Here is a 53,407-nt window from a genome sequence, read left to right as displayed (position 1 = left end):
CGGGTGGGCCTGACGGGCCGCCAGCGCCGCCCGCAGGCCCTCGTCGGTGAAGCTCGGGGGCAGCCGGACGTCCACCACGGCGATGTCGGGCCGGTCCGCGGCCACCGCGGCGAGCAGCTGCTCGCCGTCCTCCACCGCCGCGGTGACCTTCATGCCGTTGGCCTCCAGCAGCCGGGTCAGTCCGTCCCGGAGGAGGAAGAGGTCTTCGGCGATGACAACGCGCACGGGATCTCCAGGTTCACGATGGTCGGCCCACCGGGCGGGCTGCTGATCGCGAGCACCCCGTCGAAGGCGGCCAGTCGGCGTTCGGTTCCGCTGAGGCCGGTTCCCCGGGACGGCTCGGCGCCGCCGCGCCCGTCGTCGGTGACCGATATCCGCAGCAGCCCGTCACTGTGCCCTATCTCGATCCACACCCGCGAGGCCCCGGCGTGCTTCACCACGTTGGCCAGCAGCTCCGTCACCGCGAAGTAGGCGGCCGACTCCACCGGGGCGGGAGCCCGGCCGGGCAGGCCGCCGGTGAAGCCGACCGGCAGCGGCAGGTCCAGCGCCGTCGCCCGCACCGCGTCGGCCAGGCCGCGGTCGGCGAGCACCGGGGGGTGGATCCCGCGGACCAGGTCCCGCAGCTCGCCCAGCGCCTTCACCGAGGACAGCCGGGCCTCGGCCAGCAGCGGCCCGAGGGCGTCCGGGTCGTCCTTCAGCTGCTCGGCCACGGTCAGCAGCATGCCCAGTGCGACCAGCCGGGCCTGCGCCCCGTCGTGCAGGTCCCGCTCGATCCGGCGCAGCTCGGCCGCGCCGGCGTCGATGGTGTCCGCCCTGGTCCGCGCGAGATGGCTGACCTGGCGGGCCAGCTCGGCCCGGCGGGAGGGCCCGAGCAGGGCCCGGGCGGCCTTCTCGTGGATCCGCAGGGCCGGCGGGGCGGCCCACAGGACGGCCAACGGGGCGATGGTCAGGCCCATCGAGTAGACGACGCCCAGGGCGAAGAACGGTCCGTTCCGGCCGAAGACCTCCAGGGCGACCGGGGTCAGCACGACGATCGCGGCGGTGAGCAGCACGGTGGCGCCGGTGAGCAGCGTCCAGGCGAAGTCCCGCCAGGTCGCCGGGTCGGTGAGCCAGCCGCCGGCCCGCAGCCGCGGCCAGGCCCCGGCGCGGACCGGCCGGCGGTACGGCACCGGTATCGGCCGCCCGCTCCACTTCCCGACGGTGCGCCTGCTCTCCGTCGCGATCCAGCGGGTGCCGAACAGCCCGAGCACCAGCAGTGCGGGCGCCAGCCAGACCGAACCGGACCGGCCGCCCGGCGCCGCACCGCCGTAGAGGTGGGCCGCCATCAGCGCTATCGTCCCCGGAGCGAACAGCGCGGCGCCGACCGCCCGGCCGCCGCCCCCGGTGGCCCAGCAGAGCGCCCACAGGGCGACCGGTGCCATCGGCACCGCCAGGATCAGCGGCCCGCCCGGGGTGAAGTCCCCGGGCTCGTCCGGACCGAACAGCGCGGTGGCCAGCAGGACCGGCCCCGCCAGCAGTGCGAGGAACCCCGTCACGGCCAGCGTCACCGCGTACCAGGCGCGCACCCCGTCCGCACACGCCCGGCCGACCCGCAGGGCCAGTCCGTTCAGCACTCCCGCGTCCATGACGCGCCCCCTCTCCCTTGCGCGGCCCCGCCCGGAGGCCGCGGTGCCGCGGCCCGAAGCCGCGGTTCCGAAGCTGTCGTTCCGGGGCCCCGCGGACCCCGGTTCCGATCTTTCGCTGGGTCAGTCTGCCCGGCCGGGGCCCCTGGTGCTCTAGGCCTGAACACCCAGTTCGGGGTGTATCTGGATACACCCCGCAGAGGCCGTCCAGACGGCTGTCGGCACCCCGCCGCCGATTCGTAGCGTGATGTTCCGTCAGCCGGCCCGGGCTTCCCGGGGCCGGACGCCGAACAGTGGAGGGCCCGTGAACGCGCCGATCATCCGGATCCGCGGCGTCAGCAAGACGTACGACCGATCTGACGCCGCCCGTCCCGCCCTGGCCGGGCTCGACCTGGAGGTCCGGGCCGGCGAGGCACTGGCCGTGCTCGGCCGTTCGGGCAGCGGCAAGTCCACCCTGCTGAACCTGATCGCCGGCCTCGACCGCCCGAGCGAGGGCGAGGTGGAGGTGGACGGCGTCGCCGTGCACCGGCTCGGCGAGGCCGCGCTGGCCGAGTACCGGCGGGCGCGGATCGGCATGGTGTTCCAGTTCTTCAACCTGCTGGACGACCTGACCGCGGAGGACAACGTGCTGCTCCCGGCCCAGCTGGCCGGGATGCGGCGGGAGCAGGCGCGGGCCCGGGCCGGGGAGCTGCTGGAGCGGCTGGGGGTGGCCCGGCACGCCAAGGCCTTCCCCGGCCGGCTCTCCGGCGGGGAGCGCCAGCGGGTCGCGGTCGCCCGGTCGCTGATGAACCGTCCGCCGCTGCTGCTGGCCGACGAGCCCACCGGGGCGCTGGACACCGCCTCCGCCGCCGACGTCCGCGACCTGCTGCGCGGGCTCAACGCGGAGGGCCAGACGATCCTGCTGGTCACCCATGACACCGCGCTCGCCGAGGCCTGCGCCGACCGGACGATCGAACTGCTCGACGGCCGGCTGGTCCGGGACACGGCGGCCGTGCCGGCACCGGGCGGTGGCCGATGAGCGCGCTCGGCAAGGTGGTGCGCGCCGGGGTCGGCCGCCGGCGGGTGCAGACCCTGGTGATGGTGCTCACCACGATGGTGTCCGTGACGGCGTGCATCCTCGCGCTCGGGCTGCTGGTCGCCGCCCAGGGCCCGTACCAGCGCTCCTTCGCCGACCAGCGCGGCGCCCACCTCAACGTGCTGTACGACCAGGCCAGGGCGAGCCCCGCCCAGCTCGCCGCGACGACCCACGCGCCCGGCGTGACGGCCTCGGCCGGCCCCTACCAGGCGGTCGCCGTCCAGCCGCGCTCCGGCCCTGATACCCGGATCCCGCCGGCCGGGAGCCCGCTGCCGCCGATGACGCTGGTCGGCCGCGCCCAGGACGGCCCGCTGGACGGCCTGCGGATCACCAAAGGCCGCTGGGTCGCCGGCCCCGGCGAGGTGGTGTTCCTGGACGGGCACTCGCCGCTGGCGGTCGGCGACAGCATGGAGTTCCCGGAGCTGCCGGGGCATCCGATGCTCAAGGTCGTCGGCCTGGCGGCCTCGGTCTCCTGGAGCGCGGACGGCTGGGTCGCCCCGGAGCAGGTGGCCGGGCTGACGGCGCCCGGAACGGAGCCCTCCGTCCAGTACCTCTACCGCTTCGCCCACGCCGGCGGCGACGCCGAGGTGGAGGCCGACCGCGCTGCACTGGCCGCCGCGGTCCCGGGCGGGGCGCTCGCCAGGGCCACCTCCTACCGGCCCGCCCAGGAGGAGGCGAACCGGACGGCCTCGACCTTCGTTCCGTTCGTCACGGCCTTCGGGGTGCTCGGCCTGGCCATGTCGGTGCTGATCATCGGAGTCGTGGTCAGCGGCGCCGTCAGCGCCGCCACCCGGCGGATCGGCATCCTCAAGTCCCTGGGCTTCACCCCGGCCCAGGTGGCGCGCGCCTACGTCGGCCAGGCGCTGATACCCGCCGGGGTCGGCACGGCGCTCGGTGTGCTCCTCGGCAACCTGCTGTCCGTACCGGTCCTCGGGCTGGCTCACAAGGCCCTGCGCGGAGGGCTGCTCGGCATCCCGGTCTGGGTGGACGTCGTGGTCGCGGTGGCGGCCCTGGGGGCGGTGGCGGGCACCGCGCTGGTGCCGGCGCTGCGGGCCGGGCGGCTGCGGACGGTGGAGGCGCTCGCGGTCGGCCGGACGGCGCCGGGCGCCAAGCGGGCAGCCGCCCGCGGCACGGTCGGTGGGGCGGGGGCGGTGGGCCCGGTGTCCCGGGCGCAGGAGCTGATCGGCCGGCTGCCGGTGCCACGGGCGCTCAGCCTCGGGCTGGCCTCCCCGCTCAACCGGCCGGGCCGCTCGGCGACCACCGGGGCCGCCGTGGTGCTCGGTACGGTCGGGGTCACCCTCTGCGTCGGCCTGACGCTCTCGCTGGGCTCGATCCAGGACGGTCTGGCGGCCGACCGCGCGGGCAAGGTGGTGGTCCAGACCCCGTTCGACGGCGCCGCGCCGTCCGCCGACCACGTGGACGAGGCGGCCGTGGCCAGGGCCGTCGACTCCCGCCCGGGCACCCGGGCCTGGTACAGCACCGTCCCGACCCCGGTCGCCCTGGCCGGCAGCACCGGGCGCTCCGAAGTGGTCGCGTTCAGCGGCGACACCTCCTGGAGCGGCTTCCAACTGGTCTCCGGCCGCTGGTTCCACGGCCCCGGCGAGGTCGTGGTGGCCGCCGCCACCCTGCGGGCTACCCAGGCGAAGGTCGGTGACACCGTCACCCTCACCGACCACGGACGCAGCACCCCGGCGAAGATCACCGGCGAGGTCCTGACCACCAACGACCTGGTGTTCACGGACCGGTCCACGCTGGCGCCGCTCGGCGGCGCGATCCACGCCGAGGCGCTCACCTTCCACATCGACCTCACCCCGGGCACCGATGCGAAGTCCTACGCCGACGGGCTGGACCAGGCCGTGAAGCCGCTGGGCCTGAGCGCCGACCCCGGAGAGGAGCACCTCAGCATCGTGGTGCTGGCGATGAACACCCTGGCGGGCACGCTCACGCTGCTGCTCTCCGTGGTGGCGGGACTCGGGGTGCTCAACACCGTGCTGCTGGACACCCGGGAGCGGGTGCACGACCTCGGGGTGCTCAAGGCGCTCGGGATGTCACCCCGGCAGACCGTCGGCATGGTGCTCACCTCGGTCTGCGGCAGCGGGCTGGCGGCCGGGGTGATCGGGGTCCCGATCGGCATCCTGGTGCACCACCGGGTGATGCCCGCGATGGCACGGGCCGCCGGAATCGGGGTGCCGGATGCTGACCTCGCCGTGTTCGCCCCGTCGGTGGTGGGGCCGCTGATACTCGGCGGCCTGGTGCTGGCCCTGCTCGGAGCCGTCCTCCCGGCCACCTGGGCGGCCCGCACCAGGACGGTCACGGCGCTGCGGACGGAGTGACGACGCGGGGGAGGGCCAGGAAACGAAACAAAACCCGGTACCCGGCCCCGTCTGGGAACCCCCCGTAAGGCTCCCAGACAGGGCCGGGCCGGGCAGGGCCGACCCAGGCCGTCCGATCAAGGCCCGGATCAGGCCCGGCTCAGGACAGCCGTGCCGCCGCGTACGCCTCCATGGCAGCACGCTGGTACGCGGCCAGGCCCGGGGCGATGGCCTCGTACGCGGCGCTCCACTGCTCGTTCTCGGTGCAGGAGCGGGCGATCGCCAGGTACTCCTCGGTCGAGACGGACCGGAAGTCGTGGAGCAGCCGGTACTCCTCCTCGACCGTGCTCTGCACGGCCTCGGCGTCGGCCGGGTGGCCGGCGGCCTTCAGCTCCGCCAGGCGGATCATGCGGGCGGTCCGCTCGCGCTGCCCGGCCTCGATCTCGGCCGGGGTCATCGCGGCGGTCGCGCGCCGGGCCGCCTCGGCGTGCTCGGGGAAGTCGCGCAGGCTCGCGTCGACGTCGTCGGGCTGGATGCCCTCGAACAGGTTCTCGGGGCGGTTGATGGTCATGGGTGTGCCGTCCTTCTGGGAGCGTTCCAGGTCGGCGATCGTGCGGGAAACGGTGGCGGCCAGGGCGTCGAGCCGGTCGCGCTCGGCGACCAGCCGCCGGCGGTGGCCCCGCAAGGCCTCCAGCTCGTCCACCTGATCGCTCAGGATCCGGGCGATCTCGGTCAGCCCCACGCCCAGTGCCCGCAGTACCAGGATCTGTTGCAGCTGGAGCAGCTGCCGCTCCTCGTAGTAGCGGTGGCCGTTGGAGCCGATCCAGGCCGGGGGCAGCAGCCCGATCTCGTCGTAGTGCCGCAGGGTCCTGGCCGTCACACCGGACATCCGGGCCACCTCGGCGATGGGCCAGGCCATGGTTGCCTCCCTCGTTTCCACATCCCACGTTCGCGTGGACCAGGGCCGGTTCTCCGGCCCTGGTCACGACGGTAGAAGCTGCCGCTGCGGCAGCTTCAAGCCCGGGACTTCCACGCTGCCCGCACGTTGTCGTACGGCCGCTCAGGCCTCGCCGAACCAGTCCAGGGACTGCCCGTGCGGTCCGGTGAAGGCCACCGGCCGCTCGTCCAGGGCGAGCGCGAACAGCCCGGCGACGGCCGCCGGGCGGGGGAGGCGTCGGGCGACGGCCGGCAGCACCGAGACGGCCTCGTTGGAGATCCAGTGCCCGGGCAGTTCACGCATCGTCGCCGCGAACTCCTCCCGCTCCTCCGGCGGCAGGTACGCGAGCACCGCGCTGTGGAACACCACCGGCGTCGCCCCCGCCGGGGCCCGCGCGACCAACTCCCGTACCGTCGCGTTGAGATCGCCGCGCACCAGCAGCGGCGGTTCGGCCCGGGCGACCCGGACGGCGCCGCGCAGCCGCTCCAGCCGGTGGGTCTGCTCGGGCCAGACCAGCGACTCCAGCCAGCGCATGTCCTCCTCGGCCCGCACGTCCAACGGATTGAGGTCGATCCCGGCCCGCCACACCACCTCGGGCAGCCGTTCCCGCAGGGAGTCGGGGAGCGGCACCGGCCCGCTCACCACGCAGTCCAGCGTCACCGGGCTCGCGGCGGCGCCGAACTCGGCGACCGGGGCACCGGCCCCACGCTCATGTCCGTCCCCGTCCCCCTGCCCGTCCCCGTCCTGGTCCCCGGCCAGGTACCGGTACCGATACCGGTCCGGGTACAGGCAGAGCCCGGCCGAGGCGCCCACCTCGATCAGGGCGAGCGGCTGCGGCAGCGCGGCCAGCAGCGGCAGCAGGGTGGCGCAGCGGCCCGCCTCGTTGGTCTGTGTCCGCCGCTCCAGCATCGTCGCCGAGACCTCGGCCCACCGCTGCGCCGCCCAGTCGCGGAAGGCCGGCCAGCCCTCCGTCACCGGCCCACCCAGGTGCCGGACCGCGCCGAACAGCAGGTTCGGCTGCCGCTTCGCGGCCGGAAGCCCGTCCAGCAGTGCGCGCAACTGCCCGTCCCCGGCGACGCCTTCGGCCAGTTCCTGGTAGATCGGCGAGTTCCCGCGCGCCTCCCGCTCCGCGAACGCCCGGTAGAGCTCCTCCGTGTCGCCGCGCATCCCCCACCGGTCCTTTCGACGCCTTCGCGAGTGATCGAATCGGCCCAGCCTACGCCCGGCCCGACGTGCCACCCGCTGACCCCAAGTGCTCTCCGGGACGGTGAAGCGGGAGTGGCGCGGTCCGCCGTGACCGTCGGGTGGTGGGGAGCTCACGGCCTTGGGAGCGACTGGGTTCGGGGCGTACCGGCCCGGTGGATCGGCCACCGGGTGACCGGCAGGTGGCCCGTCGGGCGAGCATGAGTTCGGTGGTGGGCCTGCGGTGAACAGCGTCACCGTCTCCGATGACCTTCTGGAACGCCACTTCGCCGCCTTCGAGGAACCCAACGGTGAGGGCGAGCGCGTCATCGTCCAGGAGCAGCTCCCCAGGCCGCTTCCCAGGGCTCGTCCGCGAGTTCGGCAGGCCCCAGCACGCGTCGGGCGCAAGGAGAAGGAGGGTGAACTACCGCTGCTGTCGGACGACTGCGGTGCCGGCGCCCAAGTCGATACCCAGGCGAAGCGGGGCGCCGGCGTGGTCGTCGTCCCGTAGGACCAGTTGAGTCCGCCGCTGCTCGATCTGCACGCGCTTGTTGGCATTGAAGAAGGCGTGCAACTCCTCGGTCGCGGTGGCGCCAAGGCCGAGTCCGCTCCTTCGCGTCCGGGTGGTCAGGCGGCGGCACAACCATCGCGGGCTGCCCGATCGCACCACGAGATGCCGGATCGAGGCCAGTGTGAAGGGCACGATCACCAGTACTGCCATGAGGAGCAGACCCGCCATCATCACCATGTCGGTCCAACGCGTGGAGGTGACACATCCGTTCCTGGCCGTTGCCGCCGTCCACGGCGGCGCCGGTCGGCCGCCGCTCGGCGTGAACCGGCGGCAACGGCTCCTGGGCGTTCAGCCCAGCAGGCCGCCCATGTGGCCGTCCTCGGCGAGCAGCCGCCAGGAGCAGCCGGGCGAGGCGAACGCCTCCGGGTCGACGGCCTCCACCAGCCGGTCCACCACCGCGCTCAGCAGTGCCTGCGGATCGAACACCGACCATGTCTCCCGGGCCCGGCCGTAGTCCCAGCGGTCCCATTCGGCGCGCAGCCGCTCGTACGTCCAGAGGGCGTAGAGCAGGGCGGACAGGTCGCGGTTGAGGTAGGCCTCGGGGTGGCCGTCGTCGTACCAGTCCGGCAGCTCCAGTCGGCCGGTGGCGCCGTCCAGGGCGATCGTGAGGTCGGTCGGCCAGTCCCCGAGGGCGAGGAAGTCCCGCTGGTACGGGCGTTCCTCCTCGCCGTCGAAGTACTCGGGGTAGGCCTCGCCCATGGTGACCAACGGCTCCTCGCACACCCCGAACATCGCCCCGCCCAGCGGCAGGCCGACCTCGGTCAGCAGCCGCCGGGTCGGCTCGTGGACCAGGGCGGCGGGCAGCTCGGCGGGCCGGAAGCGGTGCACCCGGCCGGGGCCGCCGTCCTCGTCCGTCAGCGCGGCCAGCTCCGCCACCAGCTCCGGGGCTATCGCGTACGCGGGCCCGCCCGGACCGCCCGGCAGGGCGCCCCAGCCCAGCGCCCGCACCAGCAGCGCGGTGCCCCAGTGCGGGGGCGGTGCGGAGCCGTCGCGGAACAGGCCGGGATCGATCTCCCGCATCCGCCGTTCGGCTCCTGCCAGCACCTCGGCCAGGACGGCCGGCCCGCGCCGCCCGTCCAGCGCCTCCGGGCGCAGCGCCGCCTCGGCCACCGTGTCGACCTCGCGCACCAGGCCCGCCAGCGCGGTCAGGCCGGAGGCCAGCAGGTCGCGGCGCGGGCCGCCGTTGTCCAGGAACACCTCACCGGTCACCCCGTCCAGCAGCACCAGGCTGCCGCCGGCGGCGAACGGCGTGCAGTACTCCGTCTCCCCGAGGACGAACAGCCGCTCCGCTTCCGCAGGGAACGCCGTCAGCTCCCCGCCCCGGAGCGCCTCGAAGTCCAGGAACGCCCCGGCCGCCGGCAGCCCCTCCCGCACCAGGAACTCCCGGCTCCCCGCGTGCACCACCCCACCCGGCAGCTCCGCCACCCGCTCACACCTCACGTGCCCCCACCCTTTCCCGGCCTGCCCCGTGACCCACAGACCCTAGCGGTCCGGCCTGACAGTGCTGAGGTGCGCTGTGGGTGGGGGCGGTGGGGTGCGGTGGCCCGCGCGGATCACGCCAGCGCGACCTCGTCGACGTTCCAGTGCTCGGGCAGGTCCGCGTCGCAGAAGGCGCAGGCGTAGTGCTCCTCGCGGACGAGGTTGCAGTTGCCGCACCGCGGGCAGCGGCGGAAGACCACGGCGTGGGTGAAGGCGCCGGGGTGCGGGAGTCCGACGAGGGTGAGGGCGGCGGCGACGGCGGGCCAGGAGGTGGTGTCGGGGCAGTAGCCGGTGGAGTGGTTGCCGACCGTCTCGACCTCCCAGCCGTCCCGCGAACGCCGGAACCCGATCTCCCCGGCGCTCAGCACCAACTCCCCACCCGCGCAGGCCACATGCTCGCTACGGCGCGGAGCGAGCCGCAGTGTGCCGCCGAGGCCGACCACGAAGGTGAACGGCTCCGCGAGCTCCGCCGCCGTCCGCTCCGCCCGCTCCTCCGCCCAGGCGGCGAACTCGCCTGCTGTCCGTACCGGTTGGCCGTGTCCGGTGCCCGTCCCGCCGTCGTCCCCCGGCCGCAGTTCCGGCGGTCCCACGTACCGGTACGCCCGTCCGAAGCCGTCCGCCGTCTCCGCCGCGACTCCCCGTTCGGCCAGCCGCACCCGCCAGTACGCCATCTCGACGGTCGTCCCGCTCAGGCCGAAGTCCCGCAGCTCGTCGAGGAGTTCCCGGGTCTGCCGGAGCGGGAGCCCCGAGCCCTCGCGGAGCACCCGCAGTGCGGCCAGGGTGGCCGCCGGGTCGGTGAGCGGTGCGGAGAGCCGGAGCCGGGCCGGTCCGTGGGTGGTCAGCAGCGCCTCGCGGATGTCCCGGGGTGCGGCCTCCTGGCCCCAGTCGCAGCAGACGGCTGCGCACCGGGGGCAGAACCGCTCGGCGTCTCACCGCAACTCCCGCCCGTACAGCAGGAACTGGCCGACGCTGCGGACGGCGGTGCCCCCGCAGTCCGGGCATTGGACGGCCATCCTCACACCCTGTCCCTCGTCCGTCACGCCGGATGCCCCCATGCCCCATGCTCCCGTGTGCCCGTGCCCTGCCCCCGATGTCCGACACCCTACGGCGCCCCGCACCCGCCACCCCGGCCCCGTAGAGTGCGGGGATGAAGCGCTACCTGCTGACCGGTACCCCGGGGGCCGGGAAGACGGCGGTCCTGCGGTGGTTGGAGTGCGCGGGCTACCCGGTGGTCGAGGAGGCCGCCACGGACGTTATCGCGCTGCGGCAGGCCCAGGGCGTGCCGGAGCCGTGGACGGACCCGTCGTTCGTGGACGCGGTGGTCGCCCTGCAGCGGCAGCGGCAGGAGGGGGCCGTCGGCGGGCCGGGGGAGGTGCGGTTCTTCGACCGCTCGCCGGTGTGCACGTACGCCCTGGCGGTGTACCTCGGTCATCCCGTGACCCCTTTCCTTGCCCGGGAGTTGAATCGCATCCGGGCGGAGGAGGTGTACGAACGCGAGGTGTTCTTCGTGGAGAGCCCGGGCTTCGTCACCCCGACCGAGGCGCGGCGCATCTCGTACGAGGAGTCGTTGCGGTTCGAGCGGATCCACCGGGAGGCCTATGCCGGGTTCGGGTACGTGTGCGTCCCGATCGCCCCGGGGCCGCTCGCCGACCGGGCGGCGGCCGTCGTGCGGCACGTCGGCGCGCCCGCCCGGCACGGAGGCTGAGATCCCCGGCCGCTCCTCCGCCCTCCCGGTGCTCTCCGGCTCAGGCGATGCTGCCCTCCTCCCGGCGCTCTCCGGCTCAGGCGAGGCCGCCGGCCTCCCGGGCCGCCCGCTCCACGCGGTCGTGGTGGGCCCGCCACCAGTCGGTGTCGCCGGGGGCGGTGTTGGCGCCGTCGGAGCGCTGGCCGGTGGCGCCGTCGACGAGTTCGCGGACCAGGTCGGCGTGGCCGACGTGGCGGTGGGTCTCGGCGATCATGTGGACGAGTACCCGGTGCAGGGTCTGCTCATGGCGGGCGCCGAACGGCACCTTGCCGACGGCGTCCAGCGGCAGGGCCTCGATGGTGGCGTCGGAGTGCGCCCAGACCCGTCGGTAGCGCCCGACGACCTCGTCGGTGCTCTCGTCCGCCCGCGCCCACAGGTCGCCGTTCGGCTCGGTCTGGCCGGTGATCCACACCGGGGCCGGCTCGGGGAAGGGGTGGCCGAAGGTGTCGCCGAAGTACAGCGCCTCGGCGCCGGTGACGTGCTTGACCAGGCCCAGCAGGTTGGTTCCGGTGGGGGTGAGCGGGCGGCGCAGGTCGTACTCGGAGAGGCCTTCGAGCTTCCAGAGCAGGGCGTCGCGGGCGTCCTGGATGTAGATCCGGAGGTCGTTCTTGTCATCTGCAGTGGTCATGGGATCAGTCTGTTGATCGCATGATGCCTGTCCATTGATTTCCGGTCCCACCCGCCCCGACCAGGCGTCAACCCGTGCCATGATCAAGCCTGTTCACCCGAAACAGACCTGTGAGGAGCAGCCATGACCGGCGACGCCTGGTCCTGGGACGAGACGCTGTTCGCCGGAACGGCCGCCCACTACACCCGGGGCAGGCTCCCGTACGCCCCTGGACTGGCGGAGGCGCTGGCCGGGGCGCTGGGGCTCGACGGGCGGGGGCGGCTGCTCGACGTGGGGTGCGGGCCGGGCACGCTGGCGCTGGGGCTGGCCCACCTGTTCGACGAGGTCGTCGGGGTGGACCCGGATGCCGGGATGATCGCCGAGGCGCGCCGCGTGGGCGCCGAGGAGCCCAAGGCCACCTGGGTGCGGGCCCGGGCCGAGGAACTGCCGCCGGGCCTCGGCACCTTCACACTGGCGGTCTTCGGCCAGTCCTTCCACTGGATGGACCGCGACCTGGTGGCGGCGACCGTACGGCGCATGCTGCGGCCCGGCGGCGCCCTGGCGCACGTCTCGGACCTGAAGGGCGAACCGCGTCCCACCGAGGGGCTGCCGCACCCGCCGGTCCCGTACGCCGCGATCGACGGGCTGGTCCGGCGCTACCTTGGCCCGGTCCGCCGCGCCGGGCAGGGGCTGCTGCCGCACGGCACGCCGGGCGACGAGGCCGCCGTCCTCGCCCGGGCGGGCTTCGCCGGCCCGCAGCGGATCGTCGTCCCGGGCGGACGGCCGCTGGAGCGCACGGCCGACGACGCGGTCGCGGGCGTCTTCGCGCTCTCCTCCTCGGCCCCGCACCTCTTCGCCGAGCGCCGTCCGGCCTTCGAGGCGGACCTCCGCCTCCTCCTCGCCCGGACCTCGCCGTCGGGGCTCTTCTCGGAGCGGCAGCCGAGCAGCGAGGTGTTCATCTGGCGCACCACGGAAGAGCGTTGACGGTCCGGGGCCGTCAACGCTCCCACGGGGGAGGATGGAGAGGAGGAGTGGAGAGCGGTCAGCGGACCACGTCGAGCACCTGCTTCTGGATGCCGTTCCCGTAGGCCCCGTACTCGACCAGCTTCAGCTTCTGGGCGTCCTTGTCCGTCGTGCTGAACAGGCGCTTGCCGGCGCCGAGCAGCAGCGGGAAGACGAGCAGGTGGTAGCGGTCGATCAGGCCGGCGTCCGAGAGGGCGTGGTTCAGGGTGGCGCTGCCGTGGACGATGATCGGGCCGCCCTCGGTCTCCTTCAGTGCGGCGACCTCGTCGAGCGAGCGCAGGATGCTGGTCTCACCCCAGTTCGACACCAGGTCGGCCTCGGTGAGGGTGGTGGAGACGACGTACTTCGGCAGCGTCTTGTAGTGGGCGAACTCCGCCATGTCCGGCCACACCGGGCTGAACGCCTGGTAGCTGGCCCGGCCGAGCAGCATCGCGGTGGCCTCCTCCTGCTCCCGCCCCTTGATCTCGAACGCCTCGGGGAGGAACTCGATGTCCTTGAAGGTCCAGCCGGAGTTGCGGTAGCCGGGTTCGCCGCCGGGGCCCTCGACGACGCCGTCGAGCGAGATGAAGGCGGTGCTGATCAGGGTGCGCATGGGTGGTACCTCGGTTCTCGTGCGGTTCTGCTTCTGTCGGGTCTGAAGGAGGTCAGAAGGAGATCTGAAGGTCTGAAGGTCCGATGGCCCGAAGGTCCGAAAGGTCAGGCGAGGGCGCCGGTCAGCCACCGCTGCCAGGCGGCCTCGGCCCCGGCCCCGGTCCCGGCTTCACCCCCGGCCCCGCCCGGCGTCGGGCCGAAGAGGTGGTGGAACATCAGCACCAGGCCGGAGCCGTGGTGGAAGGTGTAGAGCCCGTCGGCGGTGCGGACCTCGAAGCGCTCGTCGTCCGCCCAGACCACCTCGCCGTCCAGCGGCGGCAGGCCCGCCGGTTCGCCGTGGACCCGGGTGCCCGCGGCGACCGGGAGCGGCAGCGACAGGGCGCGGGCGAGGAGGGCCCGGACCTCCGGTCCCGTCCGTCCACCCGACGGTGCGGCGGCGAAGACGGGGACGGCGGTGCGGCCGGGGAAGTGGGTGAGGTACTCGCGGAGCGTGTGGAGGTGGAAGGGCCAGCCGCGGCGCAGCGCGTCGTACTCGTCCTGCCAGTCGTCGCCGAGCAGGCCGCTGTGGACGACGCGGAGCACGGTGGCGCCGCCGTCCCGGCCCTCGATCAGGTACTCGAAGGCCATGAACCGGCCGTCCTCGCCGGTGGCCGTACGGGTGGCCAGGCGCTTGCCGGGCTCGTAGGCGGTGACGACCGCCTCCGCGCGGTGGCCCCCGGTCTCCATGACGGCGGTGCCGCCCTCGCGCGGGTCCAGCTCGTTGCGGCCCATGAACCAGGAGTCGATCCCCGGTCCGGTGGCGATCGCCTCCCAGACCTGTTCCGGGCTCGCCGGCAGGGAGGTCTCCAGCTCGATCTCGAACGGGTGGGTCATCGTCGGTCCTCCTGGTCCGCCCGGGTGACGGCCTGTTCCGTGCCGGGTCCGTCCTGCTCCGCCCCGGTCACGTCCTGCTCCGCCCCGGGGCCGGGCTGGGCGGCGGGGATCTGGTGGAGTCCGACGATCACCCGGTGGCTGCGGCCCCCGGGGGCGGACTCGTCGTGGTAGCGGCTGACGAGGGTGGCCACGGACTGGGCCAGTTCCTCGGCGAAGGCGGCCCGGTCGGCGGCGGAGGCGAACCGCACCTGCGCGTCGATGCCGAAGCTGGCGACCCGCCGGCGGGCCCGGGAGGCTCCGGTCAGCAGGGCCCCGACCTCCTGCACCAGCCGGGAGCCGAGCGCCAGCAGCCAGCGGGCGGAGAGCTGGTCGGGGGAGCGGGCGGGGTCCGGGCTCACGGCGGCCAGGACGCTGGGGGAGATCACGTAGGAGGCCGCGGTGGCGCGGTACACCCGTTCGGTGACGTTGCCCTTGCGGCGTTCCTCGTCGAGTTCGACGAGGCCGTGCCGCTCCAGTTCCTTCAGGTGGTAGTTGACCTTCTGCCGGGGCAGGCCCAGCCGGGCGGCCAGCATGGCGGCCGAGGCGGGCTCGGTCAGGGCGGCGAGGAGGCGTGACCGCAGGGGGTCCAGCGAGGCCTCGGCCGCGGCGGGTTCTTCGATCACGGCGACTTCCAGCACCGTTCCAGCATCCATCCGACAAAAAAATTTGTCAAGGAAAAAAGGTTTGTCGGTAGTCCGGTCGGGCGAACGGTGTCGCCCGTCCGGTGCCGGAGCCTCCGGCGGCCGCGCCGAGGTGCGCAGCCCCGCGCCGCGATCCGCGCGGCCCCGCCGAGGCGGGACAGCGGAGAGTGACGGGCAGGGTGGACGGATCGGACTTGAATCTTTGCGAACGAATGTTCGATCCTGGGGGTGTGCCCGTTTTCGAACCTTTTTTCGAATCAACCGCCGAGCAGACCGCACGCCCCGTGCTCCGCCCGGTGGCGTCCCCGGCTGCCGTGCCGGGAAAACGGGGGCAACAGGGGGAGGACGGGGAGCAGAGGGAGGGGCGGGGGCTGCTGCCGGTGTCGTCCGCCCTCCGGGAGGTGCTGCCCGAGGCCGGGCTGCGCCGGGGGACGGCGGTGTCGGTGGCGGGCGGGGACACCGGGCTGCTGCTGGCGCTCGCCGCCGGGGTGAAGGGGACCGGGGGCGGCTGGGCCGCGGCGGTCGGACTGCCGGACCTGGGGCTGGCCGCCGCCGAGGGGTACGGGCTGGACCTGCGCCGGCTGCTGGTCGCGGACGACCCGGGGCCGCACTGGGCCGAGGTGGTCTCGGTGCTGGCCGGCGCGGTCGAGCTGATCATGCTGCGCCCGGACGGGCCGGTGCCGCCGAGGCTGGCCGCCCGGCTGGCGGCGGTGCTGCGGCGCAGCGGCTGCGTGCTGCTGGTCGCCGGGCCGTGGCCGGGCGCGGCACTGCGGCTGGGGGTGCGCTCCGGGCGCTGGTTCGGGCTGGGCGACGGCCATGGACAGCTCGTCGGCCGACAGGTGGAGGTGGTGGCCGAGGGCCGCGGCTCGGCGGTGCGCGGCCGGACGGCCCGGCTCTGGCTGCCGGACGAGTACGGCGCGGTGCGTCCGCTCCAGGAGCAGCCGCAGCCGGTGGCGGAACCCACGGTGATACCGGCGGCGGAGCCGATGGCACCCCGCGTGGCGGCGGTGGTCTGAGGTGACGGCCGAGGCAGCGATGGCATCCGGGACGGCGGACGACAGGACCCCCCGGGTGCTGGTGGTCTGGTGCCCGGACTGGCCGGTGGCGGCCGTCACCGGCGACGACCCGGTAGCGGTGACCGAGGGCGGGCGGATCCTCGCCTGCTCGGAGGGCGCCCGGGCGGCCGGGGTGCGGCAGGGGCAGCGGCTCAAGCTGGCCCAACGGCTCTGCCCGGAGCTGGAGTTGCGCGACCGCGACCCGGAGGCGGAGACCCGCCGCTTCGAGCCGGTGGTCGCGGCGGTGGAGGCGTTCACGCCCCGGGTGGAGGTGATCCGCCCGGGCCTGTGCGCGATCCCGGTGAAGGGTCCGGGCCGCTACTTCGGCGGTGAGGAGGCACTGGCCGACAAGGTCGGCAGGGCGGTGGCGGACGCCCTCGGGCAGCCGCTCGTCCCGGACGCCGTCCCGGGCGCGCCGGCCGTCGAAGAGCGGCAGCCCACCGCCCCTCCACCGGCCACCACCGCTCCTCCACCGGCCGCCACCGCCCCCCGGGCCCGGGTCGGCGTCGCCGACGGCCTGTTCGCCGCCGTGCTCGCCGCCCGGGCCGGGGTGCTGGTCCCGGCCGGACGGACGGCGGAGTTCCTCGCCCCGTACCCGGTGAGCGCGCTGGGCGACGAGGCGCTGGCCGAACTGCTCGGGCGGCTCGGCCTGCCCACCGTCGGGGCCTTCGCCGCGCTGCCGGCCGAGTCGGTCGCGGACCGCTTCGGCCCGTCCGGGACGGTCGCGCACCGGCTGGCCCGCGGCTTGCAGCCGCGTCCGCTGGTGCCCCGCGACGAGGAGCCGGACCTCGCCGTCGAGCAGCGCTTCGACCCGTCGGAGCCGTCGGCCGAACCGCTGGTGTTCGTCGCCCGCGCGCTGGCCGAGCAGCTGCACCAGCGGCTGGCCGGGGCCGGGCTGACCTGCCGCCGGGTGGCCGTCGAGGTGGCCTGCGCGGACGGCCGGACGGCCTCCCGGCTGTGGCGGCACGAGGGCCGGCTGTCCGCGACGGCGCTGGCCGAGCGGGTCCGCTGGCAGCTCCAGGCCTGGCAGGGCGTGGGCACCTTCACCGGCACCTTCACCGGCACAGGCGACGGCGACGGGGACGGCGACGGGGACGGCAACGGCAACGGGGACGGCGGGGAGGACACCGGCTTCACCCTGCTCCGGCTCGCCCCCGACGGCCTCTCCCCGGACCAGGGCCGCCAGCTCGCGCTGTGGGGCCAGGCCGTCGCGGACGACCGGGTGGAGCGGGCGGTCGCCCGGGTGCAGGCGGTGCTCGGCCACGCCGGGCTGCGCCGGATCGAGCCGGCCGGCGGGCGCGGCCCGGGCGAGCAGGCGGTGAAGGTGCCGTGGGGCGAGCCGTACGAGGCGGCGGTGCCGTCCGACGCGCCGTGGCCGGGGCGGCTGCCGGAGGTGTGGCCCGCCGTGGTGCTGCGGGAGCCGGCGCCGGTGCGGGTGCTGGACGGGGCCGGGCGGCCGGTCATGGTGGACGGCCGGGCGGGGGTGTCGGCCCGGCCGGCCCTGGTCGTGGTCCGGGGTCGGGAGGAGCGGGTGGACAGCTGGACCGGGCCCTGGCCGGCGGTCGAGTACTGGTGGGACCAGTCGCTGGCCCGGCGCCGGGCACGGTTCCAGGTCGTGGTGGAGGGCGGCCGGGCGCTGCTGCTCACCGTGGAGGGGGGTGCCTGGTACCTGGAGGCCGGCTACGACTAGGGCGTGTCTTCAAACTCCCGTCGTCCGCCCGGAGGGCGGGCGGGGCGGCGTTGGGGTGCGTGCATCGCAAGGCGGAGGAGGGAGCCACTGCGGTGGGGGCACCTCCCGGCCGAAGGCTGGGGGCCATTGGCGACCGACGACAACGCGGCGAGGTGCGTGCCCCGGCGTCGCCCCGCAGACGCGAGTTTGAAGACACGCCCTAGCGGCCCCGGCACCCGAACGGAGCAGGCCCGCAAGGGCAGGGCCGAAGGGAGCAGGCCGAGAAGACCGAGAAGGCCGAGTAGGCGAGCAGGGGGGAGCAGGACGAGCACGAGAACGACGAAGGCAACCCCCGATGGGCTTCACCAGCCACCCCACGCTCCCCTGGAGCGAACTGCACCGCCGGCTGACCGGCGCGGCGCCGGACCGTACGGTCGTCCCGCTGCGCCGCCCCGCCCCGGCTCCCGAACGCGCCGCACCGGAGCAGCCCGCCACCCCCTGGGCCGAACTGCACGTCCACTCCGCCTTCAGCTTCCTGGACGGCGCCAGCGACCCGGAGGACCTGGTCGCCGAGGCGGTCCGGCTCGGCGTGGAGACCCTCGCGATCACCGACCACGACGGCCTGTACGCCGCCGTCCGGCTCGCCGAGGCGGCCCGGGGCACGGGCCTGGGCACCGTGTTCGGCGCCGAGCTGACGATCCGCGACGGCGGGACGGGCCGAGACGGTGGGACGGGCCGCGACGGCGGGACGGAGGAGCACCTGCTGGTCCTCGCCCGCGACCCGGCCGGCTACCGCCGCCTCTCCGCCGCGATCGCCGCCGCCCAGCTGGCCGGCGGCGCCAAGGGCAACCCGGTGTACGACCTCGGGACGCTCGCCGGGGCGCACGACGGCCACTGGGCGGTGCTCACCGGCTGCCGCCTCGGCCGGGTCCCCGCCGCGCTCGCCGGGAGGCACGGCCCGGACCAGGGTGAGGCCGAGCGCAGGCTCCGCACCCTCGCCGAGGCGTTCGGCCCGGAGAACGTCCACGTCGAGCTGATCGACCAGTGGCTGCCCGGCGACGACCGGCGCAACGACGCCCTCGCCGCCCTCGCGGCGAAGGCGCGGCTCCCCGTCGTCGCCTCCACCAACGCCCACCACGCCGGCCCCGCCCAGGGCCGCCTCGCGCAGAGCCTCGCCGCCCTGCACGAGCGCCGCACCCTCCAGGACGCGGTCGGCTGGACCAGCGCGGCCGGCACCGCGCACCTGCGTTCGGGCCGCGAGATGGCCGGCCGGCTGGCCCGCTTCCCCGGGGTGCAGCGGGCCACCGCCGAGCTCGGCCGGGCCTGCGCCTTCGACTTCGCCCGGCTGGACCCGGAGCTGCCCGGCTTCCCCGTCCCCGCGGGCGGGACCGAGATCGGCCACCTGCGCGCCCTGGTCGCGGCCGGAGGCCCGGCCCGCTTCGGCTCCGGCAACGCGGCCGCCCGCCGTCAGCTCGCCAAGGAGCTGGACGTGATCGAGGACCTCGACCTGGCCGGCTACTTCCTGATCGTGCACGACATCGTGGACTTCTGCCGGAGCCGGGACATCTGGTGCCAGGGCCGCGGCTCGGCCGCCAACTCGGCGGTCTGCTACGCCCTCGGGATCACCGCCGTCGACCCGGTCCACTACAAGCTGCTGTTCGAACGCTTCCTCTCCACCGCCCGGGACGGGCCGCCCGACATCGACCTGGACATCGAGAACCGCCGCCGCGAGGAGGTCATCCAGTACGTCTACGGCCGCTACGGGCGCGAGCACGCCGCCCAGGTCGCCAACGTGATCACCTACCGGCCGCGGCTGGCGATCCGCGACGCCGCCCGGGTGCTCGGCTACCCGCAGGGGCAGGTGGACGCGTTCAGCCGGCAGACCGACTTCCGCTCCGCCCCCGGCGCGGACGCCGTCATCCCCGCCGACGTGCTCCGACTCGCCGCCCAGCTCCACGGCCTGCCCCGCCACCTGGGCATCCACTCGGGCGGCATGGTGCTCACCAAGGAGCCGATCGGCGAGATCTGCCCCACCGAGTGGGCCCGGATGCCCGGGCGCTCCGTGCTCCAGTGGGACAAGGAGTCCACCGCCGGCGCCGGGCTGGTGAAGATCGACCTGCTCGGCCTGGGCATGCTCGCCGCCCTGCACGACGCCTGCGACCTGGTCGCGGAGCACCACGGCCTGCGCTACGACCTGGCCAGCATCCCGGACGACGACAAGGGCGTGTACGCGATGCTGCGCCGGGCGGACACCGTCGGGGTGTTCCAGGTCGAGTCCCGGGCCCAGATGGCGACCCTGCCCCGGCTCAAGCCGGACCACTTCTACGACCTGGTGGTCGAGGTGGCGCTGATCCGCCCCGGCCCGATCCAGGGCGGCTCCGTCCACCCGTACCTGCGCCGCCGCGCCGGGGCGGAGCCGCCCGGCTGCCCGCACCCGCTGATGGAGAACGCCCTCGGCAAGACCCTCGGGGTGCCACTGTTCCAGGAGCAGATGATGCAACTGGCCATCGACTGCGCCGGGTTCACCCCGGAGGAGGCCGACCGGCTGCGCCAGGCGATGGGCGCCAAGCGCTCGCACGAGCGGGTCGCCCGGCTGCGCGAGCGGCTGCTCACCGGGATGGCCGAGCGCGGCATCCCGGCCGAGGTGGCCGAGGACGTCTACGGCAAGATCGAGGCCTTCTCCAACTACGGCTTCCCGGAGAGCCACGCGATCAGCTTCGCCTACCTGGTGTACGCCAGCGCCTGGTTGAAGCACCACTTCCCGGCGGCCTTCACCTGCGCCCTGCTGGCCAACCAGCCGATGGGCTTCTACTCGCCGCTCAGCCTGGTCGCGGACGTCCGGCGGCACGGCGTGCGGGTGCGCGGGGTGGACGTCAACGCCAGCGGGGCGCGGCCGACCCTGGAGCCGTACCGGGGGCCGACCCCGAAACCGCCGCTGACCGCCGGGCGCCCGCAACCGGCGATCCGGCTCGGCCTGGAGACGGTGCGCGGCATCGGCACCCCGCAGGCCGAGGCGATCGTGGCCGGGCAGCCGTACGCCGACCTGGAGGACTTCGCCCGCCGCACCGGGCTGCCCGGTCCCGCCCTGGAGGCGCTGGCGACGGCGGGGGCCTTCGACTGCTTCGAACTGACGAGACGTCAGGCACTGTGGGCCGCAGGGGCGTTCGCCGGTATCTCGGACGGCCTGATCCCCGGCACCACCCCCGGGACCGAGGCGCCGGAGCTGCCCGGCATGAGCCCGGTCGAGGAGACCATCGCCGACCTGTGGGCCACCGGCACCTCCGCCACCAGCCACCCGCTCCAGCACCTGCGCGCCCACCTGGACCGCGGCGGCGCGCTCAGCGCCGCCCAACTCCCGGATGTGCCACCGGGAACGGAGGTGGTGGTCGGCGGCCTGGTCACCCACCGGCAGCGGCCGCCGACGGCCGGCGGGGTGCTCTTCCTCAGTCTGGAGGACGAGACCGGGCTGATCAACGTGATCTGCAACCGCCCGGTCTGGGAGTCCCAGCGCCGCACCGCCCTGGACCGGGCCGGACTGCTGGTGTACGGCCGCGTCGAGCGCGACCGGGGTGCGACCAACCTGGTCGCCACCCGGCTCACCCCGCTCCGGATCGGCCTCTGAACGGGGCGGGCCGGCGTGTGCCTGTGAAGCGGCGCGCGTCGACGCGTCGGGGTACGGCTAGAAGGCGGGCCGGTCGCCGAGGTCGAAGATCCGCAGGTCGGTGAGGCGGACGGTGTACCAGACGTCCTGGCTGCCCCCGCCGCTCCAGAACTCGGTCAGCCGGACGGAGGCGTAGCCCTCCTCCTCCTTGACCTGCTGGGCCGACCAGCTCGCCGGGACGTTCTGCGCGCGGAACACCGGATCGGCGTCGTTCTGCATCGCCCACTGGTCCAGCCGGTAGTTCAGGTACGGGGAGAGGTACTGCTCGCGGACCTGCCGCGGGCTCTCGGTGCCGCCCCCGCCCTCCACGGCGTCGCGGTACGCCGCCAGGAAGGTGAGCACCTGCTGGGCGGCCGGGGTGGCCGCCCGGACCTGGGCCCCGGTGACCACGGGGGCGGGCGCCGCGACGGCGGCCTGGGCGGGGGTGGCGGCCAGGCCGCCGACGGCGAGCAGGGCGGCGGTGAAGGACAGTGCGGTGCGCATGGCACGTGTACGGATCATGCGGGCATTCCACCACCCCGGAAGGCCCCGACCCATCGCCGGAAGGAGTGGTGTACCCGTACTGCCCAACAGATGTGACGATACGTCAGGAAGTGGGGTAGCCGATCTCCGCGAGGTCGACGGCGAGCTCCTCCTCGTCGATGTCCGGGTTGAGCGCCGCCAGCACGGCCGGGGTGAGCGGGCGCAGCGCCAGGACGTGCTCGATCGCGGCGAGGTCCAGCTCGTGCTCCGGCTCGAAGTACTCCGTGGCCCAGGCCCGGTAGCCGGCGGCCGAGCCGTCCAGCAGCAGGTCGAAGAGGCCCTCCGCGCCCCGCTCGGCGGCCGCGCCCCGCCAGGCGCCGTCCTCGTGGGCGCGCCAGAAGCAGCGGGTGACCGTCGGCCCGTCCTCGTCCCCGAAGGCGGGCTCCTCGGCGAAGCGGCGGAACTCCTCGGGCACGGCCGCGAGCAGCTCCGGGGCGTTGGGCGCCTCGTGGTCGAAGCCGCGCCCGTAGGCGCCGACGGGGGAGAAGACCAGGCACCAGTCGTCGCCCTCGCCGTCGCGCATCGAGGCCAACTCCTCGCCCTCGTCCCAGGAGGCGTCGAAGGAGTGGTACCGCGCCTCCCAGTCGTCGGGGCTGAGGATCGCGTCGAGCGTGGCGAGGGCGCGGCAGCGGTCGCGCAGGTCGGGGATGGCGGGCAGTCGGTTGAGCAGGTCGTCCATGGGCGCCATTCAACCAACCCCGGCGCCCCGCCCGCGCCCCGGGCCGCCGTGCCTTGCCTGGTGCGCCGCCCTACGCCCCGGGCTGCCGCCCCTTGCCCGGCGCCCCGGCGAAGACCTGGGCGATCGGGAGCCAGGCGGTGGCGACGGGCCCGGTGGCGGTGAGGGCGAGGTCGTCCCGGTGCCGGCGCTGGGTCACCAGCAGGCAGAAGTCCAGGGCGGGGCCGGCCACCACGTCCCGCGCCCCGACCGGGCCGATGGACCAGGACCTGCCGTCGGGCGCGGTCAGGTCGAGCCGGACCGGGCGCTCGGGCACGGGCAGTCCGTGCAGGGTGAAGGCGAAGCCCAGGGTGCGCAGCCCCAGGTGGGCGATGTGCCGCAGCCGGTCGGTGGGCTCGCGGGTGGCGCCGAGCGCGTCCGCGACGTCCTGGCCGTGCGCCCAGGTCTCCATCAGCCGGGCGGTCGCCATCGAGGCGGGCTTCATCGGCGGGCCGAACCAGGGCAGCCGGACGTCGGCCGGGGCGGCGCCGAGCGCGGCCAGCACCTCCGCCCGCCCGGCCCGCCAGCGGGCGAGGAGCGCCGCGGGCCCGGCGGACAGTCCGGCGCGGGCGCCGTCCTCGACCGGGTCGGCGCCGGCCGCCAGCAGCTCGGTGAAGTGCCCGCCGAGCGACGCGCCGAAGCCCTCCGGGTCGCGCGCGGCCAGGGCCGTCCAGTCGTCGGTCCAGGCCAGGTGGGCGATCTGGTGCGCCACCGTCCAGCCCTCGGCGGGGGTCGGGCGGGCCCACTCCTCGGCCGGCAGCCCGGCGACCAGGTCGTCCAGCACCGCGCTCTCGGCCCGCAGGTCCGCCAGCAGGCCGCCCAGCACGTCGCCCGGCGCGTTCGGCTCGGTCATCGGCTCCCTTTCCGGTCACGGCAGTTGCTACCCGCCGGTAGCGTACGGCCGGACACTACTCCCGGCCCGGCGGCGGCGTCCGCCACTCCACGAAACACGCACGTCAGGACTCTCGCCACCGGCCGCACCGCGTGTGACAATTCCGCGATGACCAGGGCTGCGGACCCCCATCCTGCGCACCCCGTCGCCGACGCCGCGCGACCCGAGGACCCCGAACTCGCCGCGCGCGCCGCCGAGCTGGTGCGGGACGCCGTGCTCGGCGACCTCGCCCGCCGGGTGGTGGCCGAGTGCGGCGCCGACGTCGGCCTGGTCGGCGTGCCCGAGCCGCTGCCCGGCAGCCGTCCCGGCAGCGAGGGCATGGTGCTGCGGCACTGGGCCGGCACCCGGGCCGACCTGCTGCACGACGTGCCCGTCCCGGCCGGACTCGGCCTCGGCGGCCGGGCGCTCGCCGAACGCGCGCCCAGCTGGGTGCCCGACTACCGTGCGGCGACGACCATTTCGCACCACTACGACGCGGCCGTGGCCGCCGAGGACCTGTACGCGATGCTCACCGTCCCGCTGATGGACGGCGACACCGTGCACGGCGTGGTGTACGCCTCGCTGCGCGCCGTCGTCCCGTTCGGGGACGTGCGGATCTCCGCGGTCGGCACCCTGGCGAAGGCGGCGACCCGGGCACTGGCCGGGGCCGCCGCCTGGAGCCGCGAACGGCCCGGCGGAAAGCCCTGCGAGCAGTCCTGTGGAAAGCCCTTCGACAAGCCCTTCGACAAGCCCCGGACGGCCGCCCCCGTACCGCCGTTGACCCCGCGCGAGCACGAGGTGCTGCGCTGGGCGGCGACCGGCCGGACCAACCCGGAGATCGCCGCCCGACTGGGCCTGACCTGCAACACGGTGACGGGCTACCTCAAGTCCGCGATGCACAAGCTCGGCGTCCGCAACCGGACCGAACTCGCCCTCGCGGCGAGGGAGTCGGGGCTCGTCGGGTGACGGGCCCCCGGCGCGGCCTCAGTTGACCCGGCGCTCCCGCCCGGTCCAGTACGGCTCGCGCAGCCGGAACTTCTGCAGCTTCCCGGTGGCGGTGCGCGGCAGGGCGTCCCGGAACTCCACCGTGGTGGGCGACTTGTAGCCGGCCAGCCGCTGCTTGCAGTGCGCGATCAACTCGGCCTCGGTGACGGCCTCGTGGCCCTCCCGGAGCACCACCAGCGCCTTCACCGTCTCGCCCCACTTCTCGTGCGGCACCCCGATCACCGCCGTCTCGGCGACCGCCGGGTGGTCGTACAGGCAGTCCTCCACCTCGATCGAGGAGACGTTCTCCCCGCCGCTGATGATGACGTCCTTCTTGCGGTCGGAGATGGTCAGCAGGCCGTCCGTGAGGGTGCCGCCGTCGCCGGTGTGGAACCAGCCGTCCCGCAGCGCCTCGGCCGAGGCCTCCGGCTGCTGCCAGTAGCCGTCCAGCACGGTGTTGGAGCGCACCAGCACCTCGCCGGACGCGTCCACCCGCAGCCGGGTGCCGAGCGCGGGGGAGCCGGCCTGCACCAGCTTCTCGGCCCGCTCGGCGGCCGGCAGCGCGTCCCACTCGGCCCGCGAGCGGTTGACCGTGACCACCGGGGAGGTCTCGGTCAGGCCGTAGAGCTGCATGAACTCCCAGCCCAGCTGCTCCTCGACCTGCTGGATCACCGAGGTCGGCGGCGGGGCGCCGGCCACCACCAGCCGCACCCGGTCCCGGCCGGGCACCGGGCCGTCCCAGTCGGCGGCCGCGTCCAGCACCATCTGGACCACGGCGGGCGCGCCGGACAGGAAGGTCACCCCGTGCCGCTCGACCCGGCGCAGGATCTCCGCGCCGTCCACCTTGCGCAGCACGATGTGCCGGGCGCCCAGGCCGGTGAGCGAGAACGGCAGGCCCCAGCCGTTGGCGTGGAACATCGGCAGGGTGTGCAGGTAGACGTCCCGGTCGCCGGCCCCGTAGTGCAGGGCCATCAGCGTCGCGTTCAGCCAGACGTTGCGGTGGGTGAGCTGAACGCCCTTGGGGCGGGCGGTGGTTCCGCTGGTGTAGTTGATGGTGGCGGTGTCGTTCTCGTCCACCGCGTACCGCCGCGGGGTGGCGTCGGTGTCGTACAGCACGGCGTCGCTGGCCGCGCCCAGCACGAACTTGTGCTTGGCCACCACCCCGTCCAGGGCGTCGGCGACCTCGGGGTCGACCAGCAGCACGGAGGCGCCGCTCTGCTCGACGATGTACGAGACCTCCTCGGCCTTCAGCCGGAAGTTCACCGGCACCAGCACCCGGCCGTACCCGCTCACCCCGAAGAAGGAGGTCAGCAGCCGGGCCGAGTTGTGCGAGACGATCGCGACCCGCTCGCCCGGCCCGACACCGAGCCGGTCCAGCCCGGCGGCCTGGGCCCGGGCCAGTTCGGCGACCCGGCGGTAGCTCAGCTCGCCCCAGGATTCGGCCGGCTGCACGGGCTCGTCGACGATGCCGACCCGGTCGCCGTAGACCAGCTCGGCCCGGTCGAGGAAGTCCATCACGGAGAGTGGAATCTGCATGGGGCCACTGTCCTCCCCCGCCCGCCCCCTGCACACCCCCGATCGGGGGTGTCACCCGTCCGCGCCCACCCCGTCCGCCACCACCCCGGCCGCCGCCAGCGCCGCCGCCAGCCGGTCCCGGGCCTCCGTCTGGGCGGCGATCCGGCGCTCCAGCACCGCCAGCCGCCGCCGGGCGATCCCCAGCACCTGCTCGGACGGCCGGACCGCCAGCACGTCCCCGTCCAGGCAGCCCAGCAGCGGGCGGACGTCCTCCAGGGTGAGCCCGGCGGCCACCAGCGCACGGATGTTGCGCACCCGGACGACCGCCGGCTCGCCGTACTCGCGGTAGCCGTTCGGCGCGCGCTCGGAGTCGATCAACCCGGCCTGCTCGTAGTGCCGCAGAGCGCGCGCGGTACTGCCGGTCCGGGCCGCCAGCTCGCCGATCCGCACCGCCACCCGTCCCCTCCCGGTCAGCCCACCAGTGCGCCGCCGTCCACCGGCAACACTACGCCGGTCACGAACGAGGCCCGCGGCGAGGCGAGTCGGGTGATCGCCCAGGCGACCTCCTCGGGGCGGCCGATCCGGCCCAGCGGGGTGTGCTCGATCTGCCACTTCCGGATCGCCGCCCGCTGCTCGGGGCCGTACCCGGAGTGGTCGCCGATCGGGGTGTCGATCGCCCCGGGCGCCACCGCCACCACCCGGATCCCGCGCGGCGCCAGCTCCACCGCCCAGCTGCGGGTGACCGTCTCCAGCGCCGCCTTGGTCGCCGCGTACACCGAGTTGCTCGGCCAGCCGCGCTGCCCGACGGCGGTGCTGACGTTGACCACCACGCCCCGGCTCCCGCTCAGCACCGGCACCGCGGCCTGGCCGAGCAGCACCGGGGCGACCAGGTTGGTCGCCAGCAGCGCATCGACGCCCGCCCGGTCGAAGCCGCCGATCCCCTGCCCGCTCCGCACGATCGCCGCGTTGTTGACCAGCACGTCCAGCCGCCCGAACCGCTCCAGTGCCGCCCGGACGATCTCCTCCGGTGCCCCGGGCCCGGTCACGTCCGCGGCCAGCGGCTCGATCAGTGCCGGGTACGCGGCGGCCGTCGCGGCCAGCGGCTCCGGCCGCCGCCCCACCGCCAGCACCCGCGCCCCCTCGGCGGCGAAGGCCAGCGCCGTCTCCCGCCCGATCCCCGTCCCGCCCCCCGTGACCACCACGACCCGGCTCCGCGTCCCGCTCTCGTCGTCCATGGGCCCACCCTCCGACCCTGCCGCCAGCGTCAGGGTCAAGCGGGAACGGCGGAGCCGTCGGGTCGGTCCGCCAGGACGCCGCGCACCCGGGCCCACCCCGCCCGCCACCCGGGCCCGGGCCTCCGCTCGCCGAGCCCGGCGCGAACAGCGGGCCCGGGGCCGCGCCGACCGGGCCCTCCGGCTGCTAGGAAGGTCGCAACATACGGTTCACCCACGGGGAGCACAGCCATGAACGACCAACGGCCCGGCACGCTCTACGAGGCCGTCGGCGGCATCGACGTCCTGCGCCGGCTCAGCCGGACCTTCTACCGGGGCGCCCTCGCCGACCCCCTGCTCGCGCCGGTCTTCGCCGACTTCACCCCCACCCACATCGAGCACGTCGCGGTCTGGCTGGCCGAGGTGTTCGGCGGCCCGACCGGCTACACCGACCGACTGGGCGGCCACCAGGCGCTGCTCCGCGCCCACCTGGGCCTGGCCGTCACCGAGGAGCAGCGGCTGCGCTGGATGGAGCTGATGGCCGAGGCCGTCCGCGCGGAGCTGCCCGGGGACGAACTGCTGCGCCGCCGGGTGCTGGAGTACTTCGACTGGGGCACCCGGATCGCCGAGGACGTCTCCGGCTCCCCGGCCGGCACCGACCTCGGCGATCCCGGCCCGACCCCGCGCTGGGGCTGGGAGGGCCTCAAGTGACCGCCGCCCTGACGGCCGACGGCCTGCTGCTGCGCCCCTTCGAGGACGCCGACGCGCCGGCCCTGATCGAGGCCTACCGGGACGCGACCCTGCGCCGCTTCACCCGGACCCCGGTCGGCGACGCCGAGGAGGCCGCGCACTGGCTGCGCCTCCAGGAGGAGGGCCGTGCGGCGGGCACCCGGTACAGCTTCGCCGTCCTGGACGGCGCCGAGCTCGTCGCCAACGTCGCTCTCAAGTACCCCGCCCCCGGCGGGGAGACGGCCGAGGTGGGGTACTGGACGGCGGCCCCGGCCCGCGGCCGGGGGGTGGCTCCGCGCGCGGTGGAGGCCCTCACCGCCTGGGCCTTCGCCACCTTCGCCGAGGGCGGCCTGCGCCGGATCGACCTGCTGCACCAGGTGGACAACCCCGCCTCCTGCCGGGTCGCGGAGAAGGCCGGCTACCCGTTCGTGGAACTGCTCCCGCCCTTCCCGCCCTTTCCGCTGGACGGCCACCGGCACTCCCGCAAATGGCTGGACGAACCCGAACCGCGCAGGTCAGAGTAGGCGGATGGCATCTCTGGTACGACATGTGACGATCGATTGCGGCGACGCGCACGCCCTGGCCTCCTTCTGGGCGCAGGCGCTGGACGGCACGCTGGGCGAGGACGACAACCCGTGCGACGAGGAGGCGGTGGTCAACTCCGCCGGCGCCTCGCTGCTCTTCATCCGGGTGCCCGAGGGCAAGGCGGCGAAGAACCGGGTCCACCTCGACCTCCAGCCGCAGGACCGCAGCCGGGACGAGGAGGTGGAGCGCCTGGTCGCCCTCGGGGCGACCGTGCTGGCGGACCACCGCCTCCCGGACGGCAAGGGCTGGGTCACCCTCGGGGACCCGGAGGGCAACGAGTTCTGCATCGAGCGCAGCCAGGCCGAGCGGATCGCCACCGGGAGCGCCTGACCGGTCGGATCAGTCCGGCCACTCGCCCATGGCCGCCCGCCAGGTCCACGAGGACTTGCGCGGGCGGCCGTTCAGTTCCCCGCGCCCGGTGCACCAGAGCAGGACCTCCGCCGGGTGGGCATCCGGCTCCCGCGGTGCGTGCGGGAAGAGCCGGTCGAGCGCGAAGCGGCACGGTTCGGCGGGCGGCTGCCAGGGCAGGCCGAGGCCGCGGGTGATGTCGTGGGTGTGCAGCAGGGTCTCGGCGACGCCCATCGCGGCGAAGCCGAGCGGTTCGCAGGGCCCGTGGTGGTAGGCGCGCAGCTCGGGCGGGGCGGCGTCCAGGGCGGTGGCGAGGAGGTGCCCGGCGGCGGTGACCACGGTGAGCACCTGGGCCGGGTCGGCCTCGGGCCGGACGGTGAGGTCCAGCGGCAGGTAGCGGTCGCGGGGGCGGGCGGCGAGCTGGCCGGCGTAGGCGAGCAGGTCGTGGGCGATGTGGGCGGCGGTGTCGCGGCAGCTCCACTCCAGGAGCCCGGCGGGGGCGTCCCAGTCGCGGTTCCCGGTGTGCGGGGCGAGGACGGCCAGGGCGGCGTCCAGGGCGGTTCGTACGGCGTCGCCGTTGCGCATGACCACTCCTTCGACGGGGCGTCCGGGGCGTCCGGGGCGTCACACGATAGGCCCAGTGCCCCGGCTCGCGCCGGGAGTTCGTCCGATAATCGGTCCTGTCCGGCGCGTCCGGCGCGTCCGGCGTCCGGCGCCCTGCGATCCAGCGTCCCGCGGTCCGCCGCCGCCCCACCCGCGAGCACCCAGGCAGGTACCCATGGCCAGAATCGCCGTGATCGGCGCCGGCGGCACCATCGGCAGCGCGGTCGTCAGGGAGGCGGCGGCGCGCGGGCACGAGGTCACCGCGGTGGTCCGGGACCCGGACCGCTACCGGGGCGCGGCCGCCGCCGTGGAGCGCGCGGACGTGCTGGACCCGGCGGACGTGGCCCGGGTCGCGGCCGGCCGGAACGTCCTGGTGAGCGCCGTCGGCGGCGGCGACGGCCCGGGCCACCAGGCGCTGGTCGAGCCCGCCGCCCGCTCCCTGGTCGAAGGCCTGCGCACGCTGGGCGGCGCGGCCCCCAGGCTGATCGCGGTCGGCGGGGCGGGCAATCTGGAGACCGCGCCCGGCGTGCGGGTCTGGGGCGCCCCGGGCCTGCCGGAGCCGCTCCTCCAGATCATGCACGCCCACGGCGCGGCGCTGGACTACTACCGGACGGTCTCCGACCTGCGCTGGACGGTGCTCAGCCCGGCCGCCGAGATCGGCCCGGGGGAGCGGACCGGCCGCTACCGCACCGGCCTGGACCAGCTGCTCACCGATGCCGAGGGGCGGAGCCGGATCTCGGTGGCGGACTACGCGGTCGCGCTGGTGGACGAGATCGAGCAGCCCGAGCACATCGGCGAGCGGTTCACCTGCTGCTCCCTGTGAGGGCTGTGAGGGGTCCGGCAGGCGGGGCGTTCGAAGGGGAGGGGTTCACCCCAGCTGGATCGAGCGCTTGGCCAGGCCCATCCAGAACCCGTCGATGACGCTGCGCTGGCTGTCCAGGTCGGCCTCGCCGGCGCCGAGGGTGACGAACAGCGGGGCGAAGTGCTCGGTGCGCGGGTGGGCCAGGCGTCCGGCCGGGGCCTTGTGCTCGAAGTCGAGCAGCGCGTCGAGGTCGTGGGCCTCCAGGGCGCGCCGGCCCCAGTCGTCGAACTCGGCCATCACCGAGGTGATCCGGCCGTCGTTGCTGAGCGCCCGCAGGTTGTGGGTGAAGAAGCCGCTGCCGACGATCAGCACGCCCTCGTCGCGCAGCGGGGCGAGCTTGCGGCCGATCTCCATCAGCCGCTGCGGGTCGAGGGTGGGCAGCGAGACCTGGAGCACCGGGATGTCGGCGTCCGGGTACATCTCCACCAGCGGGACGTACGCGCCGTGGTCGAGCCCGCGGTCGGGGATGTCCTGGACGGGCGTGCCGGGGGCGCGCAGCAGCTTGCGCACGCGCTCGGCGAGGTCCGGCGCGCCGGGGGCGGTGTACCGGACCCGGTAGTAGTGCTCGGGGAAGCCCCAGAAGTCGTAGACCAGCGGGACGGTGGTGACGGCGCCGAGGGCGAGCGGGGCCTCCTCCCAGTGGGCGGAGACCATCAGGACGGCCTTGGGCCGGGGCAGGTCGGCGGACCAGGCGGCCAGCTCGCCCGGCCAGACCGGGTCGTCGGCCAGTGGCGGCGCGCCGTGCGACAGGTACAGGGCGGGCATGCGCTCAGGGGCCGCGGTGCTCATGGCGTCCTCCTCGGGGCCGTTCGACCGGCAGGTAGTCCGACAGGTAGTTCAAATTTGAACCTTTACGGAACCGACGGTACACCTTCGTTCGAATTTGAACAACAGGAGTAGGCTTCACCCCATGTCCACACTGAACGAACCCCGCTGGCTGGACCCGGACGAGGCGGCCGCCTGGCGGGGCTTCGTCGTCGCGAGCAACCTGCTGAACCGGCGGCTGGAACGCCAGCTCAAGGACGACTCCGGACTCTCCCACCAGCAGTACGAGATCCTGGTGCACCTGTCCGCCGCCCCCGGCGACTCGCTGCGGATGACCGAGCTCGCCGACAGGCTGGTCACCTCCAAGAGCGGCCTGACCTACCAGGTCACCCAGCTGGAGCGGGCCGGCCTGGTCGCCCGCCGCTCCTGCCCCAGCGACGTGCGCGGCGTCATCGCCGAACTCACCGACCAGGGCCGCGAGGCGCTGCGCCAGGCCGCGCCCGGGCACGTCGCCCTGGTGCGCGAGCTGCTGATCGACGTGCTCAGCCGCGAGCAGCTCGCGGTGCTCGCCGAGGGGCTCGGCGCGGTCAGTGCCCGGCTGCGCCAGGACGAGACCCCGTAGGACCGGCCCCGCCGACAGCCGCCACCCGGGCTCAGGGCCCGCACCTGCGAGTGGAAGTCCGCCCGATCCATCGCATCTGCGAATGCTCCGGCCGCTGCTCGGGTACTCCTCCACCCGGGCCGCGGCGCCGTGGCCCGGGAGGAGGGAGCACCCATGACCCCGGCGAGACCCACCGTCCGACTGCACGGCCACCTCGACCGCCCCGCCGAGCTGACGGTGGCGCAGCTGCGAGCCCTCCCCGCCCGCCGGGTCGAGGTCAGCTTCGACTGCCGGACCGCGGGCGAGCAGCGCCACGGCTACGAGGGCCCGGCGCTGCTGGACGTGCTGCGCGCGGCCCGGCCCCGGATCGACTTCTCCGGCCGCAAGCAGCGGCTGCGCTTCCTGCTCTCGGTGGCCGGCGCCGACGGCCACCGGGCGGTGGTCTCCTGGGCCGAGATCGATCCGGACTTCGGCGGCCAGCAGATCCTGCTCGCCACCAGCATGGACGGCGCCCCGCTGGACGCCGCCGGTCCGCAGCTCGTCGTCCCCGGCGACCACTGCGGCGCCCGCTACGTCAGCGCCGTCACGGCCGTCTGGCTCGGCCCGCTCGGCGACCCGGCGCGCCCCACCGCCTGACGCCCGGGCGCCCGCCTCGCGCGCGTGCGGCCCCGGCCCCGAGGCCGCACGCCGGAAGGGGCCGGACGGCGGGTCGAAAACACTCGCCGGAGCCGGGTTTCCGTGCCAACATGCCCCATATGGGGACGATTCTGCACGGCACCTTGGTCACGCTCCGCCCGGCCACCGGCGACGACATCCCGGCGCTGGCGGCCATCCGCGGCACGCCCGAGGTGTTCGAACGCTGGCGTGGCGGTGACGACCTGGCCGACGAGGTCGCCAACGACCTGGAGTCGCCCGGCACCGAGACCTTCGCGATCGACCTCGGCGGCAAGGTGGTCGGCGCCATCCAGTGGTACGCCAACAACGACGACGAGTACCGGCACGCCGGGATGGACCTCTACCTCGACCCGACGGTGCACGGCCTGGGCCTGGGCACCGACGCCGTGCGCACGATGGCCCGGTACCTGGTGCACGACCACCACTACCACCGGCTGGTGATCGACCCGGCCGCGGACAACCTCGCCGCGATCCGCTGCTACACCAAGGTCGGCTTCCGCACCGTCGGCACCATGCGCCAGTACGAGCGCGGGCCGGACGGCACCTGGCACGACAACCTGCTGATGGACCTGCTCGCGGACGAACTGCTCGAAGGCTGAGGCGCCCGCGCCGTCCCCGACGCCAGCCCCGCGCCGCTGCCCGGCCGGTCCGGGGCCGCCCCCCCCGGCCTCAGCCCCGTGCCGTCCCCTACGGGCAGCCGCAGGAGCGCCGGACCACCAGCTGGGCCGGGAAGGTGCGGGCGCCCTGGGCGCGGCGCTCCGGCCCGCCGAGGACCAGTTCCACCGCCGCGCGGGCCATCTCGTCCTGCGCCGTGGTGACGGTGGTCAGCGCGGGCCCGGCGATCACCGCCTCGGCGATGTCGTCGAAGCCGGCCACCGCGAGGTCCTCCGGCACCCGGATGCCGAGGTCGTCGGCGGCCCGCAGCAGGCCGATCGCCTGGTCGTCCGTCGTGCAGAACACGGCGGACGGCCGGTCGGGACGGGCGAGCAGGGCGAGTGCCTCGGCGTGCGCCCGGACCCGGTCGAACGGCGCCGGGGTGAGCCGTCCCTCGGTGGGCAGCCCGGCCTCCTCCAGCGCGGCGAGCCAGCCGGCCGTCCGCCCGGTGACCGGGTCGTGCGGGCTGAGCGCGAGGGTGCCGCCGAAGCAGTGCACCTCGGCGTGCCCGTGTCCGAGCAGGTGGCGGACCACCTCGCGGGCGCCGCCCTGGTCGTCCGCGACCACGGCGACGCCGCCGGTGCTCTCCGCCCGGTGGTGCAGCAGCACGACCGGGGTGCCGTCGGCCACGTCGAAGCCGGTCAGCCCGGGGGTGGCCGGGTCCTGGGTGACCAGGACCAGACCGTCCACCTGCATCCCGAGGAAGGCGCGGATGTAGTGCGCCTCGCGCTCGTCGGCGTAGTCGGAGTTGCCGATCAGCAGCAGCCGGCCGTGCTCGGCGGCGGCCTGCTCGACGGCGTGCGCGAGCCCGGCGAAGAAGGGCTGGCGGGCGTCCGGGACGACCATCCCGAGCAGGTCGGTCCGCCGCCGGGCCATCGCCTGGGCGACCCGGTTCGGCCGGTAGCCGAGCTCCTCGACCGCCGCGAGCACCCGCGCCCGGGTCGCCGCCGCCACCGGCCGCGGCCCGTCGTTGATCACATAACTCACGACCGCCGTGGACGTCCCCGCCACCCGCGCCACATCGTCCCGTGTCACCCTCGCCATGACCGTTGAGCCTACACAGCCCCTCCGACCAGCGTCTTTGCCGAGTCTCGGGCCCGCCCGATCGGCCCTCTGCGGTTGCGCCGCGGCCGCGGCCGCCCGGAGGGTGGCGGGACAGGCGGCACCCGCAGCCGCCACCGCCGACCGTGGAGCAGGCCGATGAACAGGCCGATGGGCGCGCCGCTGCACCGGCGGGCCGTCCGGCGCACGCGCCCGGCGGCCCGGCCGCGGGTCCGCGTCCACGCCCGGGCGCGCGGCGCGGGCACCGCTCCCCGGCCGAAGGTCAGGCCCTGGCGCGCGTACGCCGTGGTGGCGGCGATCGTGCTGTCCGTCGTCGCCGGGCTGCTGCTCTACCTCGACGAACGCTCCAGCCGCGGCCGCGTCCAGGTGGTCGGGACGGTGCCCGGCCCGGACTTCCTGGAGGTCGACGTGACGCTCCAGCGGGTGGACGCGGCCGCGCAGACGCTCACCGCGAAGGTCCTGGTCCACCCGCACGGCGCCCTGGAGCAGCCGGACAGCCTGCTGGTCCCGGCCCGGGACGTGGTGCTGGAGACGACCTCGCTGGAGCAGACCGTGCTCAGGTACCCGGCCGGGCAGCAGGTCGCCTCCGGCGCGGTGGCGTTCAGCCTCCTCGACGGCCGGGTCACCGACTACCCCTTCGACCACTACCACGCGCTGATCGGCTTCCAGGCCACCGCCGGCGGGCAGCCCGTCCCCGTGGTGATCGGCGTGGAGGAGGCCGACCCCTTCTTCGTCTTCAAGCAGGCCGAGCAGCAGAGCGAGGGCGGCGCCGTCGTGGTGACCGAGCGGATCAGCCGCTCGCGCAGCACCTTCATCCTGGCCTGGTTCATGATGGCCGCGATGTGGGCGCTGGCGCTGTCCGTGCTGGTGGCGGCCTGGCTGATCGTCCGCCAGCGGCGCGGCATCGTCTGGCCCGCCCTCGGCTGGATGGCGGCCACGCTGTTCGCCCTGGTCGGCATGCGCAACGCCGCGCCCGGCAGCCCGCCGATCGGTTCGCTGCTGGACTACGCGGCGTTCTTCTGGGCGGAGCTGCTGGTCGCGGTCGGCCTGACCATGGTCGTGGTGCGGGGCGCCCGGATCGAGGGCGGGCACAAGGAGTAGCCCGGGCGCACGTGTCCGGCGGCCCGGCCACTCGGCTCAGGGGTCAGAGGTTCAGGGGTTCGGAGGCCCGGAGGCTCAGGGGTTCAGGCGTCGGGCACGACCACCGTCAGCGACGTCTCCTGGAGCCGGAAGCCCAGCGACTCGTAGACCCGGCGGGCCGGGTTGCCCTCGGACACCACCAGCGTCACGTCCGCGAGCCCGCGCTCGGCGGCGTCCCCGACGGCGCGGCGCAGCAGGTCGGCGCCGAGGCCGCGGTAGCCGCGCTCCGGGTGGCGGAAGACGTCGCCGATCCAGGGCAGGCCGTCGCGGTCGGTGAGGATCAGCCCGGCGACCACGCGGTCCTCGGCGTCCACGGCGAGCAGGCTGGACGGCAGCACCGGGCCGATGACCTCGCCCTCCAGCAGCGGGGTGATCCGCTCGGCCACCACCCGGGCGTCCTCGCCCGGGTAGAAGTCGACGTGGTCGGGGGCGAAGGCGGCCCGCCAGGCCTCGTACAGCTCCTCGGGCGCGCGGTCGCAGGGCACCGCGCGCAGGCCCTCGCGCAGCGGCGTCCCGGCCCAGTCGGCGGGCGGGGGGTCGGCGCGCAGGTCGCGGCGGAAGGTGTGGGCGTGCCGCAGCACCCGCGCGCCGTGCGCCACCAGCTCCTGCCCGAGCCCGGGCGGGCCGGAGACCACCCAGCCGGGCAGCTCGGCCCGGACGAACGCGGCGGCGTCCACCGACTCGTCCAGGACCTCCAGCAGGTCGGCCCAGGGCCGGCCCTCCCGCTCGTCCAGCAGGTAGCGCAGCACCGGCTCGCCGTCGGTACCCCGCCTGACCACCCAGTCCTCGGCCATGGCCCACCCCACAATCGCGTGATCGTTCGTCGGCGGCCATGTTCACCGAGGCCCCGCCGTCCGGCAACCGGTTATTTCCGGCCACCACCGCGTCGGGCCGGCACCGGGTCAGGCCACCACCGCGGCCCGGACGCAGAGCACGTCCGGCAGGTGGGAGACCAGCAGGGACCAGCTCTCGCCCTCGTCCCGGCTGCCGTACACGTCGCCGGTCCGGTTGCCGAAGTAGATCCCGGCCGGGTCGGCGTCGTCGGTGCGCAGGGCGTCGCGCAGCACGATGCCGTAGTGGTCCTCGCCGGGCAGGCCGTGGGCGAGCTGCTGCCAGCTGGTGCCGGCGTCGGTGGTGCGGAAGACCCGGCAGCGGCGGCCGGGCGGGATGCGGTCGTCCGAGCCGCCGAGCGGGAAGACGTAGGCGGTGTCGGCCCGGCGGGGGTGGGCGGCCACGGCGAAGCCGAACTCGGCGGGCAGGCCGTCCACGATCGAGCGCCAGCTCGCGCCCCAGTCGTCGCTGCGGTAGACGCCGCCGTGGTTCTGGAGGTAGAGCCGGTCCGGGTGGACCGGGTCCGGGGCGATCTTGTGCACGCACTGGCCGAACTCCGGGTACTGGCTCTCCTCCGGGAGGAACTCGGCGCGCAGGCCGGTGTTGGAGGGCTGCCAGCTGTCGCCGCCGTCCTTGCTGCGGTAGACGCCGCCGCTGGAGACGGCGACCAGCAGCCGCTGCGGGTCGCGCGGGTCGGTCAGGATCGTGTGCAGGCCCTGGCCGCCGTAGCCGGCGCCCCACTGCGGCCGCTGCGGGTGGTTCCAGAGCGCCTCGACCAGCGCGAAGGTCTCGCCGCCGTCGGTGGAGCGGAACAGCGCGGCGGGCTCGGTGCCCGCGTAGACGACGCCGGGGGCCTCCGCCCCGGCGGGCTGGAGCTGCCAGACCCGGGTGAGCGAGGCGCCGGTGGACTCCGGGAAGCGGATGGCCGGCCGCGGGGGCTCGTACCAGCTGGCGCCGAGGTCGTCGGAGCGCCAGATCGACGGCCCCCAGTGGCTGCTGTCGGCGCCGGCCAGCACTCTGGTCCGGCCGTCGCGGCGGTCGACGGAGACGGAGTAGATCGCGTTCATCGGGAAGTGCGGCCCGCTGAACTCCCACGTCAGCCGGTCGCGGCTGCGGCCGAGAAAGAGGCCCTTCTCGGTTCCGACGGCCAACAGCACCTCGGTCATGTCTCACACCACCTGGTCACGAGCAACGGCCCCCCGGGACGGCCCCCGAGTGCCAGTGTCCCGCCGTCCACCGGTGGTCACATCTCGCCGCGCCGACCGCCCGGGAGGCCGTCCGTGCCGGGGGTGCCGCTACCCCCGGCAGTCCTCCAGCAGCCGCAGCCAGACCTCGCTGATCGTCGGGTACGAGGGCACCGCGTGCCAGAGCCGGTCGATCGGCACCTCGCCGACCACCGCGACGGTCGCCGAGTGCAACAGTTCGGCGACCCCGGGGCCGACCAGGCAGGCGCCGACGATCACCTGCCGGTCCAGGTCGAAGACCACCCGGGCCCGGCCGCGGTAGTCGTCGGCGTACAGCGAGGCCCCGGCGACGGAGCCGATCTCGTGGTCGACGGTCCGCACCCGCAGTCCGGCGGCCTCGGCGGCGGCCCGGGTCAGGCCGACGGCGGCGACCTCGGGCTGGGTGAACACCACCTGGGGCGCGCCCGCCAGGTCGGCGGACGCGGAGTGCGCGCCCCAGCGCGAGGTGTCCAGCGGGCGCCCCTCGGCGCGGGCGGCGATCGCCGCGCCGGTGATCCGGGCCTGGTACTTGCCCTGGTGGGTGAGCAGCGCCCGGTGGTTGACGTCCCCGACGGCGTAGAGCCACGCGCCGTCCACACCCTCCGCGCCGTCCACGCCGAGCACCGTGCAGCTGTCGTCCACCTCCAGCCAGCCGCCCGGCTTCAGGCCGACCTGCTCCAGCCCGATGTCGGCGGTGCGCGGGGCCCGGCCGGTCGCGTACAGCACCTCGTCGACGGTCAGCGTCCCGGTCCCGCCCTGGCCGTCTTCGTGCTGGCCGTCCCCGCCCTTTCCGTCCCCGTTCCGGCCGTCCCGGGCGGCGAGGGTGAGGGTCACCGGCCCGGAGCCGTCCGCCCGCTCCAGCGCGGTGACCTCGGTGCCGAAGCGGAGGTCCACCCCGGCCGCCCGCAGGCCCTCCGCGACCAGCTCGCCCGCGAACGGCTCCATCCGCGGCAGCAGCCCGTCACCGCGGACCAGCAGCACCACCTCGGAGCCGAGCGCCCGCCAGGCGGCGGCCATCTCCACCCCGACCACCCCGCCGCCGACCACCGCCAGCCGCCCGGGGACGGTCTGCGAGCCGGTCGCCTCCCGGTTGGTCCACGGGTGGGCCTCGGCGAGCCCCGGCACGTGCGCGGGCAGCACCGGGCGGCTGCCGGTGCACACCGCGACGGCGTGCCGGGCGGTGAGCACCCGCTCGCTGCCGTCCTCGGCCTCCACCGTCACCGTCCGCACCCCGGCCAGCCGGCCGTGGCCGCGCACCAGCTCGATGCCGGTGTCCCGCAGCCACTCCACCTGGCCGTCGTCCTTCCAGTCGGAGGTGAAGGAGTTCCGCCGGGCCAGCACCGCGGCCGGGTCCAGCCGCCGGTCGCCGACCGCCTCCCGGGAGCCGGCCACCGCGCGGGCGTCGGCCAGCGCGGCCACCGGCCGCAGCAGCGCCTTGCTCGGCATGCAGGCCCAGTACGAGCACTCGCCGCCGACCAGCTCGGCCTCCACGATCACGGTGCGCAGCCCGGCGGCGACCGTCCGGTCGGCCACGTTCTCGCCGGTCGGACCGGCCCCCAGGACGATGACGTCGTACTCCTCGGCGGTGCTGGTCATGCCCTGTCCTCCGTCGTCTCGATGGCCGCCCCGGCCCGCCGGGCGGGGGCGGCGGGCGTGCGCCCACGGGTGTCGAGCGGCCGGCCGCGCCCGACCCCGGGCCCGCCGCTGCCGCCTGCGGTTCCGTACCCGAGCGTGACCCGGACCGCCCACCGCGGCCACTTCTCGCGCCGGTCGCGCGAGCGCGGGACGCGTGGGGCGAGAAGGGAGCGCGGGGTGAGCCGGGCGCGGGAGCCGAGCCGGGCACGCCGCGGGCCGGCCGGCCCCGGACCGCCGTCCGGCCGGAACTCCGGCACGGCGTCCGGCGGTTCGGTCCGGCTGGGCTGCTCGCGCACGGGTGCTCGCTCCTCGCTCGGGTACGGCGTGGGCCCCATCCTGCCGGTCCGGGCGCGGTTGCGCGACGGACGGACACGCCGAGGGCGCCGTGGGACGCACCACCGGGCACGGACGGGACAGGGCGAGGAGACGGACCGGCGGCCGGACGGGCGGGTTCAGAGCGCGGCGAGCTCCGCCAGCAACGCCGCCGTGTCGGCCGGGCGGGAGAGCATCGGCCAGTGCCCGGTGGGCAGTTCGCGCAGCTCCCAGTTCGGCCCGGACATCCCGGCGAAGTACGGGTGCCCGGCGGCGATCAGCTCGCGCACCTGGGAGAGCGGGAAGGAGCAGGAGACCAGCGCCTGCGGCAGCGCGGCCCCGGCGCCGGTCAGCCGCAGCCGGTCCCGGAACGCCCCGGCCGGGTGCGGGGTGGAGCGGGAGCGGATGGACGCGAGGGCGGCCTCGTCCAGCCCCGCCGTGCTCGTGCCCTGCTCGCCCAGGTACTCCCAGGACGGCAGCGGGAGGCGGCCGTCGACCACCGAGGCCTCGGCCGTCTTCTGGTAGTCGGGCTGCCAGAGGTCGTACACCGACGAGCCGTCGATCAGCGGGCCGCTGTCCAGGTAGACCACCCGGCGGATCCGCTCCGGCATCCGGTCCGCGAGCCCGCCCACCGGGGCACAGGCGCCGCTGTGGGCGACCACGACGACATCCGACAGGTCCTCCCGGACCAGCAGCCCGGCGAGGTCGGCGATGTGGTCCTCCAACCCGAACTCGCCCTCCTCGCCCGCGCGTTCGCCCACTCCGGGCAGGCTGACGGCGTACACCCGGTGCCCGGCCGCGCGCAGCGGCGCGGCCACCTCGTCCCAGGCCCAGGCGCCGATCCAGAATCCGGGGACCAGTACGAACGTGCTCATGGCGGATCGCTCCTTCGTCGGTGGGAAGTCCGGGGAGGCCGCGACGAGCCGTGGACGTCTCGGCGGGCGGCCCGCGAGGGGCTCCGTCGAGGCGGGGCCTCCTCCACCGCCGACTCTAGGATCGGATCCGGACAGAAGTCGCCCGGATTTCCGCCGAGGAAAGGAGTACACGCGATGGAACACCCGGTCAGCCGTGTCCTCGCCCTGCTGGAACTGCTCCAGGACCGCCCCGGCCTGACCGGCGCCGACCTGGCCGCCCGGCTCGACGTGGACGAGCGCACCGTCCGCCGCTACGTCGCCCGGCTGACCGAACTCGGCATCCCCGTCGAGGCCGACCGCGGCCGCTACGGGGGCTACCGCCTGCGGCCCGGCTACCGGCTGCCGCCGCTGATGCTCACCCCGGACGAGGCCGCCTCCGTCGTGCTCGGCCTGCTGGCCGGCCGCAGCTCCGGCCTGTCGGTGGGGGAGGAGGCCACCGGGACGGCCCTCGCCAAGATCCAGCGGGTGCTGCCGCAGCCGCTGCGCGAGCGCGTGGCGGCCGTCGAACAGACCCTCGGACTGACCGCCACCCCCGCCGCCGGCCCCGGCCCGGCCGCCGCCGCGCTGTTCACCCTGGCCGAGGCGGCCCGCCGCCGTCGCCGGGTGCGGCTCGCCTACCGGGACCGGGAGGACCGGCCCAGCGAACGCGACTTCGACCCGTACGGGCTGGTCTTCCACTCCGGGCGCTGGTACACCACCGGGCTCGACCACCGCAGCGGCGAGCCGCGCACCTTCCGGCTGGACCGGATCACCCGGGTCGAACAGGGTGAGGCCGGCTTCGAGCCGCCGGAGGACTACGACCCGGTCCAGCGGGTGGTGGAGTCGCTGGCCGGCGCGCCCTGGCGGCACCGGGTGGAGGTCGAACTGCGGACCACCCTCGCCGAGGCCCGCCGCCGACTGCCGCCCGCCGTCGGCACGCTCACCGAACTCGCCGAGGACCGGGTGCTGCTGCGGGCCCGGGCGCAGAACCTGGACGGCGTCGCGGTGCTGCTGGCCGGCCTCGGGTGGCCGTTCACCGTCCGGGAGCCCGCCGCGCTGCGCGCCGAGGTGCGGGCGCTCGCGGACCGGCTCGCCGCCTGGGGCGCCGAGCCGTCGTGACGGCGGGCGCGGCGGCGGACGGCTCCGGGGAGCGGGGAGCGGGCATGCCGAGGGCCCGGGGAGCTTCGACTCCCCGGGCCTTGGGGCCTGTCTTCGGACGTCCGGATCAGGCCTGGCCGCCGGCCGCCCGCTCCTCGGCGACCTTGCGCTTCACCTCGGTCATGTCCAGCTCGCGGGCCTGGCCGATCAGGTCCTCGAACACCGCCTCCGGCAGCGCACCGGGCTGCGAGAAGACCAGCACGCCCTCACGGATGATCGCCAGCGTCGGGATCGACTGGATGTCGAACGCGGCCGCCAGCTCCTGCTGCGCCTCGGTGTCCACCTTGGCGAAGACCAGGTCCGAGTGGCGCTCGGCGGCCTTCTCGTACACCGGGGCGAACTGGCGGCACGGCCCGCACCACCCGGCCCAGAAGTCGATGAAGACGAAGTCCTTGCCCTCCGGGCCCGGGACGATCTCGTCGAAGTTCTCCTTGGTCAGCTCGACCGTGTTGCTCATCTCGTGATTCCTTCCCTTCCGGACGTGGCGGTTCAGGCCATGTGCCCGCCACAACCGTCCCGGTCGGCGGGGTATTCCGGCGGCGTTCCGGCGGTTGCCGGAGCCAGGGAGTGAGCAGCCGGCGGCCGCCGCCCGTATGGAAGGGTGTCCGGTCCGTTCCGACCCCTTCCCCCCGAGGGAGGCACCCCATGCGCAGCACACTCCGCACCCGGCGGACGCTCGCGCTGACCGCGTCCGGCATCGCGGCGGCCGCCCTGATCGCCGGCTGCGGATCGTCCGGCGGCTCCTCCGGTCCGTCGAGCAGCCCGAGCAGTCCGGGCACCCCGGCGGCCGTCACCCTGCAGACCGCCCAGGACCCGAAGCTGGGCACGATCGTCACCGACAGCGCGGGCTTCACGCTCTACCGCTTCGACCAGGACCGGAACAGCCCGCCGGAGTCCTACTGCAACGGCAGCTGCGCCGTCATCTGGCCGCCCGAGCACGCCGACGGCAACGGCAACGTCACGGTGAAGGGCATCGACAGCAAGCTGGTCGGCACCGTCACCCGCGACGACGGCACCAAGCAGGTCACCCTGAACGGCTGGCCGGCCTACCGCTACTCGCCGGACACCAAGCCCGGCGACACCAAGGGCCAGGGCGTGGCCGGCACCTGGTTCGCGCTGACCCCGACCGGCGGCAGGGCGGGCGCCGCGAACTCCGGCCCGATGAACCCGACGCCCAGCACCCCGGGCTACTGACCGGTTCCGATGACCGGTCCCGACGACCGGCTCCGACCGCCCTCGCCCAGGAGGCCCGGGTGCGCAACGATGAAGTGGTGACCGAGGAGCACCCCGTCGGCCGCACCGGCGGCCACGACACGGGGGCGCCGGACGAGGACCTGATGCGCGCCCTGTACCGGGAGCATGCCGGTCCGCTGTTCGGGTTCGTGCTCCACCTGGTCGCCGGGGACCGGCAGCGGGCCGAGGACGTCGTGCAGGAGACCCTGCTCCGCGCCTGGCGCAACATCCACCGGCTCGACCCGGAGGCCGGCTCGCTGCGGCCCTGGCTGGTCACCGTCGCGCGGCGGATCGTGATCGACGGCCACCGCGGCGCCATGGCCCGGCCGCGCGAGGTGGACGCCTCGGCACTGGAGCAGCTGCCCGCCGAGGACGAGATCGACCGGGCGCTGCGGATGATGACCGTCGCGGACGCGCTCGGCGATCTCTCGCCCGTGCACCGGGAGATCATCGTCGAGACCTACCTGAAGGGCCGTACGGCCAACGAGGCGGCCGCCGAACTCGGCATCCCGGCCGGGACGGTGCGCTCGCGGGTGTTCTACGCGCTGCGCTCGCTCAGGCTCGCGCTGGAGGAACGGGGAGTGACATCGTGACCAGGCACCCCGACCGCGACCCCGTCCCCGACCCCGACCGGGCGCCCGGCGGCCCGGTGCACGCCGACGCCGGCGCGTACGTCCTCGGCCTGCTGGAACCCGCCGAGCGCGCCGCCTTCGAGCAACACCTCGCCGACTGCCCGCAGTGCGCCGAGCAGGTGACCCAACTCGGCTCGGTGGAACCGCTGTTGTCCGAGTACGCGGCCACCGCGCGGGCGGCCGGGACGGACCCGGCCGGTCCCGCCCCGCAGCCGGACCCCCGATTGCTGGACCGGCTGGTCGCCGAGGTCGGCGCCACCCGGCGGCGGGGCCGGGTGCGGCGGCTGGTGCTGGCCCTGGCCGCCACCGCGATGGTGGCGGCCGGCCCCGCCGTCACCGCCGCGGTGCTCACCGCCGACAACACCCCGGCCGTGGTCGCGGTGGCCGAGCAGTTCAGCGCCACCGACCCGGGCACCGGCGCGCACGCGACCGTCGGCCTGGACGGCACCACCTGGGGCACCCAGGTCAGCCTGCAACTCTCCGGCGTCCAGGGCCCGTTGACCTGTCGACTGGTCGCCGTCTCGCACACCGGCGAGCAGCAGACGGTCACCACCTGGTCCGTCCCGGCGGGCGGCTACGGGAACGGCGGCGGGGGCGGCGACGGCACCGTGCGCACCACCGGCGGCGCGGCCTTCCGACTGGCGGACATCGACCACTTCGAGGTCCGCGTCCAGGACGGCGGCGCGCTACTGGTCGCGATCCCCGTACACCACCCCTGACCCCCAGTGGATCGTGTACGACTCCAACCGCTCCACCCGGGCCGCGCCCCGGATACCCGGCCAGTACGGGCTCGGCTCGCCACCGCCGGTCATGTGCTCCCGACCCCGGATCCGGCTCCAGCCGGTCCGCAGCGCCGGCTCGAAGCTGTGCCACCGCCCGCAACCGCAGGGTGTCAGCACCCGCGCGCAGCAGCGGCACAGCTCGGCCCGGCCGTGGCCGTGACCGTCGCCGCGGTCGTCGCCGGGGCCGGTCAGGAGCGGCACCGGCGGGCCCTGCTCCCCACAGGCCGGGCACCCGGGCAGCACGGCACCGTCCAGCAGCGCGTTCTGCCGCCGGACGTAGTCGGGCAGCCGCAACGGCGGGTGCAGGAACGGGTCGTGCTCCCAGGCCGCGTTCGGCGACCCCCACCAGCGCACGTGCCACCAGGCCGTCTCCGGAGGCAGCCGCCGCCCGGCCCGCTTCTGCGCCCGGCGCCGCTCCGCGTACTCCTCGGCCCTGGCCCGCCACAGCTCGCGCGCCTCGTGCAACTCGTCCACCGCGCGGACCAGGGCGTCCGGGTCGGCCTCCAGGAAGCGCGGAATCCGGGCGCTGACGGTGAGGTGGTGGTACGTCGCCCGCAGGCCGTACGGGGCGAAGCGGGTCAGGCAGGTGCGCAGCGCGCTGTGCCGCCGGTACGGCGGGAGCGAGGCGTCGTGCACCCGGGCCCGGTGGGTGTGGAAGCTGGTCATGACGGCGGCTTCAGGTCCGGGGCCGGGTCCAGGTCCAGGGCTCGGGCGAGCGCGGCGGTGACGGCGGCGGCGTGCCCGGGCAGCTGCCGCTCGGCCCAGCCCGCCGCGAGCGCGAGGAAGTCGCGCAGGTCCCGCTCGACTCCGGCGAGCAGCCGGCGCAGCTCCTCCACCGGCAGCTCGACCACCGGGCCCTCGTCGCCCTCGGCGTCCTGGGTCAGCCGGACCACCCGGCCGACGCACTCGGCCCGGGCGTCGGGGTCGTGGCCGAACCAGGCGGTGCCGGACCCGTCCGTGACGTCCAGCCACTCGCGCCAGTCCTCCAGCCCGTTGCAGCAGCCCGGCCTGAAGACGGCGCCGGTGGCGGAGTCGGTCACCACCAGCCCGCCGGGGGCGTACGGGTGCGGCTCGGTCGACAGCGCGTGCAGGAACGCGCCCAACGGGTCCGCCGGCCGGGGACCGCGCCCCTCGGCCTGCCCGGGGTCGGGCTCGACGTCGTTGCAGTCCGCCAGCCGCCACACCGCCGTGCCCACCTCGTCCGACGTCAACCGCCCGTCCAGCGCGAGATCCCCGTACGGCCCGAGCTCGGCCGTCGGCCAGAGCGTGAAGCCGTCGGAGGCGAAGATCTCCAGGACCGGTCGCATCGACACCATCCGCCGATCATCCCGAACACACCCCCGCCCCGACCAGCCGTTTTATGCCCCACCCCCACCCAGGTGACCCCCGCCCCGCCCGGCTGGCCCCGAGACCCAGCCGGCCTCCGTCACCACCTGCTCGGCCTCGGCCGCCCGCCTCGCGGCTGCCGTCCAGCCGGCCCGCCCTCCGACCGGCCTCCGCCGTGATGTGGGTGAGTGTGGGCTGGCGGTGTCGGGCGGAGCGCCGCCCCCAATCGACCTCCGCTGCCCGGCGGCCGTCGTTGAGCCGGCCTTCACCATGGCTCGGGTGGTCCTGCCATCAAGCCGATGCCCGCCGCCGTCGCTCGGCCGGCCTGTGCCGCGATGTGGGCCAGTGCGGGCCGGTTGTGTCAGGCAGAACTCCTCCCGACCGGCCTCCACCGCCCGACCAGTCCTTGGTGTTGGGCGGTTGTGCTCGACCGGCTCGCTATCCGACCGGCCCCCGCAAGGTACTTGAGTGGTCCTGCCGCCCAGCCGGAGCCCTCCGCCGTCGCCCCGGTGGTCGGTGCCGCGACGGGGACGAGTTCGGGCCGCAGCGGCGGGCGGCCATGGGTTGGTGAATGGGTGGGCCAGGTGAACCGGTTGATTGATGGTGGTGGCGGTGAGATGCCCCTCCAGGCGGTCTGCGCCGCGATGCGGGCCAGTGAGGGCCCGCGGTTTCGGGTGGAGCGCCATCCAACCAGCCTTTGCCGTCGGGTGGTTGTGTTCGACCTGATCGCCATCCGACTGGCGTCCGCGAGGCGCTCGGGTGGCCTTGCCGACCAGTTGGAGTTCCCTGCCATCGCCTGGGCGCTCTGCGCCGCGATGTGGGTGAGTGTGGGCTGGCGGTGTCGGGCGGAGCGCTGCCCCAACCGGCCTCCGCTGCCCGGCGGCAGTCGTCCAGCCGGCCTTCACCATGGCTCGGGTGGCCCTGCCATCCAGCCGATGCCCGCCTCCACCGCCCGACCAGCCTTTGGTGTTGGGCGGTTGTGCTCGAACGGCTCGCCATCCGACTGGCCTCCGGGAGGCGTTCGGGTGGCTCTGCTGCCCAGCCGGATCCCTCCGCCGTCGCCCTGGTGGTCGGTGCCGCACCGCGGGCCGGTACGAGCCCACATCGTCGGGCGGCTATGGGTTGGGCGCGCGGGGGCTGTGGATTGGTGAATGGGTGGGCCAGGCGGACCGGTTGATTGATGGTGGTGGCGGTGAGATGCCCCTCCAGGCGGTCTGCGCCGCGATGCGGGCCAGTGAGGGCCCGCAGGGTCGGGCGGAGTGCCGCTCAATCAGCACGCCACCTGATCGGCTTTTGCCATCCGACCGGCCAGGGGGCTCAGCCAGCCAGCCCGCCGACGCCTGCCGCCGTCGTTTGGACGGCGCGTGTCGGGATGTGGGCCAGTTGCGGGCCTTCGGTTTCGGGCAGAGCTTCTCCCGACTGGCCTCTGCCGTCGGGTGGTTGCCGCTCGACCGGGTCGCCGTCCGGCTGGCCTTCGCGAGGCGCTCGGGTGGCCACTCCGCCATCGCCGGGGCGGTCTGCGCCGCGATGTGGGTGAGTGTGGGCCCGAAGTGTTAGGCGGGCTGGTTGATGACGGTGGTGGCGAGCGGGGGTGTGCCGGGGGATCGGGGGGTTGATGGCGGTGGGGCGCTGGTCAGGTGGCCTGGGTGGCGATGCGGGTGAGGACGCGTCCGCAGTGGTGGGCGAAGGCGCGTTGGGCGAGGGGGAGGAGGGGGCCGGCGAGGCGGGCGTACCAGGCGACGGGGCGGCTGAAGGCGGTGACGGAGAAGCGGACTTCGCCGTCGGGGGTGAGTGCGACCAGGAAGGTCTCCTCGCCCTGGGCCAGGTGGCCGGTCCTGGTGCCGTAGGTGAAGCCGTACCGGTCCGGGCCGTCGACCGTGGCCAGGACCCGGTTGGGGGCGCCGGCCCGCAGGGGGCCGAGGCCGATGGCGCAGTGCACGGCGACGCCGGGGGCGGCGCGGTCGGCCGTCGCGTCGATGCGGACGCCCGCGAGCCGGTGCATCCGCCAGTCGAGCAGGGCGGCGCCGGCGGCTTCCAGGGCGGGGCGGCCGTGGCCGATGAGGGCGCTGTGCCGCAGGTGGTTGTAGCCGGCGGGGAGGTGGCCGGTGCGGCTGGCGCCCTGTTCGGGGTAGCTGTAGTCGTTCATCGGGGGGTCTCCGTCGTGTCGGTCCGGGTGGCGTCGGTCCGGTCCGCGGTGATCCGGCGCCAGGCGAGCAGCGCGCAGAGGGCGAAGCCGAGCGCGTTGCCGACGCCGTGGGTGGCGGCCATCCAGGTCAGGGTGGGGTGGGGGAGTCCGGCGGCCCGGCCGAGTGCCCACCACAGGGCGAGCAGCATGGTGAGCGCGAGGACGGCCGAGGAGGCGGCGAGCAGGCGGGCGGTGGTCCGGTCGCCGGTGCGGGGGCGCAGGTCGCGCCAGGTGACCAGGCCGACCAGCCACATTCCGGTGGTCAGGACGGCGGCTCCGGCGAACTGCCACCAGTTGCCGAGGAAGTAGCCGGCCAGTACCAGCAGGGTGCCCGCCGGGACGCTGAGGGCCGCGCAGCGGGCCGGGGCGGAGCCCGGGCGGGCGGCGCGGCAGACCAGTCCGGCGACCAGGGCGGCGGTGAATCCGGCGTAGTGGAAGTGGGGGACGGTGAGCGCCAGGATGTGCGGTTCGAAGCCGAACAGCGGGTAGCCGGAGCGTTCGGCGACCAGGGCGACCCCGGCGACCGAGGGTGCGGCGAGCGCGGTGAGCACCGCGACCTCGGCGGGTGCGAGCGAGCGGGTGCGGGCCAGCCGCAGGGGGGCGTGCAGGGCGACGGCCAGGGTGCCGAGCGCGTAGAGCAGGGCGCAGCCGGTGGCGAGGTCGCCGCCGCGGGGCAGCCAGAGCGAGAGCGCGCCGGGGACGGCGGCGAGCGGCCAGAGCCGGCGGATCCGGGCGAGGCCGGGCTCGTCGACCAGGGCGAGGCCGAGCGGGACGACGGCTCCCATGCCGAGCAGGACCAGCAGGTCGACCAGTTCCGTGGTGCCCGGGCCCATCGCGGACACGGCCGTCGTGAGCGAAGCCATCGTGGACACACCCCCTTGAACGCGTTCAAATAGCTTGCGCCGCCGACTCTACGCGGCTGAGTTGAACGTGTTCAACTCAGCGCCGATGTCGCCCCCGATGCCGCCCGGACCGGCTGGCCTGGTGTTCACGGTGGGTGCGGCGCACTCTGGAGGGGTAACCGATGGAGGTGATCCGCCATGCAGACTCTGGTCGGTTGGCACATCGAGATGGAGTTCCGCGAAGAGGGGGCACGGACCAGCGCCGCCGCACTGCTGCGGCTGCGCGACGGGAGCGAACTGCGCGCCCACGGCTACAGCAGTCGCCACCCCTCCGACCCGGAACAGCTGAGGGTCGGCGAGGAGATCGCGGGGGCCCGCGCGCTCAACGAGCTCGCCTCGCAGCTGCTCACCAAGGCCCATGCCGAGATCCAGGAGGTCAGTCCGGTCCCGACCCACCCGCTGTCGTGACCTCCGGCCCGCTGCCAGCAGTCGCGTCGAGGTGCCGGAAAGCGCCGAGTGCCGGGGCAGACCTTCTCAAGGCCCCGGCACTCGACGGAGGTTGACGATCAGGCGAGACGATCGGACGGGATGCGACGACCGGACGCGACGGCCCGTCAGTTGACGCAGTAGGTGGCCGGCGGTAGCCACTCCGGCCCGACCAGCCGCCGTTCCAGTTCGTTCAGCGTGATCCGGATGCCGACCGTCCCGGCCAGCCCCACCCGGAACCGGCTGCGGGCGAGCGCGATCAGCGCCGTCAGGCCGTACTTGTTGATCAGCGAGGTGCGGTAGCGGGCGGTGTCGTCGGCGTCGCAGAGCCGGGCCCGGGCCGGGATCCGGCGGCCGGTGGGGCGCCCGTGGGCGTCGCAGGGGCCGATCAGCACCCGGGGGTGGCGGCGGATCCGTTCGGCCTCGCCGGAGTGGGCCGGGGTCCAGACCCCGAGGGCCGTGCCGTCCTGCACCACCCAGAGCTGTGACTCCAGCCGGCTGCCGTCCTCGCCGAAGGTGGTGAGCAGGAGGTACCTGCTGTCGGCGATCCGGTCGGTCGGGTCGACCTGGTCGGTCCGGTCGCTTCGGTCGGTTCGGTCGTGCACCTGTCCTCCCTGTGCCATCGGGGGGTGCGGGTCAGTGCCCGTGGCCCTCGGTGATCTCGTGGAACTCCTCGGCGGTGGGCTTGGGGATCCGGCCGCCCTCGCCGTGGAACCCGCGGGAGAGCCGGGTCCGGGTGCGGGTGAGCACCCCCGCCGGGCGGGCCACTCCATTCTCGTCCACCGGGGCGGGCAGTTCGAGGGGGCGGGGCTGTTCGTGCGCCGTGAGCCGGTGCAGTTCCCGCGGCGCGAGCCGGGCGTGCACTTCGGTGAACTCGCCGTGCGGCAGGCGCTTGATGACACCCGTCTCGCGGCCGTGCAGCACCTTCTCCCTGTCGCGGCGCTGGAGGCCGAGGCACCAGCGCTTGGTGATGACGAAGACGGCGACCGGGACGGCGAAGAAGCCCACGCGGGCGGCGTACGTGATGGAGTTGAGCGACAGGTGCAGGTGGGTGGCGATCAGGTCGTTGCCGCCGGCGGCCAGGGCCACCAGGTAGAGGCTGATCCACGCGGCGCCGAGCGCGGTGCGGACGGGCGCGTTGCGCGGCCGGTCGAGCAGGTGGTGCTCCCGCTTGTCGTCGGTCACCCAGTTCTCGATGAACGGGTAGACGGCGATGGCGCCCAGGACGAGCGGGAACAGCGCGAACGGGATGAGCACCCCGAGGTTGAGGGTGTGCCCCCACAGCCCGATCTCCCAGCCGGGCATGATCCGGATCAGGCCCTCGGCGAAGCCCATGTACCAGTCGGGCTGGGCGTCGGTGGAGACCTGGTCGGGACGGTACGGGCCGTACGCCCAGATCGGGTTGACGGTCGCGATCGCGGCGGCCAGCGCGACGATGCCGAAGACGAGGAAGAAGAACCCGCCGGCCTTGGCCAGGTAGACCGGCATCAGCGGCATGCCGACGACGTTCTTCTCGGTCCTGCCGGGGCCCGCCCACTGGGTGTGCTTGTGGTAGAAGACCAGGATCAGGTGGGCCACCAGCAGGCCGAGCATGATGCCCGGGATCAGCAGCACGTGGATGGTGAAGAACCGCGGCACGATGTCGTGGCCGGGGAACTCCCCGCCGAACAGGAACATCTGGATGTACGTGCCGACCAGCGGCACGGCGAGGATCGAGCCCTCGATGAACCGGATGCCGGTGCCGGAGAGCAGGTCGTCGGGCAGGGAGTAGCCGAAGAAGCCGTCCAGCATGCCGAGGAAGAGCAGCAGGAAGCCGAAGACCCAGTTGATCTCGCGGGGCTTGCGGAAGGCGCCGGTGAAGAACACCCGCATCATGTGGACGAACATGGCGGCGACGAAGACGATCGCCGCCCAGTGGTGGATCTGCCGGATCAGCAGGCCGCCGCGCACCTCGAAGCTGATGTCCACGGTGGAGGCGTAGGCCTCCGACATCGGGACGCCCTTGAGCGGCACGTACGAGCCGTCGTAGACCACCTCGGCCATCGAGGGCTTGAAGAACAGCGTCAGCCAGACACCGGTCAGGATGATGATGACGAAGGTGTAGAGGCAGATCTCGCCCAGCATGAAGGACCAGTGGTCCGGGAAGATCTTCCGCAGGTTCGCCCTGGCCAGGGAGTAGATCCCCAGCCGGCCGTCCGCCCAGTCGGCGGCCCGCTGCCCCCGCCCAGGGCTCTGATTCCGGGTCATGTGCACGCACCTCGGTCCGAAGGAAGCGGGGAGGAGTCCCCGATTCGCACTGGTGCCCACGATAACCGGGGGGTAATCCCCATTTCTATCCGGGGTGGTCGGTGCGCCGAAGGGCGGCGGGTCCTAGGCGGTCGGTGGTTCCATCCGGGCGTACGCCTCCGGCGGGATCGGGAAGCGCCTCAGCAACTCCTCCATCCAGGCGGTCGGATGGGTGGCCGGAGCCGCGCCGCCGGGCAGGGCGCGCGCCTTGCGGATGCCGTCGAGCAGTGCCTCCACCGCGGCCTCGGTGGTGTACCGCTCGGAGACCCAGCGGCGGCCCGCCCGCCGCACCTCGTCCTGGCCGGGCAGGTCGAGCAGTTCCAGGGCCCGGTCCGCCAGCCGGTCCGTTTCGAGCTCCGGGATCCGCCACGCGGACGGCGAGTCGAACAGTTCCGCTCCGCCGCCGCCGGCGTAACCGGTCACCAGGCAGCCGCTGGCCATCGCCTCGGCCGGCGGCAGGCCGAAGCCCTCACCCTCGGGCGCTCCCAGGGCGATGAACACCGAGGTGTCCGACAGCACGCGGGCGACCTCCTCGTGCGGAACCGCGTGGATGTCGTACAGCTCGACGCCCCTGGACCGCGGGTCGGCGTGGAGCAGGCGATGGAGCAGCGTGCTCTCGACGGGGCGCTTGCGGGACATCCACGCGATGCGCCGGACCCGCCCGGTCGACGCCGGCCGGAACAGCCCGGTGTCGACGGTGTTCGGCACCAGGTGCGGTTCGAACCCGGGCAGGGCGCGGCGGAGCATGTCGGCGCCCGCCTTCGAGACCGTCCACAGGGCCGGCCGGGCCGACCAGCCCGGGTACGGGCCGGGGGCGGGGCAGGTCAGGAAGTGGACGTAGTGCCCCTGCGAGTAGACGACCTTGCGGCCGCCGGGCGCCGGGTCGCGGCCCGGGAGCACGCTGACCTCGGGCAGCACGAGGACGTCCTCGGGGCCGAGGTCCAGGGTCATCCCGGACAGCGTCGGCACGTCGTCGTCGAACCACGTGTAGCGGAATCCCGGTGTGGGCGTCCAGCGGTACGCCTCGACGCCGGCGGCCCGCAGCAGCGCGACCTGTTGGTTCAGGACGCGGATGCCGCCCAGCGGGAACTGGAACTCGAACGACGCGTAGACGACTCGGCCGGTCACCGAACCTCCCTGACGAACCAGCGACTTGAGCGGAACAGGGCCCCACGGACCCACGGACCCACGGACCCACGGACCCCCGGATCCAGGGAACCAGGGAGCCGGGACTACTGCAGGTGCTCCTCGATCTCGGCGATCAGCCCGTCCTCGAAGCGGAAGTAGGTGGTGGCGTGGACCCGGCTGCGGGTGCCGTCCGGCGCCTCCAGCACCAGGACGTGCTGCTGGAGCACCTCGTCGGGCTTGTGGAAGCGGCGCACGACCTCGTACCGCAGGGAGTCGACGGTGGCGAAGAACGCGGCGATCCGCTCCAGCCGGGCGTCGATCGGCCGGGTGCCGTCGCCGTCGTTCTGCCACACCGTGGCGCCGGGGGTGCACAGGGCCCGGAAGCCGGCGAGGTCGCGTGCCTCCAGCAGCCGCAGTCCGGCGTCCACCGTCGCGTCGAGGTCCTGGTCCATGGGCTTCTCCGTTCAGTGCGGGCGGGGAGGGGAGGGGTGCCGGTCGAGCAGGCCGAGGCCGCGCAGGTCGGTGACGTACTTGGCGACGAGGGCGGGGGACAGCCGCGGCACGTCCCGGTCGGGCCCGATCCCGGCCGCCCGGACGGCCTCCCGGAACCGCGGGGCCGGGGCGGGCCGGTCCTCGCCGGGTTGCTCGAAGGCGTGCAGCAGGGGCAGCACCGAGTGGGTGCGCTGCCGTTCCGGCAGGGCCCGGACCGCGGTCGTGAAGCGGGCGAACCAGTCGTCGTAGTCGTCGACGCGCCGGATCGGGTGGCCGTCCTCGACCAGCCAGTCCACGAGGGTGTCCAGCGAGGCGCCGTCGTCGTGCGGGTTCCAGGCGTTGTAGGTGCGGTAGCCGTCCGGGCCCGGGGTGCCCAGCGCGGTGACCGCCTCGGCGAGGAAGTCGACCGGGAGGCCGTCGTACCGCGCGGGCGCGCCGCCGCGGTGGAACGACCGCGGCGCGATCCCGGTGGCCACCAGGCTGAGGACCAGCCGGGTGAACACGTCGGGCACGTTCAGCTGTCCCGGGTACCTGCTGTGCGCGAGGATCATGCCCGACCGGAACGTGGTGACCGGCAGGCCGTACCGTTCGTGGGCCTCCCGCAGCAGCACCTCGCCCGCCCACTTGCCCGCGGCGTACCCGTCGGCGTACCCGCGGCCGAGGCGGCGGCGCGGGATCGCCTCCCGGACGTCGGCGTCCTCGTCGAGCGCGGACGGCCCGGCTCCGCCGCGCACGGCCACGGTGGACAGGTAGGTGACGGGCTTGAGGCGCTCGGTGAGCGCCAGCCGGACCAGTTCGGCGGTGCCCGCGACGTTGGGGCCGAACAGCTCGGCGTAGGGCAGCACGTGGTTGACCAGCGCGGCCGGGTGGACGACCAGGTCCACCGACTCGGCCAGCCCGTTCCACACCGCCCGGTCCAGGCCCAGGCGCGGTTCGGCGAGGTCCCCGGCGAGGACGGTCAGCGTGCCGGCGGCCAGTTCCCGGTACCGCCGGGACGCCTCGCCCCCGTCGCCGAAGGCCCGGTCGAGCCGTTCGGCCGC

The 53,407-nt window shown here is 74.8% G+C and carries 57 protein-coding genes (2 of these 57 only partly in view); 21 read left to right on the top strand and 36 right to left on the bottom strand.

What is annotated here, in order from left to right:
• Together ACLWS4_RS22005 and ACLWS4_RS22000 are read right to left on the bottom strand one after the other, a co-directional pair.
• A protein-coding gene (locus ACLWS4_RS22005) for a response regulator (protein WP_049655241.1) crosses the window boundary here: on the bottom strand, positions 1-225 show its 5' end (the start). It extends 423 nt beyond the left edge of the window; 225 of the gene's 648 nt are visible here — the first part of the coding sequence; it begins with the start codon at positions 223-225; the stop codon falls past the left edge of the window.
• Positions 177-1,625, bottom strand: coding sequence for a histidine kinase (locus ACLWS4_RS22000; protein WP_416874984.1), 1,449 nt, complete (start codon positions 1,623-1,625; stop codon positions 177-179). Before ACLWS4_RS22000 ends, ACLWS4_RS22005 begins: the two co-directional genes overlap by 49 nt.
• Positions 1,626-1,926: 301 nt before the next feature.
• On the opposite strand from ACLWS4_RS22000, the gene ACLWS4_RS21995 reads away from it, so the two are divergent.
• Together ACLWS4_RS21995 and ACLWS4_RS21990 are read left to right on the top strand one after the other, a co-directional pair.
• Entirely contained in the window at positions 1,927-2,640 is a 714-nt protein-coding gene (locus tag ACLWS4_RS21995; protein WP_416874983.1) for an ABC transporter ATP-binding protein, read from the top strand.
• Positions 2,637-5,030: an FtsX-like permease family protein gene (locus ACLWS4_RS21990; RefSeq protein WP_416874982.1), complete on the top strand. Its 2,394-nt coding sequence runs from the start codon at positions 2,637-2,639 to the stop codon at positions 5,028-5,030. Before ACLWS4_RS21995 ends, ACLWS4_RS21990 begins: the two co-directional genes overlap by 4 nt.
• Before the next feature lie 139 nt (positions 5,031-5,169).
• Here ACLWS4_RS21990 and ACLWS4_RS21985 read toward each other — a convergent pair whose 3' ends face one another.
• The 6 genes from ACLWS4_RS21985 to ACLWS4_RS21960 form a co-directional block, all read right to left on the bottom strand.
• Positions 5,170-5,928, bottom strand: coding sequence for a MerR family transcriptional regulator (locus ACLWS4_RS21985; RefSeq protein ID WP_375875231.1), 759 nt, complete (start codon positions 5,926-5,928; stop codon positions 5,170-5,172).
• Between the two features lie 141 nt (positions 5,929-6,069).
• On the bottom strand, positions 6,070-7,113 hold the full coding sequence (locus ACLWS4_RS21980; protein ID WP_416874981.1) for a DUF2332 domain-containing protein: 1,044 nt from the start codon (positions 7,111-7,113) through the stop codon (positions 6,070-6,072).
• Positions 7,114-7,552: 439 nt separating this feature from the next.
• Positions 7,553-7,876 (bottom strand): DUF6191 domain-containing protein, encoded by a 324-nt coding sequence (locus tag ACLWS4_RS21975; RefSeq protein WP_416874980.1) that lies wholly within the window; start codon positions 7,874-7,876, stop codon positions 7,553-7,555.
• Between the two features lie 111 nt (positions 7,877-7,987).
• Positions 7,988-9,124, bottom strand: a complete 1,137-nt coding sequence (locus ACLWS4_RS21970) for an SUKH-4 family immunity protein (protein WP_416874979.1) — start codon at positions 9,122-9,124, stop codon at positions 7,988-7,990.
• 128 nt (positions 9,125-9,252) lie between these two features.
• A complete protein-coding gene (locus tag ACLWS4_RS21965) occupies positions 9,253-9,942 on the bottom strand; it encodes a hypothetical protein (RefSeq protein WP_416874978.1) in 690 nt (229 codons plus the stop codon).
• A gap of 165 nt (positions 9,943-10,107) precedes the next feature.
• Positions 10,108-10,233 carry a hypothetical protein gene (locus tag ACLWS4_RS21960; protein WP_416874977.1) on the bottom strand — a complete coding sequence of 42 codons (126 nt, stop codon included), beginning with the start codon at positions 10,231-10,233 and terminating at the stop codon, positions 10,108-10,110.
• 92 nt (positions 10,234-10,325) lie between these two features.
• On the opposite strand from ACLWS4_RS21960, the gene ACLWS4_RS21955 reads away from it, so the two are divergent.
• The gene (locus ACLWS4_RS21955) at positions 10,326-10,883 is read left to right on the top strand and encodes an ATP-binding protein (RefSeq protein ID WP_416874976.1); all 558 of its coding nucleotides are present in this window, start codon (positions 10,326-10,328) and stop codon (positions 10,881-10,883) included.
• A gap of 76 nt (positions 10,884-10,959) precedes the next feature.
• Here the strand turns inward: ACLWS4_RS21955 and ACLWS4_RS21950 are convergent, their stop codons facing one another.
• Positions 10,960-11,550, bottom strand: a complete 591-nt coding sequence (locus ACLWS4_RS21950; protein WP_416874975.1) for a DinB family protein — start codon at positions 11,548-11,550, stop codon at positions 10,960-10,962.
• 123 nt (positions 11,551-11,673) lie between these two features.
• Between ACLWS4_RS21950 and ACLWS4_RS21945 the strand changes: the two genes are divergently transcribed.
• Positions 11,674-12,513 carry a class I SAM-dependent methyltransferase gene (locus tag ACLWS4_RS21945; RefSeq protein ID WP_416874974.1) on the top strand — a complete coding sequence of 280 codons (840 nt, stop codon included), beginning with the start codon at positions 11,674-11,676 and terminating at the stop codon, positions 12,511-12,513.
• Between the two features lie 58 nt (positions 12,514-12,571).
• Here ACLWS4_RS21945 and ACLWS4_RS21940 read toward each other — a convergent pair whose 3' ends face one another.
• From ACLWS4_RS21940 to ACLWS4_RS21930, 3 genes are all read right to left on the bottom strand, one after another.
• Positions 12,572-13,144, bottom strand: a complete 573-nt coding sequence (locus ACLWS4_RS21940) for a dihydrofolate reductase family protein (protein WP_387819308.1) — start codon at positions 13,142-13,144, stop codon at positions 12,572-12,574.
• A gap of 104 nt (positions 13,145-13,248) precedes the next feature.
• The gene (locus ACLWS4_RS21935) at positions 13,249-14,016 is read right to left on the bottom strand and encodes an SRPBCC family protein (RefSeq protein ID WP_416874973.1); all 768 of its coding nucleotides are present in this window, start codon (positions 14,014-14,016) and stop codon (positions 13,249-13,251) included.
• A complete protein-coding gene (locus ACLWS4_RS21930; RefSeq protein WP_416874972.1) occupies positions 14,013-14,693 on the bottom strand; it encodes an ArsR/SmtB family transcription factor in 681 nt (226 codons plus the stop codon). The genes ACLWS4_RS21935 and ACLWS4_RS21930 overlap by 4 nt, the downstream gene beginning before the upstream one ends.
• A gap of 383 nt (positions 14,694-15,076) precedes the next feature.
• Between ACLWS4_RS21930 and ACLWS4_RS21925 the strand changes: the two genes are divergently transcribed.
• The 3 genes from ACLWS4_RS21925 (at position 15,077) to ACLWS4_RS21915 (ending at position 21,042) form a co-directional block, all read left to right on the top strand.
• A complete protein-coding gene (locus tag ACLWS4_RS21925) occupies positions 15,077-15,712 on the top strand; it encodes a hypothetical protein (RefSeq protein ID WP_416874971.1) in 636 nt (211 codons plus the stop codon).
• A 1-nt stretch (position 15,713) separates the two neighbouring features.
• A complete protein-coding gene (locus ACLWS4_RS21920) occupies positions 15,714-17,441 on the top strand; it encodes a DNA polymerase Y family protein (protein WP_416874970.1) in 1,728 nt (575 codons plus the stop codon).
• 334 nt (positions 17,442-17,775) lie between these two features.
• Positions 17,776-21,042 (top strand): error-prone DNA polymerase, encoded by a 3,267-nt coding sequence (locus ACLWS4_RS21915; protein WP_416874969.1) that lies wholly within the window; start codon positions 17,776-17,778, stop codon positions 21,040-21,042.
• 57 nt (positions 21,043-21,099) lie between these two features.
• Here ACLWS4_RS21915 and ACLWS4_RS21910 read toward each other — a convergent pair whose 3' ends face one another.
• The 3 genes from ACLWS4_RS21910 to ACLWS4_RS21900 all read right to left on the bottom strand — a co-directional run bounded on the left by ACLWS4_RS21910 (position 21,100) and on the right by ACLWS4_RS21900 (position 23,171).
• On the bottom strand, positions 21,100-21,582 hold the full coding sequence (locus tag ACLWS4_RS21910) for a hypothetical protein (protein WP_416874968.1): 483 nt from the start codon (positions 21,580-21,582) through the stop codon (positions 21,100-21,102).
• A gap of 85 nt (positions 21,583-21,667) precedes the next feature.
• Positions 21,668-22,282 (bottom strand): hypothetical protein, encoded by a 615-nt coding sequence (locus ACLWS4_RS21905; protein WP_234348643.1) that lies wholly within the window; start codon positions 22,280-22,282, stop codon positions 21,668-21,670.
• Between the two features lie 70 nt (positions 22,283-22,352).
• A complete protein-coding gene (locus ACLWS4_RS21900) occupies positions 22,353-23,171 on the bottom strand; it encodes a TIGR03084 family metal-binding protein (protein ID WP_416874967.1) in 819 nt (272 codons plus the stop codon).
• Between the two features lie 147 nt (positions 23,172-23,318).
• Between ACLWS4_RS21900 and ACLWS4_RS21895 the strand changes: the two genes are divergently transcribed.
• Entirely contained in the window at positions 23,319-24,155 is an 837-nt protein-coding gene (locus tag ACLWS4_RS21895) for a LuxR C-terminal-related transcriptional regulator (protein WP_375875219.1), read from the top strand.
• 18 nt (positions 24,156-24,173) lie between these two features.
• On the opposite strand, the gene ACLWS4_RS21890 is transcribed toward ACLWS4_RS21895, so the two are convergent.
• From ACLWS4_RS21890 to ACLWS4_RS21880, 3 genes are read right to left on the bottom strand one after another with little or no spacing between them, the layout of a single operon-like run.
• Positions 24,174-25,709, bottom strand: a complete 1,536-nt coding sequence (locus ACLWS4_RS21890; protein ID WP_074002268.1) for an AMP-binding protein — start codon at positions 25,707-25,709, stop codon at positions 24,174-24,176.
• 51 nt (positions 25,710-25,760) lie between these two features.
• Positions 25,761-26,138, bottom strand: coding sequence for a MerR family transcriptional regulator (locus ACLWS4_RS21885; RefSeq protein ID WP_388048756.1), 378 nt, complete (start codon positions 26,136-26,138; stop codon positions 25,761-25,763).
• 20 nt (positions 26,139-26,158) lie between these two features.
• Entirely contained in the window at positions 26,159-26,923 is a 765-nt protein-coding gene (locus ACLWS4_RS21880) for an SDR family NAD(P)-dependent oxidoreductase (RefSeq protein ID WP_416874966.1), read from the bottom strand.
• A gap of 228 nt (positions 26,924-27,151) precedes the next feature.
• Here ACLWS4_RS21880 and ACLWS4_RS21875 point away from each other — a divergent pair, with 228 nt between their 5' ends.
• Genes ACLWS4_RS21875 through ACLWS4_RS21865 form a run of 3 tightly spaced genes read left to right on the top strand, consistent with a single transcriptional unit; the run spans position 27,152 to position 28,543 of the window.
• Positions 27,152-27,610 carry a group II truncated hemoglobin gene (locus tag ACLWS4_RS21875; protein WP_049654748.1) on the top strand — a complete coding sequence of 153 codons (459 nt, stop codon included), beginning with the start codon at positions 27,152-27,154 and terminating at the stop codon, positions 27,608-27,610.
• Positions 27,607-28,152 carry a GNAT family N-acetyltransferase gene (locus tag ACLWS4_RS21870; protein ID WP_380738435.1) on the top strand — a complete coding sequence of 182 codons (546 nt, stop codon included), beginning with the start codon at positions 27,607-27,609 and terminating at the stop codon, positions 28,150-28,152. Before ACLWS4_RS21875 ends, ACLWS4_RS21870 begins: the two co-directional genes overlap by 4 nt.
• A 4-nt stretch (positions 28,153-28,156) precedes the next feature.
• Positions 28,157-28,543 (top strand): VOC family protein, encoded by a 387-nt coding sequence (locus tag ACLWS4_RS21865; RefSeq protein WP_049654752.1) that lies wholly within the window; start codon positions 28,157-28,159, stop codon positions 28,541-28,543.
• Between the two features lie 9 nt (positions 28,544-28,552).
• On the opposite strand, the gene ACLWS4_RS21860 is transcribed toward ACLWS4_RS21865, so the two are convergent.
• Positions 28,553-29,146, bottom strand: coding sequence for a maleylpyruvate isomerase N-terminal domain-containing protein (locus ACLWS4_RS21860; RefSeq protein WP_416874965.1), 594 nt, complete (start codon positions 29,144-29,146; stop codon positions 28,553-28,555).
• Positions 29,147-29,339: 193 nt separating this feature from the next.
• Here ACLWS4_RS21860 and ACLWS4_RS21855 point away from each other — a divergent pair, with 193 nt between their 5' ends.
• Positions 29,340-29,987, top strand: a complete 648-nt coding sequence (locus tag ACLWS4_RS21855) for an NAD(P)-dependent oxidoreductase (protein ID WP_416874964.1) — start codon at positions 29,340-29,342, stop codon at positions 29,985-29,987.
• A gap of 45 nt (positions 29,988-30,032) precedes the next feature.
• On the opposite strand, the gene ACLWS4_RS21850 is transcribed toward ACLWS4_RS21855, so the two are convergent.
• On the bottom strand, positions 30,033-30,815 hold the full coding sequence (locus ACLWS4_RS21850; RefSeq protein ID WP_416874963.1) for a dioxygenase: 783 nt from the start codon (positions 30,813-30,815) through the stop codon (positions 30,033-30,035).
• A gap of 130 nt (positions 30,816-30,945) precedes the next feature.
• Between ACLWS4_RS21850 and ACLWS4_RS21845 the strand changes: the two genes are divergently transcribed.
• The 3 genes from ACLWS4_RS21845 (at position 30,946) to ACLWS4_RS21835 (ending at position 32,666) form a co-directional block, all read left to right on the top strand.
• Complete coding sequence (locus tag ACLWS4_RS21845; protein ID WP_074002590.1) at positions 30,946-31,413, top strand: MarR family winged helix-turn-helix transcriptional regulator; 468 nt, start codon at positions 30,946-30,948, stop codon at positions 31,411-31,413.
• Positions 31,414-31,566: 153 nt separating this feature from the next.
• Complete coding sequence (locus tag ACLWS4_RS21840) at positions 31,567-32,028, top strand: molybdopterin-dependent oxidoreductase (RefSeq protein WP_074002275.1); 462 nt, start codon at positions 31,567-31,569, stop codon at positions 32,026-32,028.
• A gap of 119 nt (positions 32,029-32,147) precedes the next feature.
• The gene (locus tag ACLWS4_RS21835) at positions 32,148-32,666 is read left to right on the top strand and encodes a GNAT family N-acetyltransferase (RefSeq protein WP_049654760.1); all 519 of its coding nucleotides are present in this window, start codon (positions 32,148-32,150) and stop codon (positions 32,664-32,666) included.
• Between the two features lie 88 nt (positions 32,667-32,754).
• On the opposite strand, the gene ACLWS4_RS21830 is transcribed toward ACLWS4_RS21835, so the two are convergent.
• Positions 32,755-33,765 carry a LacI family DNA-binding transcriptional regulator gene (locus tag ACLWS4_RS21830; protein ID WP_049654763.1) on the bottom strand — a complete coding sequence of 337 codons (1,011 nt, stop codon included), beginning with the start codon at positions 33,763-33,765 and terminating at the stop codon, positions 32,755-32,757.
• A gap of 156 nt (positions 33,766-33,921) precedes the next feature.
• On the opposite strand from ACLWS4_RS21830, the gene ACLWS4_RS21825 reads away from it, so the two are divergent.
• Entirely contained in the window at positions 33,922-34,884 is a 963-nt protein-coding gene (locus tag ACLWS4_RS21825; RefSeq protein ID WP_416874962.1) for a DUF4436 family protein, read from the top strand.
• An 83-nt stretch (positions 34,885-34,967) separates the two neighbouring features.
• Here the strand turns inward: ACLWS4_RS21825 and ACLWS4_RS21820 are convergent, their stop codons facing one another.
• The 5 genes from ACLWS4_RS21820 to ACLWS4_RS21800 all read right to left on the bottom strand — a co-directional run bounded on the left by ACLWS4_RS21820 (position 34,968) and on the right by ACLWS4_RS21800 (position 39,799).
• On the bottom strand, positions 34,968-35,717 hold the full coding sequence (locus ACLWS4_RS21820; protein WP_074002276.1) for a GNAT family N-acetyltransferase: 750 nt from the start codon (positions 35,715-35,717) through the stop codon (positions 34,968-34,970).
• Positions 35,718-35,825: 108 nt separating this feature from the next.
• Positions 35,826-36,920 carry a WD40/YVTN/BNR-like repeat-containing protein gene (locus ACLWS4_RS21815; RefSeq protein WP_074002277.1) on the bottom strand — a complete coding sequence of 365 codons (1,095 nt, stop codon included), beginning with the start codon at positions 36,918-36,920 and terminating at the stop codon, positions 35,826-35,828.
• Positions 36,921-37,049: 129 nt separating this feature from the next.
• Positions 37,050-38,573, bottom strand: a complete 1,524-nt coding sequence (locus ACLWS4_RS21810; RefSeq protein WP_416874961.1) for a dihydrolipoyl dehydrogenase family protein — start codon at positions 38,571-38,573, stop codon at positions 37,050-37,052.
• Positions 38,570-38,908, bottom strand: a complete 339-nt coding sequence (locus ACLWS4_RS21805) for a hypothetical protein (protein ID WP_416874960.1) — start codon at positions 38,906-38,908, stop codon at positions 38,570-38,572. Before ACLWS4_RS21805 ends, ACLWS4_RS21810 begins: the two co-directional genes overlap by 4 nt.
• A 156-nt stretch (positions 38,909-39,064) precedes the next feature.
• Positions 39,065-39,799 (bottom strand): alpha/beta hydrolase, encoded by a 735-nt coding sequence (locus tag ACLWS4_RS21800; RefSeq protein ID WP_117487248.1) that lies wholly within the window; start codon positions 39,797-39,799, stop codon positions 39,065-39,067.
• Between the two features lie 174 nt (positions 39,800-39,973).
• Between ACLWS4_RS21800 and ACLWS4_RS21795 the strand changes: the two genes are divergently transcribed.
• Positions 39,974-40,936, top strand: coding sequence for a helix-turn-helix transcriptional regulator (locus ACLWS4_RS21795; RefSeq protein ID WP_416874959.1), 963 nt, complete (start codon positions 39,974-39,976; stop codon positions 40,934-40,936).
• Between the two features lie 106 nt (positions 40,937-41,042).
• Here the strand turns inward: ACLWS4_RS21795 and ACLWS4_RS21790 are convergent, their stop codons facing one another.
• On the bottom strand, positions 41,043-41,432 hold the full coding sequence (locus ACLWS4_RS21790; RefSeq protein WP_049655132.1) for a thioredoxin family protein: 390 nt from the start codon (positions 41,430-41,432) through the stop codon (positions 41,043-41,045).
• Between the two features lie 188 nt (positions 41,433-41,620).
• Between ACLWS4_RS21790 and ACLWS4_RS21785 the strand changes: the two genes are divergently transcribed.
• Genes ACLWS4_RS21785 through ACLWS4_RS21775 form a run of 3 tightly spaced genes read left to right on the top strand, consistent with a single transcriptional unit; the run spans position 41,621 to position 43,559 of the window.
• The gene (locus ACLWS4_RS21785) at positions 41,621-42,169 is read left to right on the top strand and encodes a hypothetical protein (RefSeq protein WP_416874958.1); all 549 of its coding nucleotides are present in this window, start codon (positions 41,621-41,623) and stop codon (positions 42,167-42,169) included.
• A 59-nt stretch (positions 42,170-42,228) separates the two neighbouring features.
• Entirely contained in the window at positions 42,229-42,801 is a 573-nt protein-coding gene (locus tag ACLWS4_RS21780) for a sigma-70 family RNA polymerase sigma factor (RefSeq protein ID WP_082345936.1), read from the top strand.
• A complete protein-coding gene (locus ACLWS4_RS21775; protein ID WP_416874957.1) occupies positions 42,798-43,559 on the top strand; it encodes a zf-HC2 domain-containing protein in 762 nt (253 codons plus the stop codon). Before ACLWS4_RS21780 ends, ACLWS4_RS21775 begins: the two co-directional genes overlap by 4 nt.
• Here ACLWS4_RS21775 and ACLWS4_RS21770 read toward each other — a convergent pair.
• From ACLWS4_RS21770 to ACLWS4_RS21755, 4 genes are all read right to left on the bottom strand, one after another.
• The gene (locus ACLWS4_RS21770) at positions 43,527-44,288 is read right to left on the bottom strand and encodes a hypothetical protein (RefSeq protein ID WP_416874956.1); all 762 of its coding nucleotides are present in this window, start codon (positions 44,286-44,288) and stop codon (positions 43,527-43,529) included. The genes ACLWS4_RS21775 and ACLWS4_RS21770 overlap by 33 nt on opposite strands.
• The gene (locus tag ACLWS4_RS21765; protein ID WP_416874955.1) at positions 44,285-44,938 is read right to left on the bottom strand and encodes a hypothetical protein; all 654 of its coding nucleotides are present in this window, start codon (positions 44,936-44,938) and stop codon (positions 44,285-44,287) included. Before ACLWS4_RS21765 ends, ACLWS4_RS21770 begins: the two co-directional genes overlap by 4 nt.
• A gap of 1,643 nt (positions 44,939-46,581) precedes the next feature.
• Entirely contained in the window at positions 46,582-47,094 is a 513-nt protein-coding gene (locus ACLWS4_RS21760; protein WP_416874954.1) for a DUF1990 family protein, read from the bottom strand.
• Complete coding sequence (locus ACLWS4_RS21755; protein ID WP_416874953.1) at positions 47,091-47,996, bottom strand: YndJ family protein; 906 nt, start codon at positions 47,994-47,996, stop codon at positions 47,091-47,093. The genes ACLWS4_RS21760 and ACLWS4_RS21755 overlap by 4 nt, the downstream gene beginning before the upstream one ends.
• A 177-nt stretch (positions 47,997-48,173) precedes the next feature.
• Between ACLWS4_RS21755 and ACLWS4_RS21750 the strand changes: the two genes are divergently transcribed.
• Positions 48,174-48,443: a DUF1876 domain-containing protein gene (locus ACLWS4_RS21750; protein ID WP_049655118.1), complete on the top strand. Its 270-nt coding sequence runs from the start codon at positions 48,174-48,176 to the stop codon at positions 48,441-48,443.
• Positions 48,444-48,589: 146 nt separating this feature from the next.
• Here the strand turns inward: ACLWS4_RS21750 and ACLWS4_RS21745 are convergent, their stop codons facing one another.
• From ACLWS4_RS21745 to car, 5 genes are all read right to left on the bottom strand, one after another.
• Positions 48,590-49,066, bottom strand: coding sequence for a PPOX class F420-dependent oxidoreductase (locus ACLWS4_RS21745; RefSeq protein ID WP_063780248.1), 477 nt, complete (start codon positions 49,064-49,066; stop codon positions 48,590-48,592).
• A 31-nt stretch (positions 49,067-49,097) separates the two neighbouring features.
• Positions 49,098-50,708 carry a cytochrome b gene (locus ACLWS4_RS21740; protein ID WP_416874952.1) on the bottom strand — a complete coding sequence of 537 codons (1,611 nt, stop codon included), beginning with the start codon at positions 50,706-50,708 and terminating at the stop codon, positions 49,098-49,100.
• 123 nt (positions 50,709-50,831) lie between these two features.
• A complete protein-coding gene (locus ACLWS4_RS21735) occupies positions 50,832-51,875 on the bottom strand; it encodes a glycosyltransferase (protein ID WP_416874951.1) in 1,044 nt (347 codons plus the stop codon).
• A gap of 104 nt (positions 51,876-51,979) precedes the next feature.
• The gene (locus tag ACLWS4_RS21730) at positions 51,980-52,327 is read right to left on the bottom strand and encodes a nuclear transport factor 2 family protein (RefSeq protein WP_049658964.1); all 348 of its coding nucleotides are present in this window, start codon (positions 52,325-52,327) and stop codon (positions 51,980-51,982) included.
• 12 nt (positions 52,328-52,339) lie between these two features.
• Positions 52,340-53,407: the 3' end of a carboxylic acid reductase gene (gene car / locus ACLWS4_RS21725; protein ID WP_416874950.1), read on the bottom strand. 2,418 nt of this gene lie beyond the right edge of the window; only the last 1,068 of its 3,486 coding nucleotides appear in the window; the start codon falls outside the window, past its right edge — the gene reads right to left on this strand; it ends in the stop codon at positions 52,340-52,342.

The sequence above is a fragment of the Kitasatospora sp. SC0581 genome (genome assembly GCF_048159585.1).
GTDB lineage: Bacteria > Actinomycetota > Actinomycetes > Streptomycetales > Streptomycetaceae > Kitasatospora.
This window is presented reverse-complemented; position numbering and strand designations above follow the sequence as displayed.

Bases quoted from the DNA above. Each gene is read 5' to 3' on its own strand.
- ACLWS4_RS21855 (WP_416874964.1), top strand. From the start codon at position 29,340: ATGGCCAGAATCGCCGTGATCGGCGCCGGCGGCACCATCGGCAGCGCG.
- ACLWS4_RS21910 (WP_416874968.1), bottom strand. From the start codon at position 21,582: ATGATCCGTACACGTGCCATGCGCACCGCACTGTCCTTCACCGCCGCC.
- ACLWS4_RS21765 (WP_416874955.1), bottom strand. From the start codon at position 44,938: ATGGTGTCGATGCGACCGGTCCTGGAGATCTTCGCCTCCGACGGCTTC.
- ACLWS4_RS21945 (WP_416874974.1), top strand. From the start codon at position 11,674: ATGACCGGCGACGCCTGGTCCTGGGACGAGACGCTGTTCGCCGGAACG.
- ACLWS4_RS21850 (WP_416874963.1), bottom strand. From the start codon at position 30,815: ATGAGCACCGCGGCCCCTGAGCGCATGCCCGCCCTGTACCTGTCGCAC.
- ACLWS4_RS21940 (WP_387819308.1), bottom strand. From the start codon at position 13,144: ATGCGCACCCTGATCAGCACCGCCTTCATCTCGCTCGACGGCGTCGTC.
- ACLWS4_RS21955 (WP_416874976.1), top strand. From the start codon at position 10,326: ATGAAGCGCTACCTGCTGACCGGTACCCCGGGGGCCGGGAAGACGGCG.
- ACLWS4_RS21915 (WP_416874969.1), top strand. From the start codon at position 17,776: ATGGGCTTCACCAGCCACCCCACGCTCCCCTGGAGCGAACTGCACCGC.
- ACLWS4_RS21785 (WP_416874958.1), top strand. From the start codon at position 41,621: ATGCGCAGCACACTCCGCACCCGGCGGACGCTCGCGCTGACCGCGTCC.
- ACLWS4_RS21865 (WP_049654752.1), top strand. From the start codon at position 28,157: ATGGCATCTCTGGTACGACATGTGACGATCGATTGCGGCGACGCGCAC.
- ACLWS4_RS21825 (WP_416874962.1), top strand. From the start codon at position 33,922: ATGAACAGGCCGATGGGCGCGCCGCTGCACCGGCGGGCCGTCCGGCGC.
- ACLWS4_RS21905 (WP_234348643.1), bottom strand. From the start codon at position 22,282: ATGGACGACCTGCTCAACCGACTGCCCGCCATCCCCGACCTGCGCGAC.
- ACLWS4_RS21830 (WP_049654763.1), bottom strand. From the start codon at position 33,765: ATGGCGAGGGTGACACGGGACGATGTGGCGCGGGTGGCGGGGACGTCC.
- ACLWS4_RS21840 (WP_074002275.1), top strand. From the start codon at position 31,567: ATGACCCCGGCGAGACCCACCGTCCGACTGCACGGCCACCTCGACCGC.
- ACLWS4_RS21730 (WP_049658964.1), bottom strand. From the start codon at position 52,327: ATGGACCAGGACCTCGACGCGACGGTGGACGCCGGACTGCGGCTGCTG.
- ACLWS4_RS21975 (WP_416874980.1), bottom strand. From the start codon at position 7,876: ATGGTGATGATGGCGGGTCTGCTCCTCATGGCAGTACTGGTGATCGTG.
- ACLWS4_RS21770 (WP_416874956.1), bottom strand. From the start codon at position 44,288: ATGACCAGCTTCCACACCCACCGGGCCCGGGTGCACGACGCCTCGCTC.
- ACLWS4_RS21860 (WP_416874965.1), bottom strand. From the start codon at position 29,146: ATGCGCAACGGCGACGCCGTACGAACCGCCCTGGACGCCGCCCTGGCC.
- ACLWS4_RS21880 (WP_416874966.1), bottom strand. From the start codon at position 26,923: ATGGACGACGAGAGCGGGACGCGGAGCCGGGTCGTGGTGGTCACGGGG.
- ACLWS4_RS21820 (WP_074002276.1), bottom strand. From the start codon at position 35,717: ATGGCCGAGGACTGGGTGGTCAGGCGGGGTACCGACGGCGAGCCGGTG.
- ACLWS4_RS21800 (WP_117487248.1), bottom strand. From the start codon at position 39,799: ATGAGCACGTTCGTACTGGTCCCCGGATTCTGGATCGGCGCCTGGGCC.
- ACLWS4_RS21755 (WP_416874953.1), bottom strand. From the start codon at position 47,996: ATGGCTTCGCTCACGACGGCCGTGTCCGCGATGGGCCCGGGCACCACG.
- ACLWS4_RS21815 (WP_074002277.1), bottom strand. From the start codon at position 36,920: ATGACCGAGGTGCTGTTGGCCGTCGGAACCGAGAAGGGCCTCTTTCTC.
- ACLWS4_RS21740 (WP_416874952.1), bottom strand. From the start codon at position 50,708: ATGACCCGGAATCAGAGCCCTGGGCGGGGGCAGCGGGCCGCCGACTGG.
- ACLWS4_RS21875 (WP_049654748.1), top strand. From the start codon at position 27,152: ATGAACGACCAACGGCCCGGCACGCTCTACGAGGCCGTCGGCGGCATC.
- ACLWS4_RS22000 (WP_416874984.1), bottom strand. From the start codon at position 1,625: ATGGACGCGGGAGTGCTGAACGGACTGGCCCTGCGGGTCGGCCGGGCG.
- ACLWS4_RS21810 (WP_416874961.1), bottom strand. From the start codon at position 38,573: ATGACCAGCACCGCCGAGGAGTACGACGTCATCGTCCTGGGGGCCGGT.
- ACLWS4_RS21790 (WP_049655132.1), bottom strand. From the start codon at position 41,432: ATGAGCAACACGGTCGAGCTGACCAAGGAGAACTTCGACGAGATCGTC.
- ACLWS4_RS21935 (WP_416874973.1), bottom strand. From the start codon at position 14,016: ATGACCCACCCGTTCGAGATCGAGCTGGAGACCTCCCTGCCGGCGAGC.
- ACLWS4_RS21980 (WP_416874981.1), bottom strand. From the start codon at position 7,113: ATGCGCGGCGACACGGAGGAGCTCTACCGGGCGTTCGCGGAGCGGGAG.
- ACLWS4_RS21990 (WP_416874982.1), top strand. From the start codon at position 2,637: ATGAGCGCGCTCGGCAAGGTGGTGCGCGCCGGGGTCGGCCGCCGGCGG.
- ACLWS4_RS21890 (WP_074002268.1), bottom strand. From the start codon at position 25,709: ATGCAGATTCCACTCTCCGTGATGGACTTCCTCGACCGGGCCGAGCTG.
- ACLWS4_RS21960 (WP_416874977.1), bottom strand. From the start codon at position 10,233: ATGGGGGCATCCGGCGTGACGGACGAGGGACAGGGTGTGAGGATGGCC.
- ACLWS4_RS21795 (WP_416874959.1), top strand. From the start codon at position 39,974: ATGGAACACCCGGTCAGCCGTGTCCTCGCCCTGCTGGAACTGCTCCAG.
- ACLWS4_RS21895 (WP_375875219.1), top strand. From the start codon at position 23,319: ATGACCAGGGCTGCGGACCCCCATCCTGCGCACCCCGTCGCCGACGCC.
- ACLWS4_RS21900 (WP_416874967.1), bottom strand. From the start codon at position 23,171: ATGACCGAGCCGAACGCGCCGGGCGACGTGCTGGGCGGCCTGCTGGCG.
- ACLWS4_RS21985 (WP_375875231.1), bottom strand. From the start codon at position 5,928: ATGGCCTGGCCCATCGCCGAGGTGGCCCGGATGTCCGGTGTGACGGCC.
- ACLWS4_RS21950 (WP_416874975.1), bottom strand. From the start codon at position 11,550: ATGACCACTGCAGATGACAAGAACGACCTCCGGATCTACATCCAGGAC.
- ACLWS4_RS21760 (WP_416874954.1), bottom strand. From the start codon at position 47,094: ATGAACGACTACAGCTACCCCGAACAGGGCGCCAGCCGCACCGGCCAC.
- ACLWS4_RS21835 (WP_049654760.1), top strand. From the start codon at position 32,148: ATGGGGACGATTCTGCACGGCACCTTGGTCACGCTCCGCCCGGCCACC.
- ACLWS4_RS21750 (WP_049655118.1), top strand. From the start codon at position 48,174: ATGCAGACTCTGGTCGGTTGGCACATCGAGATGGAGTTCCGCGAAGAG.